48 protein-coding genes, 1 tRNA gene and 3 pseudogenes are annotated in these 50865 nt (G+C 66.2%); 23 read left to right on the top strand and 29 right to left on the bottom strand.

Annotated elements, in window-relative coordinates:
* Positions 1–68: 68 nt before the first annotated feature.
* Positions 69–683 carry an MFS transporter gene (locus ABIB25_RS26570; RefSeq protein ID WP_354531534.1) on the bottom strand — a complete coding sequence of 205 codons (615 nt, stop codon included), beginning with the start codon at positions 681–683 and terminating at the stop codon, positions 69–71.
* Entirely contained in the window at positions 683–2491 is a 1809-nt protein-coding gene (locus ABIB25_RS26565; protein WP_354531533.1) for a glycoside hydrolase family 15 protein, read from the bottom strand. The genes ABIB25_RS26570 and ABIB25_RS26565 overlap by 1 nt, the downstream gene beginning before the upstream one ends.
* A 191-nt stretch (positions 2492–2682) precedes the next feature.
* Here ABIB25_RS26565 and ABIB25_RS26560 point away from each other — a divergent pair, with 191 nt between their 5' ends.
* From ABIB25_RS26560 to ABIB25_RS26550, 3 genes are read left to right on the top strand one after another with little or no spacing between them, the layout of a single operon-like run.
* Positions 2683–3450 carry an SDR family NAD(P)-dependent oxidoreductase gene (locus tag ABIB25_RS26560; protein WP_354531532.1) on the top strand — a complete coding sequence of 256 codons (768 nt, stop codon included), beginning with the start codon at positions 2683–2685 and terminating at the stop codon, positions 3448–3450.
* Positions 3447–5078 carry a GMC oxidoreductase gene (locus ABIB25_RS26555; protein WP_354531531.1) on the top strand — a complete coding sequence of 544 codons (1632 nt, stop codon included), beginning with the start codon at positions 3447–3449 and terminating at the stop codon, positions 5076–5078. Before ABIB25_RS26560 ends, ABIB25_RS26555 begins: the two co-directional genes overlap by 4 nt.
* Positions 5075–5560, top strand: a complete 486-nt coding sequence (locus ABIB25_RS26550) for a hypothetical protein (protein ID WP_354531530.1) — start codon at positions 5075–5077, stop codon at positions 5558–5560. Before ABIB25_RS26555 ends, ABIB25_RS26550 begins: the two co-directional genes overlap by 4 nt.
* Positions 5561–5568: 8 nt before the next feature.
* Here ABIB25_RS26550 and ctaD read toward each other — a convergent pair whose 3' ends face one another.
* Complete coding sequence (gene ctaD, locus ABIB25_RS26545; protein ID WP_354531529.1) at positions 5569–7296, bottom strand: aa3-type cytochrome oxidase subunit I; 1728 nt, start codon at positions 7294–7296, stop codon at positions 5569–5571.
* Positions 7297–7844: 548 nt separating this feature from the next.
* Positions 7845–9344, bottom strand: coding sequence for a SulP family inorganic anion transporter (locus tag ABIB25_RS26540; RefSeq protein ID WP_354531528.1), 1500 nt, complete (start codon positions 9342–9344; stop codon positions 7845–7847).
* A gap of 187 nt (positions 9345–9531) precedes the next feature.
* On the opposite strand from ABIB25_RS26540, the gene ABIB25_RS26535 reads away from it, so the two are divergent.
* On the top strand, positions 9532–9933 hold the full coding sequence (locus tag ABIB25_RS26535) for a MerR family transcriptional regulator (protein ID WP_354531527.1): 402 nt from the start codon (positions 9532–9534) through the stop codon (positions 9931–9933).
* Between the two features lie 308 nt (positions 9934–10241).
* Here ABIB25_RS26535 and ABIB25_RS26530 read toward each other — a convergent pair whose 3' ends face one another.
* The 3 genes from ABIB25_RS26530 to ABIB25_RS26520 form a co-directional block, all read right to left on the bottom strand.
* Complete coding sequence (locus tag ABIB25_RS26530; RefSeq protein ID WP_354531537.1) at positions 10242–10382, bottom strand: sigma factor-like helix-turn-helix DNA-binding protein; 141 nt, start codon at positions 10380–10382, stop codon at positions 10242–10244.
* A gap of 82 nt (positions 10383–10464) precedes the next feature.
* Complete coding sequence (locus ABIB25_RS26525; RefSeq protein WP_354531526.1) at positions 10465–10881, bottom strand: sigma factor; 417 nt, start codon at positions 10879–10881, stop codon at positions 10465–10467.
* A 613-nt stretch (positions 10882–11494) separates the two neighbouring features.
* Positions 11495–11911, bottom strand: a complete 417-nt coding sequence (locus tag ABIB25_RS26520) for a PRC-barrel domain-containing protein (protein WP_354531525.1) — start codon at positions 11909–11911, stop codon at positions 11495–11497.
* A 270-nt stretch (positions 11912–12181) separates the two neighbouring features.
* Here ABIB25_RS26520 and ABIB25_RS26515 point away from each other — a divergent pair, with 270 nt between their 5' ends.
* Positions 12182–12400 carry a hypothetical protein gene (locus ABIB25_RS26515; protein WP_354531524.1) on the top strand — a complete coding sequence of 73 codons (219 nt, stop codon included), beginning with the start codon at positions 12182–12184 and terminating at the stop codon, positions 12398–12400.
* Between the two features lie 599 nt (positions 12401–12999).
* Here the strand turns inward: ABIB25_RS26515 and ABIB25_RS26510 are convergent.
* Positions 13000–13323 (bottom strand): hypothetical protein, encoded by a 324-nt coding sequence (locus ABIB25_RS26510; protein ID WP_354531523.1) that lies wholly within the window; start codon positions 13321–13323, stop codon positions 13000–13002.
* A 501-nt stretch (positions 13324–13824) separates the two neighbouring features.
* Here ABIB25_RS26510 and ABIB25_RS26505 point away from each other — a divergent pair.
* Genes ABIB25_RS26505 through ABIB25_RS26495 form a run of 3 tightly spaced genes read left to right on the top strand, consistent with a single transcriptional unit; the run spans position 13825 to position 17773 of the window.
* Positions 13825–15594, top strand: a complete 1770-nt coding sequence (locus ABIB25_RS26505; RefSeq protein WP_502919909.1) for a chloride channel protein — start codon at positions 13825–13827, stop codon at positions 15592–15594.
* Positions 15595–15614: 20 nt separating this feature from the next.
* Positions 15615–16379 (top strand): SCO family protein, encoded by a 765-nt coding sequence (locus tag ABIB25_RS26500; protein WP_354531522.1) that lies wholly within the window; start codon positions 15615–15617, stop codon positions 16377–16379.
* A complete protein-coding gene (locus ABIB25_RS26495; RefSeq protein ID WP_354531521.1) occupies positions 16376–17773 on the top strand; it encodes a polysaccharide deacetylase family protein in 1398 nt (465 codons plus the stop codon). The genes ABIB25_RS26500 and ABIB25_RS26495 overlap by 4 nt, the downstream gene beginning before the upstream one ends.
* Here the strand turns inward: ABIB25_RS26495 and ABIB25_RS26490 are convergent.
* From ABIB25_RS26490 to ABIB25_RS26480, 3 genes are all read right to left on the bottom strand, one after another.
* Positions 17764–17886: a hypothetical protein gene (locus ABIB25_RS26490; RefSeq protein WP_354531520.1), complete on the bottom strand. Its 123-nt coding sequence runs from the start codon at positions 17884–17886 to the stop codon at positions 17764–17766. The genes ABIB25_RS26495 and ABIB25_RS26490 overlap by 10 nt on opposite strands.
* Positions 17887–18170: 284 nt before the next feature.
* Positions 18171–19676 carry a potassium/proton antiporter gene (locus tag ABIB25_RS26485; RefSeq protein ID WP_354531519.1) on the bottom strand — a complete coding sequence of 502 codons (1506 nt, stop codon included), beginning with the start codon at positions 19674–19676 and terminating at the stop codon, positions 18171–18173.
* Between the two features lie 39 nt (positions 19677–19715).
* Complete coding sequence (locus ABIB25_RS26480; RefSeq protein ID WP_354531518.1) at positions 19716–20225, bottom strand: MarR family winged helix-turn-helix transcriptional regulator; 510 nt, start codon at positions 20223–20225, stop codon at positions 19716–19718.
* Positions 20226–20539: 314 nt separating this feature from the next.
* Here ABIB25_RS26480 and ABIB25_RS26475 point away from each other — a divergent pair, with 314 nt between their 5' ends.
* Positions 20540–20674 carry a hypothetical protein gene (locus ABIB25_RS26475; protein WP_354531517.1) on the top strand — a complete coding sequence of 45 codons (135 nt, stop codon included), beginning with the start codon at positions 20540–20542 and terminating at the stop codon, positions 20672–20674.
* 17 nt (positions 20675–20691) lie between these two features.
* Here ABIB25_RS26475 and ABIB25_RS26470 read toward each other — a convergent pair whose 3' ends face one another.
* Positions 20692–21732 (bottom strand): flavin-containing monooxygenase, encoded by a 1041-nt coding sequence (locus tag ABIB25_RS26470; protein WP_354531516.1) that lies wholly within the window; start codon positions 21730–21732, stop codon positions 20692–20694.
* A gap of 217 nt (positions 21733–21949) precedes the next feature.
* On the opposite strand from ABIB25_RS26470, the gene ABIB25_RS26465 reads away from it, so the two are divergent.
* Genes ABIB25_RS26465 through ABIB25_RS26440 form a run of 6 tightly spaced genes read left to right on the top strand, consistent with a single transcriptional unit; the run spans position 21950 to position 28174 of the window.
* Entirely contained in the window at positions 21950–23386 is a 1437-nt protein-coding gene (locus ABIB25_RS26465) for a radical SAM domain-containing protein (RefSeq protein ID WP_354531515.1), read from the top strand.
* Positions 23379–24050 carry a CDP-alcohol phosphatidyltransferase family protein gene (locus ABIB25_RS26460; RefSeq protein ID WP_354531514.1) on the top strand — a complete coding sequence of 224 codons (672 nt, stop codon included), beginning with the start codon at positions 23379–23381 and terminating at the stop codon, positions 24048–24050. The genes ABIB25_RS26465 and ABIB25_RS26460 overlap by 8 nt, the downstream gene beginning before the upstream one ends.
* A complete protein-coding gene (locus ABIB25_RS26455; RefSeq protein ID WP_354531513.1) occupies positions 24047–25321 on the top strand; it encodes an ABC transporter substrate-binding protein in 1275 nt (424 codons plus the stop codon). The genes ABIB25_RS26460 and ABIB25_RS26455 overlap by 4 nt, the downstream gene beginning before the upstream one ends.
* 5 nt (positions 25322–25326) lie before the next feature.
* Positions 25327–26271, top strand: a complete 945-nt coding sequence (locus tag ABIB25_RS26450; protein ID WP_354531512.1) for an ABC transporter permease — start codon at positions 25327–25329, stop codon at positions 26269–26271.
* Positions 26268–27128, top strand: a complete 861-nt coding sequence (locus ABIB25_RS26445) for an ABC transporter permease (protein ID WP_354531511.1) — start codon at positions 26268–26270, stop codon at positions 27126–27128. Before ABIB25_RS26450 ends, ABIB25_RS26445 begins: the two co-directional genes overlap by 4 nt.
* A complete protein-coding gene (locus ABIB25_RS26440; protein WP_354531510.1) occupies positions 27125–28174 on the top strand; it encodes an ABC transporter ATP-binding protein in 1050 nt (349 codons plus the stop codon). Before ABIB25_RS26445 ends, ABIB25_RS26440 begins: the two co-directional genes overlap by 4 nt.
* A 55-nt stretch (positions 28175–28229) precedes the next feature.
* Here ABIB25_RS26440 and ABIB25_RS26435 read toward each other — a convergent pair whose 3' ends face one another.
* Positions 28230–29702 (bottom strand): dihydrolipoyl dehydrogenase family protein, encoded by a 1473-nt coding sequence (locus tag ABIB25_RS26435; RefSeq protein WP_354531509.1) that lies wholly within the window; start codon positions 29700–29702, stop codon positions 28230–28232.
* Between the two features lie 83 nt (positions 29703–29785).
* On the opposite strand from ABIB25_RS26435, the gene heR reads away from it, so the two are divergent.
* Positions 29786–30559 (top strand): heliorhodopsin HeR, encoded by a 774-nt coding sequence (heR, locus tag ABIB25_RS26430; RefSeq protein ID WP_354531508.1) that lies wholly within the window; start codon positions 29786–29788, stop codon positions 30557–30559.
* 188 nt (positions 30560–30747) lie between these two features.
* Complete coding sequence (locus ABIB25_RS26425; RefSeq protein ID WP_354531507.1) at positions 30748–31770, top strand: YeiH family protein; 1023 nt, start codon at positions 30748–30750, stop codon at positions 31768–31770.
* Positions 31771–31772: 2 nt separating this feature from the next.
* On the opposite strand, the gene ABIB25_RS26420 is transcribed toward ABIB25_RS26425, so the two are convergent.
* On the bottom strand, positions 31773–32132 hold the full coding sequence (locus ABIB25_RS26420; RefSeq protein WP_354531506.1) for a hypothetical protein: 360 nt from the start codon (positions 32130–32132) through the stop codon (positions 31773–31775).
* On the opposite strand from ABIB25_RS26420, the gene ABIB25_RS26415 reads away from it, so the two are divergent.
* Complete coding sequence (locus ABIB25_RS26415) at positions 32113–33951, top strand: potassium transporter Kup (protein WP_354531505.1); 1839 nt, start codon at positions 32113–32115, stop codon at positions 33949–33951. The two genes, ABIB25_RS26420 and ABIB25_RS26415, sit on opposite strands and share 20 nt — an antisense overlap.
* Positions 33952–34231: 280 nt before the next feature.
* On the opposite strand, the pseudogene ABIB25_RS26410 reads toward ABIB25_RS26415, so the two are convergent.
* The 8 genes and pseudogenes from ABIB25_RS26410 to ABIB25_RS26375 all read right to left on the bottom strand — a co-directional run.
* Positions 34232–34549: pseudogene (locus ABIB25_RS26410) on the bottom strand (YhjD/YihY/BrkB family envelope integrity protein); the annotation flags it as partial.
* A 236-nt stretch (positions 34550–34785) separates the two neighbouring features.
* Entirely contained in the window at positions 34786–35736 is a 951-nt protein-coding gene (locus tag ABIB25_RS26405; RefSeq protein ID WP_354531504.1) for a mechanosensitive ion channel family protein, read from the bottom strand.
* A gap of 8 nt (positions 35737–35744) precedes the next feature.
* Positions 35745–37106 (bottom strand): DUF2254 domain-containing protein, encoded by a 1362-nt coding sequence (locus tag ABIB25_RS26400; RefSeq protein ID WP_354531503.1) that lies wholly within the window; start codon positions 37104–37106, stop codon positions 35745–35747.
* A gap of 73 nt (positions 37107–37179) precedes the next feature.
* Entirely contained in the window at positions 37180–38133 is a 954-nt protein-coding gene (locus tag ABIB25_RS26395; RefSeq protein WP_354531535.1) for an ROK family protein, read from the bottom strand.
* A 142-nt stretch (positions 38134–38275) separates the two neighbouring features.
* Complete coding sequence (locus ABIB25_RS26390) at positions 38276–38707, bottom strand: PRC-barrel domain-containing protein (RefSeq protein WP_354531502.1); 432 nt, start codon at positions 38705–38707, stop codon at positions 38276–38278.
* Positions 38707–39300: a PRC-barrel domain-containing protein gene (locus tag ABIB25_RS26385; RefSeq protein ID WP_354531501.1), complete on the bottom strand. Its 594-nt coding sequence runs from the start codon at positions 39298–39300 to the stop codon at positions 38707–38709. Before ABIB25_RS26385 ends, ABIB25_RS26390 begins: the two co-directional genes overlap by 1 nt.
* Positions 39297–39428: a hypothetical protein gene (locus tag ABIB25_RS26380; protein WP_354531500.1), complete on the bottom strand. Its 132-nt coding sequence runs from the start codon at positions 39426–39428 to the stop codon at positions 39297–39299. Before ABIB25_RS26380 ends, ABIB25_RS26385 begins: the two co-directional genes overlap by 4 nt.
* A gap of 180 nt (positions 39429–39608) precedes the next feature.
* Positions 39609–40433 (bottom strand): annotated as a pseudogene (locus ABIB25_RS26375) (tyrosine-type recombinase/integrase).
* A gap of 238 nt (positions 40434–40671) precedes the next feature.
* Here ABIB25_RS26375 and ABIB25_RS26370 point away from each other — a divergent pair.
* The 4 genes from ABIB25_RS26370 (at position 40672) to ABIB25_RS26355 (ending at position 44470) form a co-directional block, all read left to right on the top strand.
* A tRNA-OTHER gene (locus ABIB25_RS26370) sits at positions 40672–40767 on the top strand.
* 295 nt (positions 40768–41062) lie between these two features.
* Entirely contained in the window at positions 41063–42232 is a 1170-nt protein-coding gene (locus ABIB25_RS26365; RefSeq protein ID WP_354531499.1) for a tyrosine-type recombinase/integrase, read from the top strand.
* Between the two features lie 625 nt (positions 42233–42857).
* Entirely contained in the window at positions 42858–43652 is a 795-nt protein-coding gene (locus tag ABIB25_RS26360; protein WP_354531498.1) for an SDR family NAD(P)-dependent oxidoreductase, read from the top strand.
* 20 nt (positions 43653–43672) lie between these two features.
* Positions 43673–44470: an SDR family oxidoreductase gene (locus tag ABIB25_RS26355; RefSeq protein WP_354531497.1), complete on the top strand. Its 798-nt coding sequence runs from the start codon at positions 43673–43675 to the stop codon at positions 44468–44470.
* A 134-nt stretch (positions 44471–44604) separates the two neighbouring features.
* Here ABIB25_RS26355 and ABIB25_RS26350 read toward each other — a convergent pair whose 3' ends face one another.
* Positions 44605–45531, bottom strand: a complete 927-nt coding sequence (locus tag ABIB25_RS26350) for a LysR family transcriptional regulator (protein ID WP_354531496.1) — start codon at positions 45529–45531, stop codon at positions 44605–44607.
* A gap of 282 nt (positions 45532–45813) precedes the next feature.
* Here ABIB25_RS26350 and ABIB25_RS26345 point away from each other — a divergent pair, with 282 nt between their 5' ends.
* On the top strand, positions 45814–46758 hold the full coding sequence (locus ABIB25_RS26345; protein ID WP_354531495.1) for a DMT family transporter: 945 nt from the start codon (positions 45814–45816) through the stop codon (positions 46756–46758).
* A 41-nt stretch (positions 46759–46799) separates the two neighbouring features.
* On the opposite strand, the gene ABIB25_RS26340 is transcribed toward ABIB25_RS26345, so the two are convergent.
* From ABIB25_RS26340 to ABIB25_RS26315, 6 genes and pseudogenes are all read right to left on the bottom strand, one after another.
* Positions 46800–47507 carry a type 1 glutamine amidotransferase domain-containing protein gene (locus ABIB25_RS26340; RefSeq protein ID WP_354531494.1) on the bottom strand — a complete coding sequence of 236 codons (708 nt, stop codon included), beginning with the start codon at positions 47505–47507 and terminating at the stop codon, positions 46800–46802.
* A gap of 98 nt (positions 47508–47605) precedes the next feature.
* A complete protein-coding gene (locus ABIB25_RS26335) occupies positions 47606–48238 on the bottom strand; it encodes an amidohydrolase family protein (RefSeq protein WP_354531493.1) in 633 nt (210 codons plus the stop codon).
* Positions 48235–48582: a nuclear transport factor 2 family protein gene (locus tag ABIB25_RS26330; protein ID WP_354531492.1), complete on the bottom strand. Its 348-nt coding sequence runs from the start codon at positions 48580–48582 to the stop codon at positions 48235–48237. The genes ABIB25_RS26335 and ABIB25_RS26330 overlap by 4 nt, the downstream gene beginning before the upstream one ends.
* A 39-nt stretch (positions 48583–48621) precedes the next feature.
* Positions 48622–49023: a nuclear transport factor 2 family protein gene (locus tag ABIB25_RS26325; protein ID WP_354531491.1), complete on the bottom strand. Its 402-nt coding sequence runs from the start codon at positions 49021–49023 to the stop codon at positions 48622–48624.
* 16 nt (positions 49024–49039) lie between these two features.
* A complete protein-coding gene (locus ABIB25_RS26320) occupies positions 49040–49906 on the bottom strand; it encodes an SDR family NAD(P)-dependent oxidoreductase (protein ID WP_354531490.1) in 867 nt (288 codons plus the stop codon).
* Positions 49907–49991: 85 nt separating this feature from the next.
* Positions 49992–50762, bottom strand: a pseudogene (locus ABIB25_RS26315) (SDR family NAD(P)-dependent oxidoreductase); the annotation flags it as partial.
* Positions 50763–50865 lie beyond the last annotated feature (103 nt).

The following is a 50865-nucleotide window of genomic DNA, read 5'->3' as shown; positions in this document are numbered from 1 at the left end:
CAGATCATCACCCATCCCCGCAGGATCGGTCCAACCCAACATTCACCTGCGAAGACACGCCGACAAGATCAAAATAACCGCGACTGTAGTACTAGCGGCAGGCGACGGCTGACGGTCAGTAATGCCAGCAGCAGGGCGATGATCAGTAGGGGCAGTCCCCACCAGAATCCGAGTCCGACGAACAGTGCGGTGAATGCCGGGGCCAATGCGGTGCCCAGCCCCAGCAGGGCGTTGAGCAGCAGTACCGCCCGATCAGCCGCGCCGGGTCGTAATCCGGCGACCAGGATGTTCAGGGCCGGTACGGTCAGGCCGAATCCGGCGCCCAGGAAAGCGGTCGCCACCAGCAGGAGCATGTACGCCGCGCCGCGATCGGCGACCAGGAGTTGGCTGCCGGCCAGTAGCGCCATCGCCGCGAGGTCGGCGAGCAGACCGGCTCGGTAGATCCTCTTGATGCCGAACTTGCGGGTCAGGGCGCCGCCGATCAGCGACGCGGTGATCGCGGTCAGTACCTGGGGGGCGAACAGGAATCCATACTGCGAGGCCGAGAATCCGAAACCTTCACTGGAGAGCAGGATCTGGGACGCGGCCGGAAAAGCGACCAACGCGATGCCCTGAGCTAATCCGGAGGCCAGGACGGTCGGTAGCTCCGACCCGGGGGTGGTTCCTGGTTGCGGTGGGCCCATCAGCGGGCGGTGGGCGCGGCGGCGGGGACCTGGTTGCTGGGGTGGGCTTTTCCGGCGTGCAGGTTGAGTGCGCTGACTACCAGGGGGAAGTGGCTGAACGCTTGCGGGGTGTTGCCCAGCTGCCGGTGCGCTTTGGGGTCCCATTCCTCCGAGAGGAGGCCGACGTCGTTGCGCAGCGTCAGCAGTCGGACGAAAAGTGCTTCGGCATCATCGACCCGGCCCGCGCTGTGCAGGGCGTCGACGAGCCAGAAGGAGCAGGCCAGGAAGAGCCCTTCACCGCCGGTGAGGCCGTCGCCGGAGTTCCCGGTCTGGTAGCGCTTGACGAAGCCGTCCTCGGTGAGATCCTGCTGGATCGCGGTGATCGTGCCCTGTACCCGCGGGTCGGTGCCCGGTAGGAATCCCACCCGCGGGATCATCAGCACGCTTGCATCCAGGGCGGTGGATCCGTAGGCCTGCACGAAGGTGTTCTTGTCGGCGTTGAATCCGTGGGTCAGCACATCGGCGTGGATGGTGTCGCGGAGCGCCTCCCACCGCCCGACCGGCCCGTCGAGGTCATGGGTGCGGACGGCGCGGCTCATCCGGTCGGCCGCGACCCAGGCCATCACCTTGGAATGGGTGAAATGCTGCCGGGCGCCGCGCATCTCCCACAATCCATTGTCCGGCTGCTGCCAGTTGCCCTCCAGGTGATTCATCAGTGCGACCTGCATGTCCCAGGCGTCGTCGGTGGTGGCGATTCCGGCGTCGCGGGCCAGGGCGAGCCCATCGAGGGTTTCGCCCCAGACGTCCAGCTGGAGTTGGTCGGAGGCGGCGTTGCCGGTGCGGACTGGATGGGAGTTCTCGTAGCCGGCCAGCCAGGGGAGTTCGGCCTCGGGAAGCCGGCGGGTGCCGTCGATGCTGTACATGATCTGCAGGGCGTCGGGGTTGCCGGCGATGGCCCGCAACAACCATTCCCGCCAGGCTTTGGCCTCGTCCAGGTAACCGGCGGCCAGCAGGGCCTGCAGCGTGTAGGTGGAGTCCCGGAGCCAGCAGTAGCGGTAGTCCCAGTTGCGGGGTCCGCCGATCTGCTCGGGCAGCGAAGTGGTCGGCGCTGCGACTATTCCGCCGGTGGGCTGGTAGGTCATCGCCTTGAGGGTGAGCAGTGACCGCTTGATGGCGTCCCGGTGCGGCCCGGCGATCGGGGTACCCCGATCCGACCAGTCCGTCCAGAATTTCAGGGTGTCGGCCAGCGCCCGTTCGGCGTCGACAGGTTTCGGTGCGGGTAGGTGGCTGGGACTCCAGGTCAGCACGAACGGCACCCGATCACCGGGCCGTACGGTGAAATCGGACAGTGTGGACCAGTTTTCGCCTCTGGTGGGGATCGGGGTGCGCAGGCGCACCGCATCGGGCCCGGCGATCGCCTCCATCCGGTCGTGGTGATGACGGACCCACGGCACCACGTGCCCGTAGTCGAACCGCAGGCGCAACTCTGAGCGCATCGGCACGGCGCCACTGACACCGCAGACGATGCGCACGACGTCCGGCGCATGCCCGCGGGGCGGCATGAAGTCGAGCACTTTCACGCTTCCCTCGTCGGTGGTCCAGAGCGTCTCCAGCACCAGCGTGTCGTCCTGATATCGCCGCGACGTGCACGTCCCTCCGCCGGCGGGGGCGATCCTCCAGTGGCCGGCCTCGGGAGTGTCCACCAGCGCTGCAAAACATGCCGGCGAGTCGAACCGCGGAAAGCACAACCAGTCGATGGATCCGGTGGTGCTCACCAGCGCGGCGGTCTGGAGATCACCGAGCAGGGCGTAGTCCTCGATGCGCGTCATCCCGTCACTATGGCATCAGGTGCCTCGGGGCTACCATCCGCAGGAATTCACCGAAAATTAGCGTCGGAAAGGGTTTGGCCTGGTTTCATCCGGACCACACATCAGGTGGACTATTCATGACGTGGACCACCGAACCATCGCAGGCGCGCTGTGCTCGGTTCCGCCGCTCTCTTTGCCAGCAGGAGGATCCGATGTTGCTCGACGGAAAGTCGATGGTCGTCACGGGGGGAAACAGCGGCATCGGTGAGGCGATCGTTCTTGCCGCTGCCGCCGAGGGCGCGAACATGGTGATCGACTACGTGGCCCATCCCGAAGAGGTGGCGACGCTGATCAGCAGGATCGAGAGCGCCGGTGGCCATGCCGTCGGGGTCCAGGCCGACGTCAGCAAGGTGGCCGACCTGCACACCATGATCGACAAGGCGGTGCAGACCTACGGCCGGTTGGACGTACTGGTGAACAACGCCGGTGTGGAGACCCGCACGTCGCTGATGGACACCACCGAGGCGGATTTCGACAAGGTGATCGCGATCAACCTCAAGAGCGCCTTCTTCGGCACCCAGTTGGCTGCGAAGCAGTTCCTGGCCCAGGGCAGCGGCGGTCTGGTCCTGAACATCTCCTCGGTCCACGAGGACTGGCCGATGCCGGGCAACATCGCCTACTGCGTGTCCAAGGGCGGCACCAGGATGCTGACCCGCACCGCCGGAGTCGAGTTGGGCCCGCACAACATCCGCGTTGTCAACATCGCACCCGGGGCGGTCAACACCCCGATCAACACCTCCACCGAGAACGACCCGGCCAAGCTGAAATCGCTGGACGCCGCGATACCGCTGGGCCGGATGGCGCTACCGGGTGAGATCGCCGACGTCGTCGTGTTTCTGGCCTCGGGCAAGGCCGGCTACATGACCGCCACCACCGTCGTCATCGACGGCGGCATCATGCAGGGCAGTGTCGGACTGTGACCACCTCACCCGCGGCCAGCTCCCACTCGACGGGCACGGCACCGGCCGGCTCGGACCACTACGACGTCATCGTCATCGGTAGCGGCCCCGGCGGCGGTACCACCGCGGCCGCCCTGGCGGCCACCGGCAAGCGAATCCTGCTGCTGGAACGAGGCGACTACCTCCCCCGCGAGCGCGACAACTGGGAATCAGAAGCGGTTTTCGGCAAGGGAAAGTATGTCGCGGACGAGACCTTCTACGACATCGACGACAACACCTTCCAGCCCGAGCTGCATTATTTCGTCGGCGGCAACTCCAAGGTCTATGGGGCGGCGCTGTTCCGGCTCGCCCCGCACGATTTCGGCGACGTCCGCCACCCCGGCGGCATCGCCCCGGCCTGGCCCCTGAGCTACGACGATCTCGAGCCCTACTACGTGAAGGCCGAACACCTCTACTGGGTACACGGCAAGCACGGGGAGGACCCGTTCGCCGGAGCGTCGAGCCACGACTACGCGTTCGCCCCCGTGAAGCACGCGCCGCGGATCCAGGAACTGTCCGACGGCCTGGAAAAACTGGGCCTGCACCCGTTCCACCTGCCGATCGGGGTGGACCTCACCCAGGACGCCAACGGCGACGCGACGCCGGAGTCCAAGTGCATCCGCTGCAACCGCGTCGACGGCTTTCCCTGTCTGGTCGGCGCCAAGGCCGACAGCGAGTGGGCGGTCATCCGGCCGGCATTGGTGGCGCACCCCAACCTGACGATGATGACCAAGGCGAAGGTCGACAAACTGCTGACCGACGCCTCGGGCAAGACGGTCACCGGTGTGGTGACCACCATGTCCGACGGCACTGCCACCACCTTCACCGCCGACATCGTGGTGCTGTCAGCGGGTTCCATCATGTCCTCGGTCCTGCTGCTGCAATCCGCCAACGACGCCCACCCCACCGGTCTGGGCAACTCCTCCGACGTCGTCGGCCGCCACTACATGCGGCACAACAACCTCGCACTGATGGCCTTCTCCAAGGACCCGAACCCGACGATCTTCCAGAAAACGCTGTCCCTCAACGACTTCTACAGACCCAGCGCGGCGTGGGAATACCCGATGGGCAACATCCAGATGCTCGGCAAGTCCGACGACTGGCAGGTCAAAGCCCAGGCCCCCAAGGGCCTGGGCTGGGCGCCCAACCTGGCCTACGGCATCGTCGCGAACCACTCCATCGACTTCTGGCTCGCCAGCGAAGACCTGCCGTTGCCCGACAGCCGGGTGACCCTGCGGCCGGACGGCACCGTCAAATTAGCGGTCCAGCCGGACAACAACAGCGAAGGTCTGAGCCGGCTGCGGCACACCTTCGACTCGATGCTGGGCGATCTGCACCTGCAGTCCAAGTCGTTCGAACGCAGCCTGTATCTGCACAAGGCGATGGACGTCTCGGCCACCGCACATCAGGCCGGCACCATCCGGTTCGGCACCGATCCTGCGACTTCCGCGCTGGACATCAACTGCAAAGCCCACGACGTCGACAACCTCTACGTCATCGACGGCAGCTTCATGCCCTCCATCGGAGCCGTCAACCCCACCCTGACGATCATCGCCAACGCCCTACGTGTCGCCGCCCACATCGCCGACCGACTCGGCGCCACCTCGTGACGCGTCCCGCCCAGACGGTCGGCTCACTTGGGGCCGGCCTGCTGGCCGGGCTGGTCGGCACCACTTTCATGACCGCCACCCTGTGGGCCGAGAGACGGCTCCGCCGGAACCTGACCCGGCCAGTGGACTACGACGCCAGCAGCCACGTCGTCACCGCCGCAGCCACTGTTCTGCACTGGTCACCAGCCACCGACAGGCAGCGACGGGGGCTATTCCTGCTGGTGCACTGGGGATACGGATCAGCAACCGGAATGCTGTTCCCGGTGCTGCGCCGAGCGACCGGCAACCCCCGCGTCGCTGCGATCGTGTTCTATCTCAGCTGCCAGACCATGGCGATGGTCCTGTTTTCCACCGCCGGGAAAACCCCGCCGCCGTGGCGTTGGCGAACCGACACGTTGGCATCTTCCTTGGCCCAGCATGCGGTCTATGCGGTGACCGTCGCCGCGACGCAGAATCGTCTCGATCCGGCCGGGCGGTCCTGAGCTGCGGATCAGATCTTGAGGTGCTCGCTCTGCTCCAGCTCGTGCAACGCCTTCCAGCTCCGGTCCGGATGAGCCTCCGCCCGCATCCGCTCCAGCATGTGCGGGTGGTGCAGTTCGAACGCCGGCCGCTCGGAACGGATCCGCGGCAGGGAGGTGAAGTTGTGGCGGGGCGGCGGTGAACTTGTCGCCCACTCCAAGGAGTTGCCGTATCCCCACGGGTCGTCGGCGGTGGTCACCTCGCCGTACCGCAGGCTGCGGATGACGTTCCACAGGAACGGCAGGGTGGAGGCGCCGAGGATGAACGCGCCGATGGTGGAGATCGTGTTGAGGGTGGTGAACCCGTCGCTGGGGAGGTAGTCGGCGTAGCGGCGGGGCATCCCCATCTCGCCGAGCCAGTGCTGCACCAGGAACGTCAGGTGGAAACCGAAGAACGTGGTCCAAAAGTGCAGCTTGCCGAGCCGTTCGTCCAGGAACCGGCCGGTCATCTTCGGGAACCAGAAGTAGATCCCGGCGTAGGTGGCGAACGCGATGGTGCCGAACAGGACGTAGTGGAAGTGGGCTACCACGAAGTAGGTGTCCGAGACGTGGAAGTCCAGAGCCGGGGCGGCCAGGATAACCCCGGTCAACCCGCCGGCCAGGAAGGTGACCAGAAACCCTGCGGCGAACAGCATGGGGGTTTCGAAGGTGATCTGTCCCTTCCACAGCGTGGCGATCCAGTTGAAGAATTTGATGCCCGTCGGGACGGCGATCATGAAGCTCATGAAGCTGAAGAAGGGGAGCAACACCGCGCCGGTGGCGAACATGTGGTGCGCCCAGACGGCGGTGGCCAACGCGCCGATGCCCAGTGAGGCGTAGACCAGGCCGCGGTAGCCGAAGACAGGTTTGCGGGCGAACACCGGGAAGATCTCGGTGACGATCCCGAAGAACGGCAACGCCACGATGTAGACCTCCGGGTGACCGAAGAACCAGAACAGGTGCTGCCACAAGATCGCGCCGCCGTTGGCGGGGTCGAACACGTGGGACCCGAAGTGCCGGTCGGCGGCCAGACCCAGCAGGGCGGCGGTCAGCACCGGGAACGCGATGAGGATGAGGATGGAGGTCACCAAGATCTCCCAGACGAAGATCGAGCACCGCCACATCGTCATCCCCGGCGCACGCAGGCAGACGATGGTGGTGATCATGTTGACCGCGCCCAGGATGGTGCCCAGACCAGACAGGACCAGGCCCATGATCCACAGATCCCCGCCGACTCCGGGGGAGTTCACCGAGTTGGATAGCGGCGCGTATCCGGTCCAGCCGAACGCTGCCGCCCCACCGGGGGTCGCGAAACCACCGACGACGATGATCGCCCCGAACAGGTACAGCCAGTAGGAGAAGGCGTTCAACCGAGGGAACGCAACGTCGGGGGCGCCGATCTGCAGCGGCACCAGGAAGTTGGCGAACCCGAACACGATAGGAGTGGCATACAGCAGCAGCATGATCGTGCCGTGCATGGTGAACAACTCGTTGTACTGCTCATTGGATAAGAACTGCATCCCCGGGCGGGCCAACTCCGCCCGCATGATCAGCGCCAAAACACCGCCGGTCAGGAAGAACACGAATGCCGTCGCGATGTACATCTTCCCGAGCACCTTCGGATCGGTCGTCCGCAGGTACCCGACCAGCGCCACCCCCGGGCGGGCCCTGGCCACGGGATACGGGCGCCCAGGTTGAATCTTCGGTTCCGCAACTGTCATCAGGGGTTCTCCTTACGCCGGGCTGCTGGGCCCAGCTCGCCGAACGCGGTTCCTCGGATCTGGACTCTAGGGCCAGGTTCACCAGATTTACAGAAGTTCAAACTGGGTGGACCGAACGGGACCCGGCGCCGACAGCCGTCGTTGTACAGGGTGAGCGCCGCATACTTTGCCGACGAACACATTCGATGGGCTGGGGCGCTCTCGCTAGCGGCCGGCACCGGACCGCCAGAGAGCTGGAGGTCGCGTCTGGTGCGCGATGACCTGCGTACCTGGGTACCCGCGGACCTGCAGCGGTAGCCAACGGTCCGCCGGGAATCGGTGTGAGTCATGAGACAACATCCGCATGGCTGTACGGACGTGCTGTGGGGCATTCATGGAGTAGACCGGACAGGGGCCGGTCCCGACCCATGCAGGTAGGGCAGATCCATCGTGGATTCTCCGGCGGCACGGTCTGACATCAGTGCCTTCCGGAGCTGAGTTCGCCGGTCAACAAGGGGAAGTCGAAAGTAGGGACCTGGCTGTGGTGGGGCTTGTGATGATGCGTCCTGCTATGCGCCGAGGTGGCCCGTGAGGCGTTGGTGGAATCCGGTGCTGCGTTCGTCGAGTCCTTCGATGGCCACGGCTGCGCCGTAGGCCCGATATCTGGTCTCGATGGCGTCGAGGGCGGCGACGGTCGAGGCGTCCCAGATCTGGGCCCGGCTGAGGTCGATGGTCACGCGAGCGGGGTCTTCGGCGTAGCGGAAATGGTCGACGAGGTCGTTGCTGCTGCCGAAGAACAGGGGCCCGGTGACTTCGTAGTGGGCGGTTGCGCCGTCGTCGGAGGTGGTGCGGCGGACGTTGATGACGTGGGCCACGCGTCGGGCGAACAGAACCATCGCCAGGACGACGCCGACGAGAACGCCGTAGGCCAGGTTGTCGGTGAGGACGGTGACGGCGACAGTGGCGACCATGACGGTGGTCTCCGGGAGCGGCATGCGTTTCAGCGTTGAAGGTTTGACGCTGTGCCAGTCGACGGTGGTGACGGCGACGACCATCATGACGGCGGCCAGGGCGACCATCGGGATCTGTCCCATGATCGAGCTGAGCGCCGTGGCCGAGGCGAGTAGGAACAGGCCGGCGACGGTGGTGGAGATCCGGGTGCGGGCGCCGCCGGTTTTCACGTTCAGCAGGGTCTGTCCGATCATGGCGCAGCCGGCGATGCCGCCGTAGAACCCGGCCAGCAGATTGGCGACGCCCAGCGCCCAGGACTCCCGGCCTTTGTGGGACGGGGTGTCGGTGATCTCGTCGACAAGTTTGGCGGTCAGCAAGGTTTCCATCAGGCCGACGACGGCCACGCTGAGCGCGGTCGGCCAGATCAGCTGCAGGGTGGTCAGGTTCAGCGGTACCAGGAACGGGGTGATGCCGGGGAGTTGCCCGGTAAGGGGTCCTTCGCCGGCGACGTCCGGAACGACGAGGTGGGCGATCATGACGATCGCGGTCACGACGACGATGGCGATCAGCGGCGAGGGAATGATTTTCGTGAACTTAGGGACGATGAAGATGATCGCGAAGGTGCCGGTGAACAGGACGTAGCCGAGCCAGGGCAGGTGCAGTACGTGGCGGACCTGCGCGGTGAAGATCAGGATGCCCAGAGCGTTGACGAAGCCGGTCATCACCGAACGGGGGATGAACCGCATCAGGCGGGCCAGGCCGGCGGCGCCGAAGGCGATCTGGACGATCCCCGCGAGGATCACCGTCGGCAGGACGTACTGGACGCCGTGCTGGTGAACCAGGGGGGCGATGACGAGGGCGACCGACCCGGCCGCGGCGGTGATGACCCCGGGACGCCCGCCCAGGATCGACATGGTGATCGCCAGGACGATGGAAGCGACGAGGCTGACCATGGGGTCGACGCCCGCGACGATGGAGAACGAGATGACCTCGGGAATCAGCGCCAGGGTGGTGACCATTCCGGCCAGGAATTCGCGGGAGAGCTGCCGCGGTGAGCGCAGTGCGCTCGCGACGGTGATCGTGTTGCGGAGCAGGGGTTGTCGTTCGGCGATGGCCAAGAAACGGCTCCGTGGCTTGGCTCTCCCGGGGAGAGAGGTGGGTGACGTGGTGAGTGCGCCCCGTTGCGCCGGCGTCCGGTCCCGTGTCGTGGTCGACAATGGACAGCAGCCACGAGCAGGCCGGTGTCGCCCGGCACGACGGCAACACTACCCTGACGTAAGGGTTGAGTTGGAACAGGATGGTCTGATGGCGAAAGAGATGACGGCCGAAGAGGTCGTGGCGACGATGCACATCGGCGAACTGGCGGACCGGTCGCAGATGTCGTTGCGGACCATCCGTCACTATGACGAGGTCGGACTGTTGAAACCGTCCGGCCGGACCGAGGGCGGATTCCGGCTCTACACGGAGCGGGATTTCACGCGCCTGATGCTGATCAGGCGGATGAAGCCCCTGGGGTTCGCGCTCGAGGAGATGTCCGAGCTGCTGCGGGTCATCGACATCCTGGAGACCGTCGACAAGGGCGAAGGCGGCGCTACCGTCCGCGGGGCCCTGGACGGCTTCATCGAGCAGGCGACCGTCCGTCGGGCGAAGCTGGAGGAGCAGATCGGGATGGCCGACGAGTTCATTGAACTCCTCCGCGCTCAGTAAGGAGCCAGCCAGGTGGTGAGAGTGACCTAGCCGAAGGGTTTGGCTCGATGGGGCCAAGGCCGGTCCGAAGCAACGTGTCTCACCCGCACACCGCGACTGACCCTGGCCTGGTCCTGCGCGCGCTAGAGGTCGCGTCGTCACTTCACCGTTGTCGGTCTATGCCACGTTCACCCTGGGGTAGCAACCCACCCACGACCTGCCCCAGGAGCAGTTCTCCGGGGCCTCACAGAGTTCTATGATCGCCCAGCTTCAAGATTCGTACACCAGCGCCATCTTCGACGAGCAGTCGCAGAGGTGGATTTCCCGGCTCACCTGCCCAGGGGTCCGCTGGCCCGCGTCGAGCGAAGTTTGATCAATCCATCCCGGATCCGGGTTTTCACCGTCGCCACCGGGATCTGCAGGATCGCGGCGATCTCGCTGTTGGACAGGTTACCGAAAAATGACATCAGGATCGCTTCCCGCTACTTGGCGCTCAGGTGCACCAGGGCACGTTTGACGGCGGCTGGATCATCCATGGATTGCTCGGCCGGGTCAAGACCGTGAATTTGATGATCGCCGGCGGCGTACCGGGCATCGCGCAGCCGGGTGGCCTGCGCCGAACGGATCCGGCGCGATGGCGCGGCCGCGGGCCAGGGTGAAGATCCACCCCTGAGCCGAACCGGCGACCGGATCGAATCGGTCAGCCTGCTGCCAGATCTGCAGGAACGTCTCCTGCGTCACTTCCTCGGCCTGGTGGGCATCAAGCAGCAACCGGTGGGCGAAACCGAATACCTCCGGCCACAGCTGCGCACACAACCCGGTGAACGCCGCAGGATCCCCATCGGCGGTCCGCACGATCAGCTCAGCGACATCGGGCCGCGGCCGGGGGGACCCGCCGAACTGCGCCGCCGGTACGGTCGGTCCTGTTTGCGGCGGGAAATTCTGCTGCGTGCAACTCATGGTGGTCATTCGCTCACCGAAACGTCAGGGTGCGGCGATGGACCGAGTTCACATACATCCGACGATCAATTCCCATCGGGGGAGGTCAAAGCATGGAAGGTCGCCCGGTAATGTATCTCGCCACCATCCAGCATTCTTGTTGATATCCCGTCCCGACTGACTCCGCCGGCTACACCCGCTGGCATGTGATCTGGACAATGGCCATACCCCACCGGGTACGCCCCTGTCAGGTCTGGTTGACGGTCCCCTCCCCTCACATCGCTTGCAATGCCAAAGCGCAATAGCCCACCGTCACTATTTGCACGTGATCGGATAGTCAAAGTAGCGAGAAAGACGTGGGCGGGACCCCCACGCATCACCGCCAGCCTGAACATCGACGTGCCGTCGTTCAGAGGTATCTACATGCGCAATCACCAGGGAACTCAACGACGGGTTCATCGTTCTTACACCGACTACCGCCTGGGTCAGACCAACATCGCCCACTGACAAGACTGCAACTCCGATGGCGAGCAGGGCCTGCGGTGGGGGCAGATCCATAGATCGGCACCGCAGGTCAGCAGAGCGGCGCCGCCCTCCTGGCTGTGACGCGGCCGGCAAGCACTCGGCCATCGTGGATCCATCTTCAACGGTCATGAGTGCCTGGGCCTGGTGGTCCTGAAGCCCAGAAGGGGAGGTACCCGTAATAGTCGTACAGACCGGCGTAGTAGGGCATCTGATCGACGATTTCCGGATCGTAGAGGGGTGAATCGGAGACATGTTCGCTGGACTGGTGGATGAAGACCTGGTCGCCGGTGATCCGGCCGATGGCCTCGACCGGGATGAACGTGATGGTGGCCCCGAAGCCCAGCACGCCACCGTGCTCCACTCGCAGAAACCGAACCTGTCGGTGCTGGGTGTCGATCAGCAGGTCCGCGACGCGCCCGATTTTGGTTCCGTTGATATCGATGACGTGTCGCCCTCGAACGTCCTCGGCTGGGTCTGCGACAGTCTGTCCGCGATCCCCCAGCTTGATCAGTACTGAGTTTGTTGGTTCAGTCACTTCTCCACTCCTCCTCTCGGTCGTGGGTACTAGCGCTGCGCAGTTGGTGGGGTTCACTCGATCAGCACCGCGCCGCAGTGTGGGACGCCTCCCTGGCAGGGTCCCGGTCGCACATTTGCGCCGACGCGGATCGCCAGACAAGGTGCAGTGTGCAATTATTGCCCTTGACAAACGGTACCGCGCTGGGTGGTCCACGGCAACAGGGTTGGGGATACCCGGAACGTCCAGTGGCGGCGAAATCCGGCCGCGGCCGACAGGAAGTGGGTTCTCATGCAGGAGTTCAACGATCTTCGGGGCTGGGTCACTGCTCTGCTCAATCAGACCGAGGCGGGGCCCGGTTTTGACGTCGTCGCGATCACGGAGGAGATCCAGTCACGTTACGGGCCCATACCGCCGGATCCGATTCCCGACTTCTGGGACATCGCAGATCGTCACCGAGGACGGTCGCGCCCCGACCGGGTCGTCGACTCCGCGGATCCGTTGGACTGATACGCCTCTCAAGATGTCCCTGGACCTTTGAAGACTTCCGATCGTTGCCCAGGATAAGCCGGGACATTCGTCATCGAATCGAGACTTGCGGTCTACTTGCGTACTGCAATACTTGCAGTACGCGTCAAATGCAGAGGCGTCCATGCAGCAAGTTGGTGGCGGATGTCGGGCAGCGTGGTCTGCTGCAGATGGCCCACTGCTGGCCGGCCGGAGGTTCCGCGCAGGTCCGGTGAGCCCGGCGACCAACCGGCGCGGGCGATGCGACAGCGGTCGTAGCACCTTCGCGGATTTGTCAGTTGGTCAGCGGCGCGCCGTGGTGGCCGCCGCGCGACGACTGGCATCGGAGGCCGGCGCTGAGGACCTGGGTGAGGCGGTCGAAGTAGCTACTGGAGGTTGCAAAGACCTTCATGAGTACCCGGAGGAGTCGCTCGGCGAGTTGGTCGAACGGGTCTCCCGGCAACGTCTGTTGGACAGGACGCCTATCCAAGGGGGCTCAGACGTGCGGTGGGATCGGGGTTGACTTCGGTCAATCCGGCCGTCATCGGAGCAAATGTGTTCCACGAACGAGTTCGGTCAGCGCCAGGGCCTGCTTGCTCCGGTCAGGTGCCGACGGTCAGAGTGCCTGCTGCGCGCCAGAAGTCGTGAAGGTTCGCGGTCACCATCATCAGATTGGGCGCGCTGAGCTTCAGAATGATGGATCGGGTAGAAGTGGTGGCGCAGAGTACCACCGTGGGCTGGTCAGTCAGGTCCGTGCCGGTCGCGAGGTCAAGGCCCTGATCCCCGGCGTTCTGCCCGGCCGCAGCTGGAATCATAATGGGCTGAGAATCAAGGATGTTGTGTTCGGCCATGTAGTGATCGATGCATCGAGAAGCCGTGCCGTCGAACGGGGACCGGCTGGACAGGGACATGATGACATCAGGCACAGGCTCGCACCCGGCAGAATGAAAAATCGCATTGCCTACCGGAGAACAAAGGATCCAGCCGCGCGGTACGCGAACGCTGAAGTCTCCCACGACGAGTGCCTGCTGCGGGGCGGGATCAGCGAGGGGCCCCGCCGCGGCGCTTTGGGCGGCGGTGCTTTGGACCGCTGCGTTCCTGGATTTCGCCCCATCGCTCCGCGCGTGACCGAGGTGTCCACACGCAGTGATAGCGGCCACAACAAACGCCAACAGGGCGATTAGGCCTCGCAGGCTCTTTCTGTTCGACCCGCCGGTGGTCCTCACGGCCTCCGTTGATCGCTTTGCGGCCCCGCTCGTGTACTTGGCCCGGCTGGTGTCGGGGTGCGGGGGGCGTAGCGGTGGTCGAGTTGTCGCATTCAGCACATCCGCGTCTCCCGCCTGGTCAGCACCAGACAATGATTGCATACTGCAAGGGTGAAATTCTCTGCTGGCCCGGGCCGTTCGCCGTTCCTGCTGCGACTGCCCATGGGCCGGTCGCTGCCGGTGGCTTCGGGGGTGTCCCGCTCTGTCGGGTTGTTGCGAACCTCCAACGGCGGACTGCTGTTCCTGGCTCTGCTCGTGGGCGCGGGTGCCGGGGGAGGGGCCATCGTCTTCCGGTGGCTGATCCGGATCTTCACCGAGGCACTGTCCGGACACGAGGACTACGCGGGTCTGGGTGCGGTGGCCAACCCCCACGTTCCATGGTTGGGGCGTTGGTTCGTGCTGCTGGCGCCGGTGGTGGCCGGCCTTCTCTACGGCCCGCTCGTCCACTTCTTCGCGCGGGAGGCCCGCGGGCACGGCGTGCCGGAGGTGATGTTCGCCGTCGCCAGACGCGGTGGGCGAATCGCGCCGCAGGTGGCCGCGGTGAAGGCGCTGGCCTCCGCGCTGTGCATCGGCGGCGGTGGCTCGGTGGGCAGGGAAGGCCCGATCGTCCAGATCGGTTCCGCTCTGGGGTCGACGCTAGGACGGCTGGTGAAGGTCGCGGAGTCGAGGATGAAGGTGCTGGTCGCCTGCGGCGCTGCCGGTGGGATCGCTGCCACGTTCAATGCGCCGCTGGCGGGTGTGTTCTTTGCGATGGAGCTGATCCTGCGGGATTTCAACACGCAGTCGTTCGGGATGGTGGTGCTGGCCTCGGTCACTGCCAGTGTCATCGGCCGGGCTGCGTTGGGGGACCAGCCTTTTCTGAAACTGCCGCCGTTCGTCGTCGATCATGTGGCGCAGTACCTGCTGTTCGCGGTGCTGGGTCTGCTGGCCGGCGTGGTCGGTGTGGTGTTCAGCAGAGTGCTGTATGCGATCGAGGACGTCTGCGACAAACTCTGGAGGGGGCCGGAATGGCTCCGGCCTGCAGTGGGCGGTGTTCTGCTCGGAGTCGTCCTGCTGGTACTACCGGAGATGTACGGGGTGGGATACCCGGTGCTGGGCAACAGCATCGCCGGTCGTTACGCGATTCCATTCCTGATCGTCCTGCTGATCGGGAAGATGGTAGCGACCAGTCTGACCATCGGGATCGGCGGTTCCGGTGGAGTTTTCGCGCCGAGTCTGTTCATCGGCGCGATGCTCGGTTCCGCGTATGGACAATTGGCGCACGAGTTGATGCCCGGTGTGGCCGGTCAGGTCGGTACCTACGGTCTGATCGGAATGGGGGCGGTCTTCGCCGGTGCGGCCAGGGCGCCGATCACTGCGGTGATCATCATGTTCGAGCTGACCGGCGAGTACACGATCATCCTGCCGCTGATGGCGGCGATCGTGCTGGCCACCGGGATCAGCCATCTGCTGACCGGGGACACCATCTACACGCTGAAGCTCCGCCGCCGGGGCGTCGACCTGGATGTCCCGGAGCATGCCGGGCTGCTGGGTTCGATGACCGCCGCCGAAGTGATGGAGCCTCTCGGCGAGTCGGTTGATCAGGGCACCGCGTTGTTGGACACTGCCGGCCGTCTTGCTCGGTCCCCGCACGGTCAACTTCCGGTGGTCGACGGCGCCGGCACCTACCTGGGGATCGTCACTGCTCGGGCCGCGGCCGATGCGCTGGCCGACGGCCGGCACGACCAGGCGCCGGTGGCCGGCTTCGTCGAGCAATCGCCGTCCGTCCGTGCCGACACCACCCTGGACGCGAGCCTGGACGCCCTGGAAACGGCTGAAGGGACAGCAATTCCGGTGCTCGACGAGTCCGGACGTCAGGTGCTGGGTTGGCTCAGCCACCAGCGGGTGCTCAGCGCGCTGAGTACCTCGCGCCAACCGGACAGTTCCTCGTGACCACCCGCCGTGTCCGGCGAATGACCGCGGTTGTGCTGGTCGGCCTAGCCGTGGCGGGCTGCGGATCCACGGCTACGGCGGCTCCCGCTGCCCCCGGACCGTCAGTCGGTCAGCCCCTGGACCAGCCACTCCCGTCAGCGGTGCTGGGCGCCTCGCTGGTCTCCTCCTCGGGTCAGCCCGTCAGCCTGGCTTCTTTCTCCGGCAAGATCGTCGTCATCTCCGACGTCATGACACTGTGCCAGGAGACCTGCCCACTGGACACGGCCAACGTGGTCGCCGCCGCCCGGTCGGTCCAGAAGGCCGGACTGGCAGGTGATGTCGAATTCCTGAGCATCACGGTCGATCCCACCCGCGACACGGTGGCCAGACTGGCCGCCTACCAAAGCCTGTTCCCCGATGCGCCCTCGAACTGGCTTACGCTCACCGGACCTGCCCCGACCCTGGCAGCCTTGTGGAAGTTCCTGGGGGTCTACACCGAGAAGGTTCCCGAAGACCTGCCCGCGGCCAAGGACTGGCTGACCGGCCGGCCCCTGACCTACGACATCGACCACTCCGACGAGGTCTTCGCCGTCGACGGAACCGGCCATGAACGATTCATCCTCGAAGGAGCACCCACCATCAACCCCGGCACACCGATCCCACCCACCCTCACCGCCTTCCTGAGCGCGCAAGGCCGGGAAGATGTCGCGCATCCCGACGCACTGGCCTGGACGATGCCGCAGGAACTGCAGGTCCTGTCTTGGCTGACCGGGCACACAGTTCAATCGACAGGAGATAACCAGTGAGAGCCGCAGGAATGGTGAAGTTCTCCAGGGGCAGGCTGGTGACACTGTCCATGCTGGCCATCGGCACGATGATGCTGACGGCCTGCACCGGCGGCAGCACCCAGGCGGTGGTGACCGTCACGACGAACGTCGCGGGGACCTCGCCAGGATCGACGTCGAAGGGCTCGACCTCCCCGGGGTCGTCCTCGACCGGGGCCACCTCCGGGTCCTCCTCGACCAGCGCTCCGAGAAGCTCCGGCGGCTCGTCCTCCTCCACCAGCAAGTCTTCGACGTCGAACCCGTCTCCGAGCTCGGTGCCGGCGAACGACGACGGCGGTGTGAAGGCCGGAGGCACCGAGCCGGACGGTTTCAAGATCACCAAGCTGAAGCCGGGCGAGAAGGCCCCGCAGTTCGTGGTGTTCAGCTTCGACGGCACCGGCTGGGACGAGAAGTGGCAGTACTGGTTCGGGATCATGCAGAAGGTGCCGTTGCATTTCACCGGTTTCCTGTCGGGTACGTACATGCTCTCGGCCGATACGAAGGACAAGTACACCGGCCCCGGGCATGCGGTGGGCAAGGCCTCCATTCCCTGGGGTGCCCCGTCGGATATTCCGACCGAGATCGGCAATCTGAACAAATCCCTTTCGCTGGGAAATGAGGTCGGGTCACATTTCAACGGCCATTTCTGTGACGACAATCCGCCCGGCGGCAACGACTGGGACGCCTCGGACTGGAACAGCGAGCTCGACCAGTTCTTCTCCCTGGTCAAGAATGTTGACCCGAACAACAGCATCTCCACCAAGCTGAACGTCACCGCGGCCGAGATCCACGGGGAGCGCACCCCCTGCCTGACGGGGCACAAGGTGGATCTCTACCCGGCGTTGGAAGCCCACGGGATGACCTATGACAGTTCGTTCACGCGGACGGGTCTGTCCTGGCCGGTGAAGAGCTCGGACGGGAAGATCTGGGAGATGGGGATGTCGGAGTTCCCGCTGCACGGCAGTGGTCATCCGCAGATCACCATGGACTACAACTTCTACGCCCAGCAGGAGCCGAACACCGTCGCAGGGGGCCCGGTGCCGTCGTTGGCGCAGAGCAAGGCCGATTCGGCGCAGGTGCTGGCCACCTATCAGGACATGCTCAAGGCAGCCGCCACCGACGGGGTGAACGAGCCGATCATCATCGGCAACCACTTCAACGACTGGAACAACAACGCCTACTCCGACGCGGTCGGGAACTTCGCGTTGGCCGAGTGCGGCAAGCCCGGGATCAACTGTGTGCCCTTCCGGGACCTGGTCGACTGGATGAACGCGCAGGACCCGGCGGTGCTCAAGGCTCTGCAGAACCATCAGTCCAACCTCGGTGGTTGCCCGTACCTGAAGTGGCCGAAATGCGACGGGCTGATTCAGTACTGACCGGAGCCGTCAGGCTGATCCGAGGCAGCCGTCAGTCGCGGGTAGGCGCGGGGGTCAACTCGCTCGCCGAGCAGGAACGCAATGGCGGCGCCGAGCACGATCCCGGAGATCAAGACCGGCGTGAGAACACCAACGGATGGCTGCGGTACTACGCGTGAAAAGGTCCAACAGCCGGTCAGCCGCCCCGGGCGCCGGGCACGCTTCGCTCATAGGCCCACCAACGGCGCCCCGACGCCCATCTGCGCGGTCAACAGGATCCGAAGGTGCGTGCCACGCTCCAGAACATCGAACAACGGGCTGCCAAGAGGTGAACGGGCCCGAGTGCGAGAGCGTCATCCACTACTGAATTGACGGTCAGGCCTCCTGGAGTCTGTGATCTGGACTGGTCCCGAGGGCTTCAGTCGGGCCGCGGGGATCCGGATGCGCCGGAGTCGGTCGGTGCCGGTGACTCGAACATGGCGACCAACTCCTGATACCTCTCCGGTTCGGTCTGGACCATCACGTCGTCGCCAGCTCTCAACTCGGTCCCCGGCCGCACCTGGAGCAGTTCGCGATCGCGGATGACGAAGCTGACCCAGACCTCACCGGGCAGGTCGGCGAGCTGCTCCACTGTCCGACCGTCGGCCGGCGAACCGGGACAGATGGTGAATCGGTCCACACCCTCCGGCTCGTCGGCAAGTCGAACCCCCAACGCCCACGGTTCCACCTCCACCGTGCGGAAAGGCAGCTTGAGCAAGCGTGCGACCGTCGGGACCAGACCGGCCTGGAATACCACGGAAAAGGCGACCACCACGACCACGATCCCATAGAGGCGTTGCCCCTGTTCGATCCCGGCGGCCAAAAGGTAGCTGGCGAGCAGGATCGGTACGGCCCCCTTGAGGCCGGAGAAAAGGATGAACGTTCGTTCGTTCCGCTTCAGCTTGGTCGGCCACAGGCACAGCCCGACCAGAACCGGCCGGATGACGAATGCCACGGTGGCGCCCAGGACGAGTCCGGGGATCCAGACGTCGGCGTGGCCGAGCTGGTCCAGGTCCACCGTCAGGCCCAGGATGACGAAGGCGACGATCTCGGCCAGGCTAGCCAGTGCCGAGTGGAATCGCTCGATCTCCCGCTTGAACGGGGCCCGGGCATCGCCCAGGATGATGCCGGCCACGAAGACGGCCAGAAACCCCGATCCCAGGGCCAGCGTGGCCACTCCGTAGAGGACGAACGCGCTGGCCAGAGTGCGCAGTGGATAGAGACCTTCGGCCGGTAGCGGTACGCGCCGCATGAACCACAGCAGCGCGCGTCCCCCGATGACGCCGATCGCGCCGCCCACCCCCATCTGCAACACGAATTCGCCGGCCACGTGCAGGAACCCGGACCCGCTGACGCCGCCGGCGGTGATGAGGCTGGCCATCAAGGCGATGCCCACCGGGTCATTGGCGCCTGATTCGCCTTCCAGGATCGCGCCGCTGCGTCCGGCGATCTCCCGACGGCCCAGGACGGAGAAGACCACCGCCGGGTCGGTGGGCGACACGGCTGTCCCCAACAGCAGGGACAGATACCAGTTGAGTCCGAAAGCGAAGTGGCACAGGACCGCTGCCGCCCCGGCGGTCAGGAACGTACCGGCGATACCAATGGCGGTGATCGGCGCCGCCGCCGATCGGAACCGTCGCCACCCCAGGTGGAGTCCGCCGTCGAAGAGTATGCACAGCAGCGCCACGGTCACCACCCGCTCCACCAGCCGTTCGGGCGGGGCGGGGAGCACGCTAATGACCTTCTCCGTGACTGCCGCTCCGGCCAGGAACAGCGCCGGGGCCGGCAGGTGCACCCGCTCGCTGAGTCTGTTCGACAGCACCGCCAGCAGCCCGACAACCGCCAACACCAGGACCAGGATGGCAAAGCTCTTCACATCATTCACATCTGGGATCCTTCTCGCTGCCCGTCCCGGAGATCGGCTTCACCACAGGGGTGCAACACCTGGATCGAAGCTCACCGGTGGCTCGTGAGCAGCATCAGCGAAACCGCGGAGAGCAGCAATCAGATCCGTTCGTTGACCGGCTGGCATAGCCTGAACGATCCGGGCGATGTCCTGACGGCGCGCCTCGGTCACCTTTCGCACGACCGCCGACCCGTGAAACGAGACGGCCAGCAGCACTTCCCGCCGGTTGCCGGGATTCTCCCGGCGGGTCACCAGATCAGAGATCAGCAGACGGTCGATCATCCGCATCGCGGTGGAGGAGTTCACCGCCAGCAGTTCGGCAAGCCGGTTAAGGTTGACCTCGCCGTAACCCACCAGGACCACCAACGCCCGGAACTGCGACAACGTGACCGTGTCCTCAACCACGGTCAGCGACCGGGCAGACACCCCCACCAGCACCCGCGAGGCGGTCAACAAGGCAGTGACGAAATCATCGGGGGAGGGCGCCGGAGCCGAGTTCACCCCGGACGACGGCTCTCTGGGACTCACGACACCCTCCTCGGACCATCACCATCAGCAACGCCCACCAATCATTGCATGATGCGGCAATAGGTGGCACAGACGTCTGGCAGTGACTACGTGCACCGTCAACGTTTGGGGCCGGGATGCGGCGGTGACCGGTTGACGACGCGGCCGGCGCTGTTCATTCGAACCCGTGGAACCACGCTGGACGCGGGTGACGATCGGAGGGCGTGACGCTGCCGCCCGGGGTGACATCGCGACGATGATTGCTGTTGTCACGGTCGGGTCCCCGCTCATCCGGGGGGTGGTGTGCCGGGGCAGGTCAGCGCCGATCGCACGAGTTGGCCGGACCTTTCCAACGGCCGATCACCCGGTTCCTGGGCGCACACCACCGCATCATCGGAGTCCTGTCCGTAATTTTGCTGCTGGCCATTGCCGGTATCGGCGTCTACAACGACTACCACCCCACGCTGTGATATCCCCCTTTGGGAGATCATCGACGGGCGTCACGAATCCGTTTCGCGGTGGCATGGGCGTCGCGGTCGACGCCGTCGATGATCGAGGAATTCAACCGGGTCTGCCACGGCAGACCCATCCAGTGCAGGCCGAATACGGGGCTATCGCCTCGGTGGTGGACGGGCTCGCCCTGCTCGTCCAGCGCGCCGGGGAGATCTACAAAGTCCAGATCTGGTCGATAGCCCGTGCACCACAAGATATTGCTGGCCCGGACGTGGGTGCCGTCGGACAGCGACAGGTATTGCCCGCCGGCGCCGGTGACTCGACCAATGTTCAAGTCGATGCGGCCGGACCGCACGTCGCGTCGCAGCTGCGTTCCGATGATGGAATCACCGCGGCGCCGCACGTAGCGCGAGATATCGGACGATGCGCGGGCGTTGAGCGTCCTGGTGAGGTACAGCCACCAGTACAGATCGACGCCGAGCAGCGAGACTGGTACGTACCACGGCGGGCGGGGACTGATCACCGTCACCCGGTGGGTCGGCGCCAGTTCCACCGCCAATTGCGCTGCCGAATTTCCGCCGCCGACGACGATCACGTCATCGCCGGGGATGTCGGCGGGGCGACGGTAGGCGGCGGAATGCAGCTGGAAGATCCTGGCATCCAGCGCGTCGGTTCCCGGCGGGACGTAGGGCCGGGAAAATGGTCCGGTGGCGACGACGACGTGTCGCGCCCGGAACTCGGCACGGTCGGTTCGAACGTGGAACAGCCGGCCGGATCGCCACAGACGACTCACCTGGAGACCGATCTCCACCGGCAGAGCGAATCGCTCGGCGTAGCCGCGCAGGTACTCGGCGAACTCGCGCTTGTCGGGGAATTGCCCTCCCGGCGGGAACCGCATGCCCGGCAGCGCGCTGAACCGTCGCGGTGTGAACAGCTGCAGGCTGTCCCACCGCTGCAGCCAACTGGCGCCGACCGTGTTCTGCTCGATGACCTGGATGTGCAGGCCGGTGATCCGCTGCAGCCAGTACGCCGCTCCCAAGCCGGCCTGGCCCGCGCCGATGATCAACACGTCCACCGACCGCACCACAACCCCGGGGCCCGGCACCCGGCCAGGGTCATCCGGCGGGCGCTCTGTTGGCTGAGACATGCTGCCGCGTCGCCCTTCTTGCCGCTGGTCGAGGTGGCTGGTCGATCCCGAGGCTGCCGGCCTCATACTGACCGAGGGTAGGCCGCCCATGACCGACGCCTGTCTGACATCGGAACATCGGCAGCGCCGAGGCAGGGGAGTGAACATGGTCGAGGCAATTCTCCGGCGCCTGTCGGAACGCTTTCGGGAGCTGGAGCTGCTGACCCGGCCCGTCGATGCGGAGACCAAGGCGGCTCTGGCCACCCGTTGGCAGGCTTTGCCCGAGCACGTCCGGACGCCGGCGCAGACCCTCGGTCAGCACGCGGTGGGCTGCGAGGGTACCCACGGGGTGTTCCCGAAGTGCGATCTGGCCTGCACGCCGTGCTATCACTCCCGGGACGCGAACCGGGTCGCGATCAGCGGTAGCCACACCATCGCGCAGGTGCGGGCGCAGATGGGGCTACTGCGTCGACGGCGTGGCCCGAGGGCGCATGCGCAGCTGATCGGCGGAGAGGTGTCGCTGCTGTCGCCGGATGATCACGCGGCGGCGCTGCTGATCATGCGTGAGCACGGCCGTGAGCCGATGAGCATGAGTCACGGCGATTTCGACTACGACTACTTGAAGGCCCTCGCCGTCGGACCAGACGGCGTCAGGCGGTTCGACCGGCTGTCCTTCGCCGCTCATTTCGACTCGCTGATGTTCGGGCGGCGTGGGATCGAGCGGCCAGCCGACGAGGCGGCGCTGAACCCTTACCGGCAGCGGTTCGTCGCCATGTTCAGCCGGCTGCGGCGCGAACACGGTGTCCGACCGTTTCTGGCGCACAACATGACTGTCACGCCGCGCAATGTCGGTGAGATCGCCCAGGTGGTCCGGGATTGCCACGGCTTCGGGTTCGGTTTGTTCTCCTTCCAGCCGGCTGCCTTCATCGGCGACGATCGCCGGTGGCACGAGGGGTACCGCGATACCACCGCGGACACGGTGTGGGCGCAGGTCGAGGCCGGCGCCGGCACACGGCTGCCGTTCCGTGCCCTGCAGGTCGGCGACGAACGATGCAACCGCACCACCTACGGCTTCTACGTCGGTCCGGACTACTTCCCGATCCTGGACGAGGAGAAGCCTGCCGATCTGGTGGTGCGCGATGCGTTCCTCACCAGATTCGGTGGGATCAGCTTCTCCGGGACCCCGCCGAAGCTGTTGCTGGCCAAGGTGTTGCGGGTGGTCGCCCGGCATCCGGGAGTGGTCGTGCCGTTTGCGGGGTGGCTGGTCCGCACCGCCCGCACTGTCGGCGTCCGGCGGTTGCTGCGGCATCACCACGTCCGCCCGGTGACCTTCGTGATGCATTCCTTCATGGACGCGGCCGATGTCGCCCCGGCCTGGAAGGCGATGCAGGACGGTCAGGTCAGCGGCGACCCGCGGATCGCCGAGACGCAGCAGCGGCTCGCTGCCTGCTCCTACGCGATGGCCCATCCCGAGACCGGAGAGCTCGTTCCGGCGTGCGTGCAGCACAGTGTGCTGGACCCGGTGGAGAACGTCGCGCTGCGGACGCTGCTACCTCCGACCCCGGTCGGCCGTCGGCCGCGGTCGGTAGGCCCGGATGCTTGACGCCCGCGCCCGCCGTCTCCTGTCTCCGGGCCTGGATGCGGTCGGCGGCCGGCTCGCCGCGGCCGGTGCCCCGGCGATCGCGTTGACGGCGGCCGGCTGGCTCGCCGGTGTCGCCGCCTGCGTCGCCGTGGTCGCGCACGTCTGGCTGTTGGCCTTGGCGTTGTGGTTGCTCAACCGGCTGCTGGACGGACTGGACGGACCCGTCGCGCGACGTCACGGACCCAGTGACCTCGGTGGATTCCTGGACATCGTCGCGGACTTCAGCATCTACTCCGGGTTCGTCGTCGCGGTCGCCATCGCCGAACCCGGTGCCAGGTTGGCCGGTCTGGCCCTGCTGATGGCCTACTACCTGTCCGGTACCGCGTTCCTGGCCCTGTCGTCCCTGTTGGAGCGACGCGGTACCACTCTGGCCGTCGACGGCCGGTCGCTCCGCTTCGTCGGCGGTCTGGCCGAAGGCACCGAAACCGTCGTCGTCTACGTACTGCTGTGCCTACTGCCCGGCCGGGCCCCGCTCATCCTGTGGCTGTTCACCGCTGCTGTCGCGATCACCGCCATCCAGCGCGTCGTGCTCGGCGTCCACACCCTGCGCCACCCGGCGACGACACACCCGAACAGCGCAGAAGCAGCCGAGCGTCATCCAGCCCCGCGCCAGGAGAACCGATGAACCGCAATCCGACCGGCGGCCTTCGGGCGCACACGCGACGGCGCCGCGGCGGCGCGATCACCGGACTGGTGCTCACCGCCGCGCTGGTCCTGAGTGCCTGCAGTGCCACCAGCGCGGCCACGTCCCCGGTGGTGGACCCCGCCGATTGGCCCTCGGTACTGGCGCAGGCCAAGGGGCAGACGGTGAACTTCTACGCCTACGGCGGCGACACCGTCCTCAATGGTTTCCTGGCCGGCTACGTCACCGATGCGCTGGCCAAGAACGGTGTGACGCTGAAGCAGGTCAAGATCACCGACACCGTCGACGCGATCAACAAGGTGCTCGGCGAGAAGCAGGCCGGCCGTGCCAGTGGCGGGTCGGTCGACGCGATCTGGGTCAACGGCGAGAACTTCAGCACCGGCGTGCAGGCCAAGTTGTGGTCCTGCGGCTGGGACAGGGCGTTGCCGAACTCCCGCTACGTCGACTTCACCAACCCGGCCGTGACCAGCGACTTCGGGGTACCGGTCAACGGCTGCGAGGCCGTGTGGCAGCAGGCCGACTCCGCTCTTGTCTACGACAGCAGCAAGCTCGGAGCCGCCGACGTGGTGTCGGTGTCCTCGCTGCTGGCGTGGGTGAAGGCGCATCCGGGACATTTCACGTATCCGGCGCTGCCCGATTTCACCGGCTCCATGGCGGTGCGGACCATCCTGTACGGCAGTCTCGGCGGCCCCGCTCCGTTGGCCGGAGCGTTCGATGCCGGGAAGTACGCACCGGCGGCGACGGCGCTGTGGGCGCGGCTCAATGCACTCGAGCCGTCGTTGTGGCGAGGTGGCAGCACCTACCCCCAGACCCAGGACGCGGTGGAGAAGCTCTACGGCGACGGCGAGATCAGCGCGTACTTCACCTACGGGCCCGGGGCGGTCGCCGACAAGGTTCGCGACGGTCTCTACCCGAAGTCCACCAGGGAGGCCGTCCCGTCGCCGGGCAACATCAGCAACAACAGTTTCCTGGCGATCCCGGACAACGCCGCCCACCGGGCCGCGGCGATGGTGCTGGCCGATGTGCTGCAGGATCCGCAGACCCAGTTGGCGCTCTACCGGTTGGAGGGGAGCTACCCCGGCATCGATGTCGGGAAGACCGACGCCGCCACTCGGGCCGCGTTCGTCGCGGTCCCGTTCGATCCGTCGGTCCTGCCGCTCTCCCAGCTCACCGCGCACGCTCAGCCCGAACTGGCCGGCGGCTACGTCACCCGACTCGAGAAGGACTGGACCAGCCAGGTGTTGCAGCACTGACCGGGATGACCGACCCCCTCGACCCCGTACCGGACCGGCTCCGTCGCAGTGCGACTTCGACCCGGCGACACCGGCCCGGACGCCCACTGCGACAGCCGGTCCGCCTCGGTCTGCTGCTGGCTCCCGCCCTGGTCGTGGTCGGTGTGTTCTTACTCGGCGGGGTGGCACAGGCTCTGGCGCAGAGCTTCGGCTACCAGCCCTACCTTTCCGGCAGTCACCTGTCCACCGATGCCTACACCGCGCTGTGGACCGATCCCGCCGTCCGGGCCTCGTTGCTGCTCACGGTCCGGGTGGCGGTGCTGTCCACCGCCCTGTCCGCGGTACTCGCGGTGGCGGCGGCATTGCTGATCCGCCGGCTCGGACGTGGTCGCGCTGCGATCACCGGGCTGTTCCAGGCCAACCTCGCGGTCCCGCATCTGGTCGGCGCACTGTGCATGATGCTGCTGCTGTCCCAGGGTGGGCTGCTGTCCCGGCTGGCCCACCTGGTCGGGTTGACGGCGACCCCGGCGGCGTTCCCTGCCATCACCAACGACCGTTTCGGGGTGGCGATCATCGCCGAGTACGTGTGGAAGGAGACCCCGTTCCTGACGGTGCTGGTGCTGGCCACGCTCGGCCGCGGCGCGGCCGATCTGGAGGCGGCTGCGCGGGTCCTGGGCGCACGAGCGGTACAACGGCTGCGGTACGTCACCCTTCCGTTGCTGGCACCGGCGCTGGCCGGCGGCTCCATCCTGGTGTTCGCGTTCGCGGCCGGGTCCTACGAGGTGCCCTACCTGCTCGGCCGGCCCTACCCGGCGACGCTGCCGGTGGTGGCGCTGCAGTACTTCGACGACACCGACCTCACCTCGCGGCCGCAAGCGATGGCCGTCGCCGCCCTGATCGCGGTGCTCAGCGGCGTAGCCGTCGCCGGATACCTGCTCGTCGTGTCCCGGCTCTCCCGGCGTGCGCTGTGATCGGCTCGGCGGCGGCCCGCAGTGCGGGATCAGGCACCGCGGGATCGGGCACCGCGAGGACCGCCGGCCGCAGATTCGGCGTCGTCGTGCTGGTCGGCGGTGCGCTGGTGCCACTGGTTCCATTGCTGGTCTGGGCGTTCGCGGGCCAGTGGCGGTACCCGGCGCTGGTGCCCCAGCGGATGAGCCTGCGGGGTATCGGGTTGCTGACCGATCCGCGTTCGGAGATCCCGAAGGCCCTGCTCACCTCGACCCTGATCGCAGTGTCTGTGGCCGTCCTGGCCGTCGTCATCGGCTATCCCGCCGGCCGCGCTGTCGGGCTCTACCGCTTCCGGGGACGGCGGGCCGTGCAGTTCCTGCTGCTCGCGCCGGTCATCGTCCCCGGCCTGGCCTCCGCCGTCGGCCTGCAGGTGTTCTTCATCCGCTACGGTCTGGCCGACTCGGCGACCGGGGTGGTGCTGGTGCAGCTGATTCCCACCGTCCCCTACGCCGCGACCGTGATGGCCGCTGCGTTCGCCAACCTGGACACCGATTACGAACGTCAGGCGCGGGCGCTGGGCGCGGACCCGCTACGGGTCCTGCTGTTCGTGACCCTGCCGCTGATGCGCCCGGCGCTGCTGCTGGCCGGCCTGTTCGCTTTCCTGATCTCCTGGAGCGAATACGTCCTGACGCTGCTGATCGGTGGGGGGCAGGTCACCACGCTGCCGTTGCTGCTGTTCGCTGCGATCTCCTCCTCCGACACCACCGCGGCCGCGGCGCTGGCGTTGCTGGTGATCGGTCCGCCGCTGCTGCTCGTCCTGATCTCGGGCCGGCTGCCGGCTACTCGCTCCGGCGCCGTCATCGGGCTGGGGCGGCTATGACGGCGACCGCGATCACCCTGACCGGGTTGGGAAAGTCATTCGGGATGACCGACGCGGTCCAGGACCTGAGCCTGGAGTTGGCGGCCGGTTCGTTCACCGCCCTGTTGGGCCCGTCCGGCTGCGGCAAGAGCACCACCCTGTCGATGCTGGCCGGTCTGACCGCACCCGACCGCGGAGACATCCACTTCGACGGGGCCAGCATCCTCGATCTGCCGGCCGAGCGCCGCCCGGTCGGCCTGGTCTTCCAGAAGCCGCTGCTGTTCCCGCACCTGACGGTCGCCGACAACGTCGGCTTCGGCCTGCGGATGCGCGGCATGCGGAGCCGGGACCGTGCCCGCCGGGTCGCGGAGATGCTCGACCGGGTGCAGCTCGGCGGCCTCGGCGAGCGCCGCGTCGGTGAGCTCTCCGGCGGTCAGGAACAGCGGGTAGCGCTCGCCCGTGCCCTCGTGCTGGAGCCGGATGTGCTGCTGCTGGACGAGCCGTTCTCGCAGTTGGACACCACCTTGCGAGCCCAGATGAGAGCGCTGCTGCGGCGACTTCACGTCGACTCCGGAATCACCACCGTCTTCGTCACGCACGACCAGGGCGAAGCGGTCGAGGTCGCCGACACCATCGCGCTGATGCTTGCGGGGACACTCGCCGGGCACGGCACCCCCGAGTCGTTCTACACCCGACCGGAGACCCTGGCCGGCGCCCGGTTCTTCGGCGTGACCAACGAGATCACCGGCCGGACGCGACACGGACGGTTCAGCGCGCCCGGGACTGCCATCGATGTCAGTACCGACCTCCCCGACGGCGACGCGGTCCTGGTGATCCGGCCCGAGATGATCCAGCTCGAGGCGCAGGCCGGGGTCGTCGATGGACGCAGGATCGGTCGGGTCGTCGGGGCGCGGTTCGCCGGTACCCACGTGTCCGTCGACGTCGAGCTCGGCCACCATCGGCTACGGGTCCACCATCCCGCCGGACGACCGATCACCATCGGTCAGAGCATCGGTGTCGACCTGCGGCAGGGGGCGTACACCGTCTTCACCACCACGGGACGGTGATCGGATCGGCCATCCACCCGGGATGGTCGGGGCCGCAAGTCCTCTGGGCAATGGGTCATCTGGCGCGCAGCGTCCAGCGCCTGACTGTGGCCAAGGCATGCACAGCGCGGCCGGTGACGCCGGCGGTCAGCTGCTCCTGCACCTGGGCGATCGCGGCCTTCCAGAGCCCGTCCGAGTAGGTCGGGTAGGCATGGGTGGACCCGGCGATGTCGCGGGCGCGGAGACCGTGCCGGGCCGCGAGCACCGCCTCGGCCAGCGACTCACCGGCCCGCGGACCGACGATCGTGGCGCCCACCACCCTGCCCTTGCCGTCCAGGACGAGCCGCGAGAACCCGGCCGTGTACTGCTCGGCGATCGCCCGGTCGACCTCGTCGTGCTCGACGGTCTGGACGGTGAGGCCGAGTGCGCGGGCCCTTTCCAGGCCCACCCCGACGGCTGCCACCTCCGGTTGCGTGAACGTCACCCGGGGGATGCTCGTCAGGTCCACCCGGCGTCGAAGGCCCAGGACGGCGTTTGCCGCGGCCAGGGTGCCGTGTACCCCGGCGGTGTGGGTGAACTGTGGATGACCGGTCAGGTCCCCGGCGGCCCAGATCCGCGGATTGGTGGTTCGCAGCCGGGCATCGACCCGGACCTGTCCGCGGTCATCCAGCTCGACGCCGGCGACCTCGAGGCCGAGGTCGGAGGTGCGCGGCCGCCGACCGACCGCGACCAACACCGTGTCGAACCCGATCTCGCTGCCGTCGGCCAACACGGCGGACCAGGCCGAGCCGTCCGGGCGGACGGACGTCACCGCGACCCCGGTACGCAGCTGGACCCCGTCCGCGGTCAGCGCCCTGGTGACGAGCTGAGCGGCATCGGGATCTTCCCGAGCGAGGAGGCGCTCGGCGGCCTCGACGATGGTGACGTGGGAGCCGAGGCGGGCGAACGCCTGCCCCAGTTCGCACCCGATGTTGCCGCCGCCGAGCACCAGCAGCCGGTCGGGCAGCCGGGTCAGGCCGAAGACCGACTCGTTCGTCAGCGGCTCGGCCTGTGCCAGGCCGGGGATCGGAGGCATCACCGGGGCGGCGCCGGTGGCGATCAGGGCCTGCCGGAAGGTGACCGGAACTCCCTCCACCGCAACGATGTTCGGGCCGGTGAACTTCGCGGAGCCGTGGGCCGCACAGACACCGGCGGCGCGCATCGCTGCGGGTGAATCGGTCGGCTCGATCGTGGTGATCACCTGGTGGACGTGAGCCATCACCGCCGGGAAGTCGACCGTGACCTGGCGGACCTCGATGCCGTACTGCACGGCGGTCCGGGCGGCGTGCGCGGCGTGCGCAGCGCTGAGCAAGGTCTTGCTGGGTACGCATCCGATCCACAGGCAGTCACCGCCGATCCGGTCCCGCTCGACGAGCAGCACGCTCGCACCGAAACCGGCCGCGGTCTTGGCCGCCACCAGTCCCGCGGTGCCGCCGCCCACCACCACCAGGTCCCAGGCGGCGCCGTCCGGGGGAGCGAGGTCGTCGGAGCTCCAGGCCGAGGTATCCATTGCCGGAATTCTACGTTCCGGGCGGGATCGGTTCTGGTGGAATAGGCGCGCAGTAGGCTCGTGCCATGACAGGAGCGAACACTGTGAGCAGCAAAGATACCGCCGCCGGAGTGACCTCGGAGGCCCTGGCGGGTTTGCGCAAGTGGAACATCGGACTGACCGTGTTGCACGCGGTCCAGGGGATCGCCATCATCGTCCTCGCCGGCGGATTTTCGATCGCCGTGACCTCCTCCTACCCGACCGGACCGCCGGGGTCGACGATCGCGGCGCCGTCGACGCTGTTCGAGGTCCGCATCGGCGTGGCCGTCGCCATCTTCCTGTTCCTGGCCGCGGCCGATCACCTGCTCACCTGCACCGTGCTGCGCAGCACCTACGAGGCCGATCTTCGCCGCGGGATCAACCGTTTTCGGTGGATCGAGTACTCGTTCAGCTCGACCGTCATGCTCGTCCTCATCGGCTTCTACTTCGGCCTCACCGGCATCAGCACCGTGGTGGCGGTCATCGGTGCGAACGTCGCCATGATCCTGTTCGGGTGGCTGCAGGAACGGATGAATCCGCCCGGGCGGGCGAGCACCACGATGATGCCGTTCTGGTTCGGCACGCTGGCCGGGGCCGCGCCGTGGATCGCGATCCTGATCAACCTGGTGGGTACCTCGCAGGTTCCGGGCTTCGTGATCGGCATCTTCGTCTCCCTGCTGATCGCGTTCTTCACGTTCGCGGTCAACCAGTGGCTGCAGTACCGCGGCATTGGCCGGTGGAGCAACTACGCCTTCGGTGAGAAGACGTACCTGGTCCTCAGCCTCGTCGCCAAGTCCCTGCTCGCCTGGCAGATCTTCGCCGGCTCGCTGGCCTCCTGACCGCACCGGAAGCATGCATGCGCTGACTGGGCCAATGGCCGCGCGAAGGTCACCTGGCACAAGTCATCCTTGTGACGTCCCAAGGACAGCCCTACTACCGCCGCCAACGTTCGGGCCGGAGGATCGTGCAGGTGCACATTCCTTCCTCGTCTGACCCCACCCCCGGCATCGGGAAGTTGCGATCGGACGTGACACTGAAGACCCCGGGCCTAGCCCTGGCCGTCGGCATCGCCATTGTCGCCACCGTGATCGGGCACGTGGTGCCTCTGGTCGGCGGGCCCGTTTCAGCAATAGTGATCGGTGTCGGCCTGGCGAGTGTGATCAAGCCCAGCGCTGTGCTGCGGCCGGGGATGCACACGGCGAGCAGGTTCGTGTTGCAGCTGTCGGTGGTCGTCCTCGGGTCGCAACTCTCGCTCGCAGAGGTGGCAAGGGTAGGTCTGGCTTCGCTTCCGGTGATGATCGGCACCCTGGTGGTGTGCCTGGGTGCCGCGTGGTTGATCGGTCGACTGCTCGGTATCGTCGGGGACCTGCGCACGCTGATCGGCGTCGGGACCGGCATCTGCGGTGCGTCAGCCATCGCGGCAGTGACGCCGGTGATCGGTGCGGTTGGAATCGACGTCACCTACGCCATCTCGACCATCTTCCTGTTCAACATCGCCGCTGTTCTGATTTTCCCGCTGGTCGGACATCTGCTCGGCCTGAGCCAGCATGCCTTCGGACTGTTCGCCGGGACGGCCGTCAACGATGTGTCCTCGGTCGTGGCCACAGCTACCACCTACGGCTCCGCCGCCACCAGCTACGCAGTCGTCGTCAAACTCGTGCGCACCCTGATGATCATCCCGATCAGCATCGGGCTGGCTGTGATCACCGGGCGGCGGGCCGGCTCGGGCAACGACGCCGGCGACCTCGCCGAGACCGTCTCGGCGACCCGGCATCGGGTAAATGCGTACCGCCTGGTGCCGTGGTTCCTCGTCGGGTTCGTCCTCGTCGCAGGCGCGAACTCGTTCGGGCTGATCCCCACCGGCATTCACCCAGGTCTGAAGACGACCTCGGTCTTTCTCATCACCGTCGCACTCAGTGCGATAGGCCTGTCCACCGACCTCGCCGGATTCCGCCGCGCCGGAGTGAGGCCACTCCTCCTCGGAGGGGCCCTGTGGATTCTCGTGTCACTGACCAGTCTCGGGCTGCAATTCGCGACCGGAATGCACTGAAGTCAGCAGAGGCCGGTCCGGGAGTGACCACGGGTTTCCAGGCCGAGGCCGCGCACAGGTTCGAGCTTGGCCAGCCGCAGGCTGTTCGGCACCACGAACAGTGACGACAGCGCCATGGCCGCGCTGTCCAGCAACGGGTCGGCGAAACCATCGCCGCAACGAGGCGCCGCCCGCGATTTCACCGCAGATGCGAAATACCGGAATGATGGCCGGATGACGCGTTCTGATTCGGCGGCGCCCAGATCTTCACCGGCACGGACGGGGGGACCATCACCGGCCGCCGGCCCGGTCGGCCGCCTCAGATCTGGCGGCGCAGCCTTGGTTCTGGCCTCGCTGGGTGTGGTGTTCGGTGACATCGGCACCAGCCCGTTGTATGCGCTGCACACGGTCTTCTCGATCGACGGCGGGGCCGTCGCTCCGACCGCCAATGATGTGTACGGCGTGTTGTCACTCATCGTCTGGTCGGTGACGGTCATCGTCTCGGTCAAGTACGTCGGAGTCATCATGCGTGCCGACAACGACGGCGAAGGCGGCGTGATGGCGCTCGCCGCTCTCGCCGGACGGCTCTACGCCGGGCGTCCCCGCGCTTCCCTCCTGCTCGTCGTCGGCATCCTGGGTGTTGCGCTGTTCTACGGTGATTCGATCATCACGCCTGCCATCAGCGTGCTGTCCGCCGTCGAGGGCCTGCAGGTCGCAGCGCCGCAACTCGCGCAGCTGGTCGTGCCGGTCGCGGCCGTGATCCTCACACTGCTGTTCGCCGCGCAGCGATTCGGTACCGGCAGGGTTGGTCGATTCTTCGGTCCGATCACGCTCCTGTGGTTCGTGGTGCTGGCCATCGCCGGGCTCGCACAGGTGGTGAAGGATCCGGGTGCTCTGCGAGGTCTGTCACCCACGTATGCGGTGTCATTCGTCGGCGCCCATCCCGGTACGGCCTTCATCGCCATGGGTGCGGTCGTCCTGGTCATCACCGGCGCGGAGGCGCTGTACGCCGACATGGGCCATTTCGGTCGGGGCCCGATAGCCCGGGCCTGGTTCTGGGTCGTCTTCCCGGCTCTGACGTTGAACTATCTGGGCCAGGCCGCGCTGATCATCCGCAACCCCGCTGCGATCGACAACCCCTTCTTCCGGTTGTTCCCGGCATGGGCGCAGTTGCCGATGGTCATCCTGGCCACCGCAGCCACGATCATCGCCAGCCAGGCCGTGATCTCCGGCGCCTTCTCGCTGTCCCGTCAGGCAGTGCAGCTCGGCCTGCTACCACCGGTGCGGATACGGCAGACATCCGAGCAGGAGGGTGGTCAGGTGTTCCTGCCGGCGGTCAACGCAATCTTGTTCGTCGGGGTTCTGGTCGTCATGTTGGCGTTCCGGTCCTCGTCTCGGCTGGCCACCGCTTACGGGGTCTCGGTGACGGGGGCTTTGGTGATCGACACGCTGCTGCTCCTGATCGTGGCCAGGGCGCTCTGGCGGTGGAAGGCGTGGAAGATTCTGCTCGCTGCGGTCGCCTTCGGCGGGCTGGAGCTGACGTTCCTGGCCGGCAACCTGTCGAAGGTCGTCCATGGCGGATGGCTGCCGCTGCTGATCGCTGCCGTGGTCTTCATCGCGATGACCACGTGGCGGCGCGGGCGGGAAATTCTCAATCGCAACGGCCGCCTCAAGGAAGGACCTCTGGACGAGTTCATCAGCGAGCTGACAGCACGCGGCGTTCCCCGGGTCCCTGGGACCGCGGTGTTTCCGCATCCTGGCAAGGATTCGACGCCGCTGGCCATGCGCGCAAACGTCGAGCACAACCACGTCCTGCACGAGGGGGTCATCATCGTGTCGGCCAGCGCCGAGAACGTTCCCCACGTTCCTGCCGACGAGCGGGTCACCGTCGACCATCTGGGGGCCACCGACGACGGCATTCAGCACGTCGCCGTTCGATATGGATTTTCCGACAAACCCGACCTCCCTGCAGCATTGCAGGCCGCTGCTGCCGCCGGCCTGTTCGTGCCCGGTACCGGCGACCTGGCCACAGCATCGTATTTTCTGTCCCGCGGGACCATCGCGCGCACCCGCGGGAAAGGGATGGCCGGCTGGCGCAAATCCCTTTTCATCGCGATGGCCCACAACGCCTCGAACCCATCCATCTACTTCGGGCTACCCCAGGACAGGACCATCACTACTGGCAGCACCGTCGATCTGTAGCGGTTGATATCGGGAGGCGGCCACCGATCCGGGGGATCAGGTCATCGCTGCGGTTGCCGGCCGCGGACGGCGTTGATCTCGGCGCCGAAGATCTGACTCGAGGTTAGTAGATACAACCAGGTCAGAAGGATGAGCCCCCGCCCAGTGAACCCAACGTGGCGCTCAGCCGGACCGCCACCGACACATAAAGGGGGGAGCACGCCGGGTCCGAGGGTGAAGGCAGCCAACAGGATGGTCGCGAGATCAGCATGACCAGGCCGGCAAGGACGACGGCGCGGATTCATTCCCTGCGCGGGGCGCGGTTCGGGACTTCTGCTATCTGTGACAGGGCCCGTTGGAGCGACCGCATGCAACGGGCCAGCAGGAACACCGCTGCCACGGTTCCCAGACCGAGCAGATTGCCGTTGCCTGCCTGCAGCAGCGAGTCGGCATAATCTGCTGCAACGGTCCCTCGCGTGGTGAGCACGATCCTCAGCAGACGAGCAAGGTCCGCAGAAACGAGCTGCGCAGCATTCCCACCAAATGCCGGGCGTTCCACCCGCAGTACCGCGACCAGGGTCAGGATGGCCGGCAGCAGTGCAAGGGCTGCGAAGAACGCGGCTTCGGCAGCTCCGACCGGTCAGCTGATGGCCGCCGGCCGCCGCGAGCACCCGCCGAGTGGTCACCCAGAACCTTCGACGCAGCGACCGTCCACCGCCACGCGGAGCGCTGGTCGCCGGGGGCAGCACCGGTGCGCGAGGCCGGTCGAGGCCGTCATCCGAGGCCCGTCATCTGTGCGGATCTTGGTCGTGGCCGGACGGAGTCGTGGTGGGTTGAAATTCTGGGGCCCAATTTTCACTGGGGCCCAATTTTCACTGGCGGGAGTCCGACGATGTCGTAGGTAGCGGAGGCGATGCCGATTCCGGCCTTGTCGAGGCCGGTGAGGATGTCACGGCTCATCCGGTCCTTGATGTCGCGCACACCGCGCTGCGGGACGAGGAAGCGCAGGGACAATTCCAACCAGTTGTCGGTGATCCGCCAGTACACGGCTGGGTCCAGGGACGCGTCCGAGAGTGCGTAGCGGGATTGCATGGAGGCGAGCGACTGTTGCGCGTTCCGGTCGTCGACCAGTGCGTGTCGGTGTGCGGCGGCCAGCAGAATCCGCTCGGCCTCGCCGCGGTCGGCGGTGTAGGAGATGGGCAGCACCATCTCTTCCCAGAGGTAGGGGAATTCGCGGGTGTAGTTGTAGACGGGGTCGGAGAAGATGACGCCATTGGTCACGGTGACCAGCCGACCGGTGTACTGGCGGGAATGCACCCATACCGCTGGATCCGAGCTGGACACCGCCGGTGGTTGGCCCATCTCCATGATGGTGGTCTTGAGGAACCCGAGCCGCACGACGTCGCCTCGGACCCCGCCCAGGGTGATCCGGTCGCCGACGGCGAAGGTGTCGCCGCGCAGAATGACGAAGTAGGCGGCGAGAGCGGTGATGACCTGTTGGAGGGCGAAGGCCAGGCCGGCGGTGACCAGCCCGACGCCGGTGGAGACGTCGGTGGTCGGGGTGATCCAGATGGACAGCACCCCAAGGACCATGAGCACCGCCACGACGACCTGGACCCCCTGGCGGGTCCAGAACCGGCGGGTGTCGGCCACGGCTCCCCCCAGCAGTCGGCGGGATAGCCACATCGCCGCCCGCCGGGCCAGTAGCAACACCACGACCAGCACCACCGTGAACAGCAACTTGATGCCGGTGGTGGCACTGATGCCGACCAGGGTGACGCCGAAGATCTGGACTGGGGCAGGCACTGCGGCAATCAATTCGGGTAATCCTTCTTCTTCGTGGGATTGGCGAGCAAGTCCTCCACCAGGGCCGCCTTGGCCTCAAGTTGATGCATTTGCACGGTGTCGAAATTCTGGGCGTCGACGGTTGCTCGCAGGCGGGAGAGTTGGCTGCTCACCACAGGATGCTGGCTGGTCGGGAATCGCCAGGCCAGTTCGCCGAGCAGGTCGAAAAGTCTGCTCATCACGGCGGGATCTCCCGCGCCGTAACGACGGGGCTGGGTCAACGCCGAATCGACCAGCTCGGCCAGGTCGGGCTGTTGCAGAACCGCACGCACCTTCCCCTCGGGGTCACGCAGCACTACCGGACCGAGGTCCCGGTCGCCGAGTTCGCACAACAGTGCCGAGATGTGAGCCAGAGCGTGTACCGCGGTGGTCGGGTCGTTGATGCCCGGGGACAGGGCCTTGTTGGCCACGTCGGTCAGCTGCCGTAGTCCGTAGCCGACGTCCTGCGCGGCCGTCCTTTCGTAGCCCAGGGACACGCAGTGGGCGACCCGTTCTTGCAATCGATCCCATGCCGAGGCGCCCAGGACCCCGTCGGGCGACCAAGCCCGGCCCAGTGGTGTGCCTTGCACCACGGAACTGCCTGGATGCGTCTGGATGATCACCACCGCATCGGCGTCGACAGCCGCAGAAAGGATCGCGTCGTGATCCAGGCCGGTCACAAATCCCGACGTGTCCGCAAGTACCGGTTCGGCTCGGTCCGGAATTGCTGGGATGTCCGAACGGAGCTCGCGGCGGTTCAAGAAGTCCAGCACTGCATCCACAGTCGCGGTGGCATCGCGGTGGACGTCGCGCAGCATCGTCTCCACCCTGATCTGGCGGGCCAGATGCGCCAGGAACACGACGAGGCCGATGACGCTGCCGACAGCGAGGACGAAGGAGGTGGTCACCGAAATGCGCGGTACGAATGCGATCTGGCCGTCGGAACCGTTTCTGACCGACCGCAGGACGGTCAGGGAGAAGGTAAAGGTCGCCAGGAACAGACCCAGGGTGGCCTGGACGAAGATGTCGCTGGTGAAAGTCCGGAGAAGACGGGGCGAGAACTGACTGCTCGCCAGCTGCAGGGTGACCACGGTCAGCGAGAACGTCAGGGACGTCACCGTGATCAACGAACTGGACACCGCCCCCAGTACGGACCGGGCCGCGTCTGCGTCGCCGCCGAACAGGATGCCGCCCAACCAGGACGGCACTGATGCATCCACGGTGGCGTCCAGGTGGGGGAGCAGCACCCCGACGACGGCGGCGATGATGACGGCGGCCACCGGCAGCGGCCACAACTGGCTCCGGACCCTGTCCCGCGTCGTGGACCAGAGGTTGCGCACCGGGCTGCTCACTGCACTGCCTTTCGTCCTGCGTCGAACATCGTCTGTGATCGGGTCTTTGCCCCGCCGGACCGTGCGGAACCCTTCAGGCCGACACGGCCAGCGCCCGGCCCAGGGTCGCCGCCCCGACCACACCCGCGTCGTCGCCCAGTGTCGAGACGACGAATTGCAGGTCCGGGTTGGGTTGGAGCATCCATGGGGTGCAGGCGTCCGCGATGCGGTCCGCCAACGTCGAACCCATCTTCTCGGCCAGTCCGCCACCGATCACCACCAGGTCCAGATCCAGCAGGTTGACGACTGAACCGACTGCCACGCCCAGAGTCTCGATCGCCGTGTCGAACAGCTCCCCGGCCATCTCGTCGCCCTCGTCCAGCGCTCGCGCCCAGACCTTGGAGGTGAGGTTTCCCTTCTGCTCCTCGTCCCGGATGGCGAACAGCGAGGTCGACCGACCGGCGTCCACCATGGCTGTCGCGATACCTCTCATCGACCGGCGACCGGCGTAGGCCTCGGCGCAGCCCCGACGACCGCAGGTGCACAACGCGCCCCCCTGCCTCACCACCATGTGCCCGATCTCCCCGGCACAGCCGTGGGAGCCGGTGAACGGCCGGCCATCCAGGATCAGGCCCCCGCCGATGCCGGTCCCCATCCACAGGCCCAGCACGTTGCGGACGCCGACGGCTGCGCCTGCGACCCACTCGCCGAGCAGACCGACGTTGGCGTCGTTACCCAGCGCGATGGGCACGTCGATCCGGGTTCCCAGCTCGTCGACGAGATCGACCTTCTCGGTCCAGTTCTGCAGATTGGGAACGGTCAGCACCCGGCCCTGGTCGACCACACCGGGAATGCCCACTCCAACGGCAATCGGTCTGTCGCCCAACGATTGGACCAATTCCGCGATGGTGTCCAGTACTTCCGCTGGACCACCCGTCGGGGTGTTCGCCTTTGCCCGGCCGTGCACCTGGTGGTCGGCCGAAACCAGACCGACCTCGATGTTCGTGCCTCCCACGTCGACACCGGCAACCAGCAGGTCCGGGCTCATCTTTCCCACGCAATCATCTGAGGTGACCTCGATCTTCCCGGGCGAGCAGGCTGTCGGCCGTCATCGACCTGACAATGCCATGGCGGTTGGCAACTCGGAGCCCGGAGCGGAGCAGGTGGCCATGCCGCCACAGCCGAAGCTTTCAGACCTTGACGATGACTGCGTAGGACCCGACACCCAGCAGGGTTTGTCCGTCGACCGGCTGGTCGTCGGTGAGGATGCCCAGGATGGTGCCGTCGGCCGGGTCGAAGTCGACGTCGCGGACGACGCCGATCTGCAGGCCGGCGGTGGTGAGGATCTTTTTCTTGACGATGGTGTGGGCCTTGCTGTTGAGCTCGGCGAAGTGACCTTCCTCGGCGACGATGAGGTGCTCACCGGCGACCGTGACGGCGTCGACGCCGAAGGCGGTGATGTCCGACCACGGCAAGATGGTGCCGGTGACCGGGGTTTTCTTCAGCGACAGCGCGACGACCTTGCCGACCGCGGGATCGATGACCAGCGCGTCGATGTGGCCGACGGTGGAGGCGTTGCCGGTACTGACGACCTTGTGTCCGACTGCTTCGGAGAACAACATCAGGACGCTCCTCCCAGCTGCGAACGGAACGCGTCGATGGCGGATCCGAAGCTTGCCAGGTCGTCTGTCAGGTAGTTGGCCGCGGCGGCCGGAACCATCAGGTGCTCACCGGAGGCCGACAGGGTGTCGGGCAATGGGATCAGCAGCGGGAGTTTGCCGCGTCCCAGAGTTTCGGCAGGGTCGATCTGGTAGCCGACGACATCGGCCTGGCCGCCCTGGGTGTCGCCGATGCCGATGATGACGTCGGAGACGCGACCCAGCGACGTGCCGGCGTCGGTGAGGACCTCGGATTTGAGGATGTCGGCCCGGCCGGAGCTGACCGGTCCGTCGGCGGCGTCGAACAGATCGGCCAGCGGGACGAGTGCGTCTTCGGATTCGATGATGACGGCGTCCTGACCGAGCCCGACGACGGCTGCCCAGGGCAGTCCGACTTTGAGTGGTCCGGCGAACAGTCCGCGGCCAGCAAGCGTGAACGCGCCGATCTCGCCGCCGTTGGCGGCGTAGACGATGTCCTTGATCTGGGCGACATCCTCACCGCCGTAGGTGACGACGACACGTTGCGCCAGCTCGCTGGCCCTGACCAGGGTGCTCATTTCTTACCTCTCTTGCGATCGTTGATGATGACTCCACCGCTGCGACGCCTGGCCTGGACGGCGATGAAGGCCCCCAGGACCACCAGGATGATGACGATGACGATGATCAACCACACCCACCACTGCATGAGCTGCCTCTTGTCTGAAACTGGGGCGCACTTCGCCCTGGGTGTTCGGGGTCAACTGCGGGGGATCAAAATTTCGTAAAGCTACGCCTGGACGCTGCGCGCTAACTGGATTACCTGTGCCGATCCGATTGAAACAAGCGCCGCAGGCGATGTGTTCACGGGTGGTGCGGTTCGTGTAGGTCAGTCGAAGAGCCGGAGTTGGCCGGGGTGAGAGTCCCGGTCGGGCTGGGTGTGGCTCGAGCGGAGGTGGGGGAGTCGGTCGACGGCGGCGGTTCGCTGTTTGAGTGGTACGTCGACGTAGATGGCGGTGGTGGCCAGGGATTCGTGGCCCATGAGTTCTTTGATGACGAGGGAGTCGACGCCTGCTTCTCGGAGGGCGGAGCCGAACCAGTGGCGCAGGGCATGGGGTGTGCCGGGGATGCCGGCGCGGTCCATGACGTTGGAGATACTCGAGCTGACGGAGTTACCCAGCATGGGTCCGCCGGCGAGGTGTTTGGTGTTGCCGACGTAGGTGGGGAACTACCATCCGCGCCGCGGCATGACAACAGCCAGGTCCTTCAGGATCGGGTGCAGGGGTACCTGCCGTTCCTTGTCGCCCTTACCGATGACCGTGATGGTGTTGACGACGGTGTCGACGTCGTCGGCCTTGATGGCGGCAATCTCGCTGACCCGGAGTCCGGCGTAGGCGGCGAGCAGGATCATCGCCCGGGTGCGCTTGTACATGCGGGTGTCGAGGAGGATCGTCAGGTGTTCGTCGGCGACCGGCCGGGGTCGGCCCTTCTTCACCTTGGGGGTGGTGGCGATCAGAGTCGGGTCATCGGCCCGCCGGCCGGTGATGATGAGCCACTTGCACCAGGCGCGGATGGCGCCGTGGTAGTTGGCGCGGGTGGCTTTGGCCCAGGCGGTGGAGGTCAGGAACCGGTCGACGCCCTGCGGGGTGATCGAAGCGGCGTCGGGGATGCGGCGGAGGATGGTGAGGCGGTCGGTGATGGTCTTGTCGGACATGCCGCGGCCGCGTTGCCAGAGCACCCAGTCCTGCAGTAGTTGCTCCTGAGCATCTGGCTGAGGGAGAGTGTCGGGGTGTGCTGCGGAGTATCGGCTAGCCACAGTCGATGTCACGACCGGATGACCCGTTCGCCTCTCGCAGACGGGCGTGGAGGGCACCTCGGTAGGTTGTCGTTGTCTGCAGACAAACCGGAGATCTTCGCGATAGTAGGTTGTTTCGTTCAGAGGCGCGCATCAGGCGAGCTGGGTCAAAGCATCTGGTGGAACCAATCTCCGACGTCTCGGTGCAAATGGAAGGATCAGAAGGTTGGGGGTTCGAATCCCTCCAGGCGCACTTCCAAATCGGCTTTAGCGCAGTGTATCTCGTGACGTCGAGGCTATGCACTCGACTGGGGCATCCCAACAACCATCCCAACAACTGTTGGGATGGTCGAACTTGGGAGTCGTGGCTTCTTTCTGGCCGCGAGCAGACTGCTCGGCAATCGACTGATCCGCGCAGTTGGACCTGGACGCGTGAGTGCGTCGACGTCGCCGGTACCTATCCAGCTCGGCGTCCAGCAAGGCTGTTCCTATCCTGACCAGCAGGTTCGCTGATGTCATCGGCTCGAGGGATCGATACCGTGGTCCAGATGAACAGTCATCGAGGGAGCGGATCGTTGCGGGAGCGGCGGCCGGGTGTGTGGGAAGTGCGGGTGGCTTTGGGTGCTGATCCGGTGAGCGGCCGGAGCCGGGTCCGTTCGTTGACGGGGCACGGCGACCGCAAAGTTGCCCAGATCGCGAGGGCACGGTGGGCGGAGGAGGCCGATCGGATCAGGATCCGCGGCCACGCCCGGGCCGGACTGACGGTGGCGGACCTGCTCGAGGACTGGTTGGCCACCGATCATGGTTGGCGGCCCTCAACTTTGGCGGGGAACCGATCGGCGGCCGGGTACGTGGCCCGGGATCGTCTGGGTAGCCGCGTCGTCACCGACGTGAGCCCCGCGGTCGTTCGCGCCATTCTCGCAGCGTGGCGCGATGCTGGGTGGACGGACCCGACGATCTACGCCCGGATCCGGGTCCTGCGGTCTGCGATCTCCTGGGCCTATTCGGAGCGGATCCTGGACATGCATCCGCTCGACGGCATGCGCAGTCCCCCCGCCACCGGTGTGCGGATGCACGCCACCCTCGATCAGATCCGAGACCTGCTGGCCCACTCCCAGCGTGGTGTCCAAGAGGCCACCGCTGATCTGGATAGCACTGGGCCGGGGTGGGCGCGGCTGCACCGAGCTGAGCAGGTGCAGTTGATGACGGAACTGGCCGCCGACTCCGGTGCACGCCGCGGCGAACTCGCCGCGCTACAACTCTCCGACCTGGTGGGTGACGTGCTGACCATTTCCCGCGGCACGTCCAACGAGATCGTCGGTCCGACGAAGACCAACCGGGTTCGGCGGCTGACGCTCAGCCCCACCACGGCGGCGCTGTGGCGAGACCAAGTGGAAGTTTGGCGGGATCGGCATGGCGAGAGCCATTTCGGGCCATGGCTGTTCTCGGCTGCACCTGATCATTCGATCCGGCTGACCACCGGATGCTTGGGCAACTGGTTCTCCGCGCTGTGTCACGACGCGGGCCATCCGGACGTGACGTTGCACCGGCTGCGGCATTCGGTGGCCACGTTCCTGGTCGAACGAGGCGACATCCTCGCCGCCCAGTACCGGCTCGGTCACCGCGACGCCGGGACAACGCTTCGGACCTACAGTCACGTGCTGCCGATGACCGACCACCAAGCCGCCACCACGCTAGAGCTGCTCCTGCACCCGTAGCTTGTAGATATCACCAACGCTTGGAGCTCGCCGGACTCTGGATGCGGGTGCCGGTGGCCGGCGGCGTCGCCGTCGTCGTCGTTCGTCGACAGGCAAGCCACTGGCGTCATCTCGGTGATCTGGGGGGTGGCAACGAACCCGCTAGGTAGCCCGAGGAGGCTGAGCTTGACGGAATGAGGGCCAACTCGGCGTCGATTCGACCCGCGTTCGGGGCGATGGCGGCCCGTTGGCGTGGTGAGCATCGCGTGCTTGACGACGGGGGAAGTCGTTGCCGGGGTGGCAATCGGTTCCATGCTGCGCCAGCCCTCCCTGGCAGCCAGCAAGTCGGGCGTCGTGGGCGCCTATGGAACTAGCATCCGGGCGCTCTGTCGGCCCCGGTTTCTACCGGGTCCTCACCAGGCTCGATGTGACTTCACGCTGACTCTCGCGGGGTGCTGCCGGCCTGTGGGGAGCGCTGCTGGCCCTTCCTCGCCAGTCCTACCGTCATTCGACTGATGTAGACGCACTCTCCACAACCGCACCCTGAGCAGGCATCACGACCCGCGGAACTCCGATGGTCGCCACCCTTGTCGCACCGACTCGGCGGCGCGCTCTCCGCCCGATCGTTGCACCGGAAAGGCGTCGCATGTCGCGTGTTCTGATCACTGGGTCCAGCGACGGTCTCGGCCGCGCTGCAGCTCAGCTCCTCGCCCAGCAAGGACACGACGTCGTACTACACGGCAGAAATCGCCGGAAAAGTGAGGTTGCCATGACGAGGGTGCCGACGGCCTTGGGTGTTCTCACGGGCGACTTCAGCAAGATCGCAGATATCCGAGACGTCGCGGTCCAAGCGAACAGGCTCGGGACCTTCGACGCGGTCATCCACAACGCCGGTGTCGGCTTCCAGGAAGCCAGCCTCGGCAACACCGTCGACGGCCACTCGCTGGTCCTGAGCGTCAACGTTCTCGCTCCCTACCTTTTGACCGCGCTGATGACGCCGCCGAAACGACTCGTCTACCTCGGCAGTGGCCTGCACCGGTCCGGTGACGACGGTCTGCACGACGTCGACTGGACATCCCGGCCTTGGAACGGATTCCAGGCCCACAACGACAGCAAACTCTTCGACGTCGCCCTGGCCCTCGCGATCGCGCGACTCCGGCCCGCCACGCTGTCCAATGCGCTGGAACCCGGATGGGTAGCGATGCGGATGGGTGGTGCGGGGGCGCCAGACGACTGGAACCTTGCCCATGTCACGCAGGCGTGGCTCGCCGTGACGGACGACCCGGAAGCGACCGTCTCGGGTCGCTACTTCTTCCACCAACGCGATACCGAGTCGCACGCGGCGGCTCTCGACGCTGCCTTTCAAGATCATCTGCTCGAATGCCTCCCGCGTCTCACTGGCGTGACCATGCCAGGGCCAGCATTGGCGAGCAGGGGATGAGCGCACCGCGAAGGGGAACTATGAACACGCAAGAACCACCGATCATCAGCGATTCGTTGAACGGCCGGCGGGCATTGGTCACGGGCGGCAGCAAGGGCATGGGAGCGGCCATCGCAGCACGGCTCGCCGCAGCCGGCGCCCTGGTGATGGTGACCGCACGTCACTGGGTCGAGATGGCCGATCCGTCGCTGTTCGTCGTCGCCGACGTCCGTACGCCCGAGGGAACCCGGGCCGTCGTAGAGGCCGTCCATCAGCGTCTCGGTGGCCTCGATATCCTCGTCAACACCGTCGGCGGGTCGAACGCCGGACCCGGCGGATTTCGTGCCATGACCGACGCCCAGTGGCAGGCCGATCTCGACCTGAATCTACTCGGTGCGGTGCGTCTGGACCGTGCACTCATTCCGGGCATGATCGCCGCAGGTTTCGGCGCGGTCGTGCATGTCACCTCCATTCAGCGTCGACTGCCCCTGTTCGATGCGACCCTGGGTTACGCGGCTGCCAAGGCCGCACTCACCACCTACAGCAAAGCCCTTGCCACCGAGATCGCCCCGTACGGCGTGCGTGTCAACACCGTCGCACCGGGATTCACGCAGACTGCGGGAGCCGGCGGCCTCATCGAGCGCATCGCCACTGGCCAGCAGATCAGCCATGAAGCGGCCCTTCAGCAGGTGATGGACTCGCTCGGCGGAATTCCTCTCGGGCATCCGGCCCAACCTGGTGACGTAGCCGAGATGGTCGCCTTCCTGGTCAGCGACCGCGCGGGCTCGGTCACCGGCGCCGAGTTCGTCATCGACGGCGGAACGATCCCGACCGTGTGACCGTCCGGTCGTGGTCGGGTACACGGCCGCCTGGGCGCTACGCCGAGAAGGTAGCAGCAGCAACCGGTCCCGGCCTGAGCCTCCGGTTGCCTCGCGGCCCCAGCCCGCACGTGGGGCTGGACCCTGACCTGGGACTAGATCGTGGCGGTACGAGCCTGCCGCCGGTTGCTCACACGGCCGGGGTGGCGTGGAAAGCGTTGTGCGGCTGCAGCTTTGAGGAGGTCGGTGAGCCGATGTATACCGGGGTCGGCGGCGCTGGGCTCCCGCACCATCGCAAAATCGTGACGGTGGACCGCGGCGGTCAGGGGTCGAAGCGTCACCGTGTCGGGCAGCACGTCGATGGTCAGTTCGGGGATGAGCGCGACGCCGGTTCCGGCACCGACCAGTGCGAGAATGGCGGCGAAGTCTGACGTCTCGGCAACGATCTTCGGGGCGAACCCGGCAGCCCCGCACGCCCTTTGCACCATTTCGTGGCAGGTCCACCGGGTGTGTGGGACGACCCAGTCGCTGTCGGCGTAGTCGGCCAGGTTGACCGCGGAGGACGGCCCGCCGGCGCTGGTGGCCAGGTAGACATTTTCCGAGACCAGCAGAGCGGCGGTCAGGCCGTTGCCGTCCGGTCCTGGCATGTTGGAGTAGGAGTGGGTGACCGCGAGGTCGACGTCGCCGGCGGCCAGAGCCACCACCGCGTCCTGGGGTTCCAATTCCAGTAGCTGCAGCGTCAGGCCCAGCTCGGGTCGGTCGCGCACGGTTTTCCAGACGTCGGCGACCAGGGTGCGGCAGGCGGAGGGGAACGCGGCGATCCGGTAGGTCCCCACGGTGCCCTCACGCAGGGCGTGGATTTCCATCTCGGTGATTTCCAGCAGGTCGACCACCTCCTGGCCGTGCTTGGCCAGCAGCCGGCCCGCGGGGGTGAGCAGCAGTTTACGGCCGTGCTTCTCGGTCAGTGGCAGCCCGATCTGTCGTTCGAGGGCCGCGAGCTGCATCGAGACGCCGGGCGCCGTCTGTTGCAGTGATTCGGCGACGGCTGCGAGTGTGCCCAGCCGGTCGAGCTCGGCGAGCATGCGAAGTTTGCGGGCGTCTAACACATCACGGGAGGTTACGGCTGATCAGTCTTAAAGTAAATAGCGTCGACAGCTGGCAGTTCCCGACGTCGCCAAGCCGGCGTCGCCGAGAGTCGACCGGGTGACAATCCGACAGTAGTTTAGGCGCCCTCGCTCCCGTAAGAGAACCCTGGACCAGCGCACCGATGCCGGACGGTCGGGTGTCAACAGGTAATTGTCAATGATCTAAAAGCTGTCCGATGCTTACTGGACGTGATGCTCGAGAGAAGCGACGATGGCTGGGTGGCTCATTCTCGCGCGCTGGTAGCTGGTCTTGGTGTCGTGGTCCTCTGGGCCAGCGCCTTCCCGGCGGTACGGGTAGCTGTGCCCGAATTCGGGGCGGCCGCACTGTCCCTCGCCCGGCTGTTGGTGGCCACGGTTGCACTGCTGGCGATGGCCCCGCTGTTCAAAGTGAAACTGCCCCGGTGGCGGGATGTCCCGCTCATTCTGGGTTGCGGGCTCTTCGGCATGGCCGCCTACCAAGTGTTGCTGAATTGGGGTGAGGTCAGTGTTCCGGCCGGCACGGCCAGCATGATCATCGCTGCGGCCCCGTTGGTCAGCGTCGGAGTCGCAGCGGTTGTCTTTCGGGAAAAACTGACCATGGTCAAGGTCGTCGGGAGTGCAGTGGCCGTCGCCGGCGTCGCCGTCGTGGCCTCCGCCCGTTCAGAGCTGTCGCTCTCCTCTGCGGTCTGGATTCTCATCGGAGCCACCATCGTGCAGGGGGTCTACCACCCGATGATTAGACCGTTGCTGCACCGCTACAGCGGCGTCGAGGTCGCCACCTACGCCATGGTCGCGGGCACCCTCATGCTGCTGCCGCTACTCCCTGGCTCCTGGGGACATCTCACCTCGGCGTCCGTCGGCGCATGGTGGTCGGTGGTCTATCTCGGGGTGTTCCCGTCCGCCGTCGGGTTCGTGCTCTGGGGATACGCGGTCGGCCGACTGCCGATGATCACCTCGACATCGCTGCTGTATCTGGTCCCGGCGTTCGCGGTGCTGATCGCCTACGTCTGGCTGGGCGAGGTGCCGGTGATCGGCGAACTGGTGGGCGGCGTCATCGTTCTGATCGGCGTGGTCACCGTCGGGCTCGGCGGCCCCATCAGCCGGCGCCTACGCGGCCACCACCAGAAGCGCGAGCGAACGGCCGCCCCGATCGGTGTAGTGGAGTCCACCACCACGTCGGCCTGATGGCCAGCGAAGGTAGAGACCACCGGGTGGCCGCGGACGGGTCAGCTCGTACGGGCCAACGCTGCGACCAGCTTTGTCGCCACATCTGTTGCAGACGCGGGGTTCTGGCCGGTGATGAGGTTCCGGTCGACGACCACGAACGGTGACCAGGGCTGGTGGGCGATGTATTTCGCGCCTTCAGCCCGTAGCCGTGACTCCAAGGTGAACAGCGCGGCTACGCCCGTTCCACCCAGTCGTTCCTCCTCGTCGCTGTAGCCGGTCATCTCGTAGCCGTCGTACAGGCATTGCCCGTCGGTGGTTCTCGCCGACAGCAACCCGATGGTGCCGTGGCAGGTGGTGACGATCGGTGCGACCCTGCGCTGCAGGGCGATCAGAATGCGGCCCAGATCGAAGTCGGCGTAGAGGTCCTCCATCGGCCCGTGGCCGCCGGGAATGTAGATGGCATCGATCATGGTCGGGTCGACATCGGCTAGAGCTGAGGGATGCTCGACGATCTCGGCCATCGCGGACAGCTCGGCACGAATCTGCGCCGATCGTTGCGCCGAGCCGGTCATGGACTCGTCGAGGCTGTACTGCTGGACGGGCGCAGCGACCCCAGCCGGCGTCGCCACCAGCACACTGTGGCCCGCTGACTGGAAGATGGCGTAGGGGTCCAGGAATTCATCCGCCCAGAATCCGGCCGGCACCGTGGTGCCATCGCGCATCGTCCACACGGATGAGCCGGTCAGAGCGATCAAGACTGTGGTCATGCGAGTTTCCTTTGTTGTTGAGGTGGGATGTACGGGAATGCCTCGCCGAGCGACCTTTGGCCGCAGTGCATACCTATCGCGGGGCTGGTTACTCTCAGCTAGCTGTGTTGGGCCTGGAGCAGGTGAGATTGGTTGCGGTGCAGGAGTTCACGTGCCTTGTCGACGTGCGCGCCGGTGAGCTGACCGCGACGTTTGACGATGTCGCCGCCGACGATGACGGATTCCACGTCGGCGGGGCCGGCGCCCAGCCCCATGACGGCGACTGGGTCGCCGTAGCCGTCGAGATGTGGTGAGCGCATGTCGATGATGGTGACGTCGGCCTGCTTGCCCGGGGTGAGGGTTCCGATGTCGCTTTCCATGCGTAGCACCCGTGCGCCGCCCAAGGTGGCCATTCGCAGCATGTCTCGTTGGTGCAGGTCCACGACTGGGACCTGTTCGCCTCGTGCCAAGGCGTCCCGGTTGGCCTGGGATCGCTCTGCCGCCAGGGCGAGCCGCATCTCGGAGAACAGATCCGTACCCGCGCTGCAGATGGTGTCCACTCCGAAGCCGGCGGTGATGTGGCGGGCCAAGGCCTGCCCCGTTGCCGGGTAGGTGCCGAACTGCATCAACAGGTCCGTGGTGGGGGTAATGGTGATGGTCCCGCCGGTGGCGGCGATGAGGTCGAATTCGTCACCGAGATCCTCGTCAACGGTGACGATGTGGCCGTGCTGGATCAACAGTTGCCGGGTCACGGCGCGATGAGCAGATCTTGGATGGCGTCCTGGGAGGGGGTGAGGGTGAATCGGTAGCGAAGGTCGACGATCCCTCCGGGGAAGTTGCCCTCGAGACGGTTCACGACGGTGGTCGTCATGGCGTCGTGTTCGGTTTTCACGGGGGTGACGGTGAAGGTGAATTCTCCTCCGGTTTTGCTCATCCAGGTGGCGATGGCCTCGCGACCCTGATAGGTGTGGCCCTCGTCGGTCACGGTCGCGGTAGCGGCGAACAGTTCCACCGGGTCCTGCGGGTCCCCCCCGGTGGTGCGAGCGAAGTAGTCGGCCACGGCCGCAGGTAGTGCCGCAGTGCTGATGTCGATCATGAGGTTCGGCCTTTCGGATCGGAGAGCCTGGCCGGGGGGTCAGGTGGTGCGGGGAAGGAAGAAGGCGTTCATGGCGTCGATGTCGGACAGGTGGGTGTCGGCGGTGGCGATCCGTCCGTTACGGACGGTGCAGACCGTTCCGAGATGTTCGTCCAGGATCAGGTCGCCGCGGCGACCGGTGTTGTGCAACTTGATGATGAAGCTGTCGGTCCCGAACATCACGTACTCGAAGCCGATGCGTATCCCGTAGCTACCGATGAGTTGCGCCTGGGCGGCGATCTGGTCGACGCCGGTGGACGTGCCGGTCAAGGTGTTGTCGCCGGGGAAGGTCCACGTCGCATCGGGCGTGAGAATGCCCGTCAGGGCCGGCCAGTCTCTGGTCGATATGGCCTGGAAGAACTGGTGGGCCAGAAATTGGGTTGAAGGAGCAATGGTTGTCATGTGCGGACCTTTGCTGTCAAGTGGATGTGGCGGATACCGGGAAGTCGACGAAATCGGCTCGGGCGCTCAGCGGCGCCCACCGGGCGGTCTCGGCTGCTCGCTGGGCTTCGGCCTGCTGGGTCATGGCGACAGCGCCGGCGCCCAGCAGCAGCCGTCGGGGCGGATCTTGGTTGTTGATGGCGTCGAGGATCACCTGCGCGCCTCGGCGGGGATCACCTGCTTGTGTTCCGTTCGTGTCGGCTCGGTAGCGGTTGATGTCACCGACGGTCTGGTCGTAGTCGGCGCCGACGGGGTGCAGAGTCATCGACGATCCCTGCCAGTCGGTGCGGAATGCACCCGGCTCGACGATCACCACCCGGATGTTGAACGGCTCGACTTCGCTGGCCAATACTTCGGAGAATCCTTCGACGCCGAACTTGGCGGTTTGGTACGCACCCATGCCGGGAGTACCGCCGACGCGACCGCCGACCGAGGAGAATTGGACGAAGGTGCCGCTGCGCTGCTGCCGTAGCACTGGTAGTGCCGCGCGGGTCACGTTGATCACCCCGAACAGGTTGGTTTCTATCTGCGCACGGAAATCGTCCTCGGCCATCTCTTCGATGGGTGCGCTGTTGGCGTATCCGGCGTTGTTGACCACGACGTCCAACCCGCCGAACGCCGTCACTGCTGCCTTCACCGCGGCTCGCGCTGCGGCGGGGCTCGTGACGTCAAGGGGAACCGCCCGGACGCGGGGCCCGTACTGGCTGATCAGGTCGTCAAGGTCCGCCGGACGGCGGGCGGTGGCGACGACCGAGTCCCCGTTTTCCAAGGCGACCTTGGCCAGTTCGAGGCCAAATCCTCTGGAGCTCCCGGTGATCATCCAAACCTTGTTCTTCTCTGTCATTTCTTCTATTATCCCTTCGCTATTTCGAGGTGTTCATGACGGCGCGTTTCCTTGAATGCGGCGATAACTCCTGTGCCGAGTGAAGTCAGGCAGCAAAGTCGGTGCTCAGCGCGACACGCTCTCCGGCAATGTAGTCGGCTCTCAGATCATCCAGCTTCGCGCCGATCTTTTCGTAGGCGTCCCGTCCCAGAATGATCCGGTGCGGCACCTTGCCGACAGTGAGAGCGGTGTAGATCGCCTGCGCAGCCAAGACCGGATCGCCGGGAAACATGCTGTCGTCCATGCCTTCCATCGCAGTTCGGAAGGCGCCGGAGGTGGCTCCGTAGGCATCAATTCTGGTCCCTGAGAACGCGGTCCGGGAACCGATCCCAGTGCGGAAGGATCCTGGCTCGATCAACGTTGCCTGGAGCCCGAGTGGTTCGATCTCCTGCCACAGCGCTTCGGTGACACCCTCGAGCGCGAACTTGCTCGAGGAGTAGTACCCGTTGGCGGCCAGGCTGGCCAGGCCATCCATCGACGACATGTTCGCGATGATCCCGTGACCCCGCCGCCGCATATCCGGCAGGGCCAGCCGCAGGAGAGCCACGGCTCCGAAGAAGTTGACCTCAAATATCTTCCGATAGTCGTCTTCCTCCTGTTCTTCGATGGCGCCGAGGAAGTCGATGCCGGCGTTGTTCACCAGAACGTCGATCGCCCCGAAACGAGCTTGCGCCCGGGTGACAACGGCTTTCCGTTGTTCGGCACTGGTCACGTCAAGTGGCACGGCCAGAGCCGCTTCCGGGAATTTTGCGGCCAGCTCCTGCATGGAATGGACGGATCGCGCGGCCAGCACAGCTTTGTCGCCATTCTTCAGTACGCATGTGGCTAGCCTCGCGCTTTCATGCGGGTGCTGAGGTCGGCGTTTCGAAGTAGGCGAAAGGTGCTCTCACCTGCGATAATGATGGCCTCTAAGGTCAACA

Source organism: Nakamurella sp. UYEF19 (genome assembly GCF_040546275.1).
Lineage (GTDB): Bacteria > Actinomycetota > Actinomycetes > Mycobacteriales > Nakamurellaceae > Nakamurella.
Note: the sequence above shows the minus strand (reverse complement) of the source record. Positions and strands in the feature narration are given on the sequence as shown.

Excerpts from the sequence above, each read along its gene's own strand:
- ABIB25_RS26570 (WP_354531534.1), bottom strand. The coding sequence starts at position 683 with ATGGGCCCACCGCAACCAGGAACCACCCCCGGGTCGGAGCTACCGACC.
- ABIB25_RS26565 (WP_354531533.1), bottom strand. The coding sequence starts at position 2,491 with ATGACGCGCATCGAGGACTACGCCCTGCTCGGTGATCTCCAGACCGCC.
- ABIB25_RS26560 (WP_354531532.1), top strand. The coding sequence starts at position 2,683 with ATGTTGCTCGACGGAAAGTCGATGGTCGTCACGGGGGGAAACAGCGGC.
- ctaD (WP_354531529.1), bottom strand. The coding sequence starts at position 7,296 with ATGACAGTTGCGGAACCGAAGATTCAACCTGGGCGCCCGTATCCCGTG.
- ABIB25_RS26535 (WP_354531527.1), top strand. The coding sequence starts at position 9,532 with ATGGCGAAAGAGATGACGGCCGAAGAGGTCGTGGCGACGATGCACATC.
- ABIB25_RS26525 (WP_354531526.1), bottom strand. The coding sequence starts at position 10,881 with ATGACCACCATGAGTTGCACGCAGCAGAATTTCCCGCCGCAAACAGGA.
- ABIB25_RS26515 (WP_354531524.1), top strand. The coding sequence starts at position 12,182 with ATGCAGGAGTTCAACGATCTTCGGGGCTGGGTCACTGCTCTGCTCAAT.
- ABIB25_RS26505 (WP_502919909.1), top strand. The coding sequence starts at position 13,825 with ATGGGCCGGTCGCTGCCGGTGGCTTCGGGGGTGTCCCGCTCTGTCGGG.
- ABIB25_RS26500 (WP_354531522.1), top strand. The coding sequence starts at position 15,615 with ATGACCGCGGTTGTGCTGGTCGGCCTAGCCGTGGCGGGCTGCGGATCC.
- ABIB25_RS26465 (WP_354531515.1), top strand. The coding sequence starts at position 21,950 with ATGGTCGAGGCAATTCTCCGGCGCCTGTCGGAACGCTTTCGGGAGCTG.
- ABIB25_RS26460 (WP_354531514.1), top strand. The coding sequence starts at position 23,379 with ATGCTTGACGCCCGCGCCCGCCGTCTCCTGTCTCCGGGCCTGGATGCG.
- ABIB25_RS26455 (WP_354531513.1), top strand. The coding sequence starts at position 24,047 with ATGAACCGCAATCCGACCGGCGGCCTTCGGGCGCACACGCGACGGCGC.
- ABIB25_RS26450 (WP_354531512.1), top strand. The coding sequence starts at position 25,327 with ATGACCGACCCCCTCGACCCCGTACCGGACCGGCTCCGTCGCAGTGCG.
- ABIB25_RS26440 (WP_354531510.1), top strand. The coding sequence starts at position 27,125 with ATGACGGCGACCGCGATCACCCTGACCGGGTTGGGAAAGTCATTCGGG.
- ABIB25_RS26435 (WP_354531509.1), bottom strand. The coding sequence starts at position 29,702 with ATGGATACCTCGGCCTGGAGCTCCGACGACCTCGCTCCCCCGGACGGC.
- ABIB25_RS26395 (WP_354531535.1), bottom strand. The coding sequence starts at position 38,133 with ATGAGCCCGGACCTGCTGGTTGCCGGTGTCGACGTGGGAGGCACGAAC.
- ABIB25_RS26390 (WP_354531502.1), bottom strand. The coding sequence starts at position 38,707 with ATGTTGTTCTCCGAAGCAGTCGGACACAAGGTCGTCAGTACCGGCAAC.
- ABIB25_RS26385 (WP_354531501.1), bottom strand. The coding sequence starts at position 39,300 with ATGAGCACCCTGGTCAGGGCCAGCGAGCTGGCGCAACGTGTCGTCGTC.
- ABIB25_RS26380 (WP_354531500.1), bottom strand. The coding sequence starts at position 39,428 with ATGCAGTGGTGGGTGTGGTTGATCATCGTCATCGTCATCATCCTGGTG.
- ABIB25_RS26365 (WP_354531499.1), top strand. The coding sequence starts at position 41,063 with ATGAACAGTCATCGAGGGAGCGGATCGTTGCGGGAGCGGCGGCCGGGT.
- ABIB25_RS26360 (WP_354531498.1), top strand. The coding sequence starts at position 42,858 with ATGTCGCGTGTTCTGATCACTGGGTCCAGCGACGGTCTCGGCCGCGCT.
- ABIB25_RS26355 (WP_354531497.1), top strand. The coding sequence starts at position 43,673 with ATGAACACGCAAGAACCACCGATCATCAGCGATTCGTTGAACGGCCGG.
- ABIB25_RS26350 (WP_354531496.1), bottom strand. The coding sequence starts at position 45,531 with ATGCTCGCCGAGCTCGACCGGCTGGGCACACTCGCAGCCGTCGCCGAA.
- ABIB25_RS26340 (WP_354531494.1), bottom strand. The coding sequence starts at position 47,507 with ATGACCACAGTCTTGATCGCTCTGACCGGCTCATCCGTGTGGACGATG.
- ABIB25_RS26330 (WP_354531492.1), bottom strand. The coding sequence starts at position 48,582 with ATGATCGACATCAGCACTGCGGCACTACCTGCGGCCGTGGCCGACTAC.
- ABIB25_RS26325 (WP_354531491.1), bottom strand. The coding sequence starts at position 49,023 with ATGACAACCATTGCTCCTTCAACCCAATTTCTGGCCCACCAGTTCTTC.
- ABIB25_RS26320 (WP_354531490.1), bottom strand. The coding sequence starts at position 49,906 with ATGACAGAGAAGAACAAGGTTTGGATGATCACCGGGAGCTCCAGAGGA.